Raw genomic sequence first — 57671 nt, 5'->3', positions numbered from 1 at the left:
AGGGGATGACGTCGGGCTACTCCCCGATCGGCGCGATGATCGCCAGCGAGAGGCTGTTCGAACCGTTCAACGACGGCGCCACCATGTTCCCGCACGGGTATACCTTTGGCGGCCACCCGGTTTCGGCGGCCGTCGGGCTGGCCAACCTGGACATCTTCGAGCGCGAGGGCCTGTGCGACCACGTCCGGACCCACGCGCCCGCCCTGCGCGCCACCCTGGAAAAGCTCTACGACCTGCCGATCGTCGGCGACGTGCGCGGCGAGGGCTACTTCTACGGCATCGAGCTCGTCAAGGACAGGGCGACCAAGCAGACCTTCGGCGACGACGAACGCCGCGCACTGCTCGGCCACGTTTCCGCGGCGCTGTTCGAGGCCGGGCTGTATTGCCGCACCGATGACCGCGGCGACTCGGTCATCCAGCTGGCGCCGCCGCTGATCAGTGGTCAGGCCGAATTCGACACCATCGAAGCCATCGTGCGTGAGGTGCTGACGCGGGCCCACGCGCGGTTCTAGAGTCCAGACCATGGCGCGCAAACCCCGTATCCACCCGGTGCGGTGGCAGCCGCCGCCGGTCGCGACGTTGCCCGACATGCCCAGAATTCCCGAGGCGGGGGTCACCGTCGTCCCGCTGCCCGGCAACGGTCCCGAGGACGTCGTCCGCGACGCGGCGGGCCGACTGTGGACGGGTCTCGAGGACGGCCGCATCGTGCGGGTCGAGCCCGGGCGCGGCGACCCGACGGTGGTGGCCGACACCGGCGGGCGCCCCCTCGGCCTGCACGTGGCCCGCGATGGCCGAATCCTGATCTGCGACAGTCACCGCGGGTTGCTCGCGCTGAATCCAGACCTCGGCACGCTGGACGTGCTGGTGGAATCCGTCGGCGGCAGGCGGCTGAAGTTCTGCTCGAATGTCACCGAAACAGCCGACGGCACAATCTATTTCACCGAGTCGACGAGCGACTTTCATTTCGAGAACTACACCGCACCGATCGTGGAGGCGCGCGCGACGGGCGGCCTGTACCGCCTCAATGCGGACGGCACGGTCGCCATGCTGGTGAGCGGGCTCTACTTCGCCAACGGGGTGACGCCGACGGCCGACGGGTCGGCGCTGGTGTTCGCCGAGACCCTGGCGCGCCGGCTGTCGAAGTACTGGCTGACCGGTCCGCGGGCGGGATCGGTGACGCCGTTGGCGGTGCACCTGCCCGGCATGCCCGACAACCTGTCCACCGGGGCCGACGGCCGCATCTGGGCCGCGCTGGTCGCCGAGGCGAACCCGGCGCTGGAGTCGCTGTTCCCGCGGGCCCCGATCATCCGCCAGCTGGTGTGGCGGCTGCCCGAGCGGCTACAACCGAAGATCAAGCCGGAGATCTGGGCCGTCGCGTTCGATCCGGACAGCGGCGTGGCCGTCGCGGGCCTGCGGACCCAGCGTCCGGACTTCGGTTCCGCCACCGGTGTGGTCGAGGCGGCGGGCAGGCTGTGGATGGGCACGATCAGCTACCCGGCGCTGGCGCATGTGGACCTGGCGGCCACCGCGCTCTAACCGGCGGACACCTGCCTGACCGCGTCGGCGGCCATCATCACCTCGCGGGTGTGCGCGGGGGTCGGGTTGCGCCCGAACCGCGTGACCGCGTTGCACAGCCAGGCCAGCGCCGACCGCAGTTCGGCGTCGGCGGAGGCGTCGCGGTGCAGTTGCAGCTCGGCCAGCACCCGGTCGAACCCGGAACGCCGTACCTGCGTCGCCTTCTCGACCTGCGTGAGCAGGTCGTTCAGCGGCCGCGGGCCCGTGCCGGGAGAGGCGCCGACCGCGCCACGACTGCCCCGCAGGGCCGAGAAGAACCGATCGCGTGAAATGGCAGCACCCCCGAATCCGGTGCGGTGATGGCCTCCGGGCCGACCGCGTGGCCAGCGTAACGCGACCGGGCGGGCAACGCCCGGTAACTTCCGTCTCACCTGTCACAGCGCGGCTCCCCGGATTCGGGCCGCCGATCGCCTACTGTGCACAGACGATGACCCTGTTACGTTCCGCATCGTGCCTGGCAGCGGCGCTATTCCTGACGGTCGCCCCGGCGGGGGTGCCGCGGGCGCAGGCCGAGCCCGGCGCCGAGCCCAATGCCGCCCCGGCGGACTGCCCGTACAAGGTGAACACCCCGAAGGCGGTGGATTCGTCGGAGGCCCCCACCGCAGGCGACCCGCCGATCCCGCTGGCGGTGCCCGCCAAGCCGGTGGGCGGTGACGCGCTGGGCGGCTGCGGCATCGTCGCAGCGCCGAACACGCCGGCGCTGCCGAACGACGTCTCGGCGGAGGCGTGGCTGGTCGCGGACCTGGACAGCGGCGCGGTGATCGCGGCCAAGGACCCGCACGCGCGGCACCGCCCGGCCAGCATCATCAAGGTGCTGGTCGCGATGGCCTCCCTCAACACGCTCAACCTGAACAAGCCTGTCCCCGGGACCGCCGACGACGCCGCGGCCGAGGGCACCAAGGTCGGCGTCGAGGAGGGCGGCGTCTTCACCGTCAACCAGCTGCTGCACGGGCTGCTGATGCACTCCGGCAACGACGCCGCCCACGCCCTGTCCATGCAGCTGGGCGGCATGGAGCAGGCGCTGGAGAAGATCAACGTGCTGGCCGCCAAGCTGGGCGGTCAGGACACCCGGGTGGCGTCGCCGTCGGGCCTGGACGCGCCCGGCATGAGCACCTCGGCCTACGACATCGGGCTGTTCTACCGCTACGCCTGGCAGAACCCGACGTTCGCCGACATCGTCGCGACGCGGACCTTCAACTTTCCCGGCCATGGCGACCATCCGGGCTACGAGCTGGAGAACGACAACCAGTTGCTCTACAAGTATCCCGGCGCCCTGGGCGGCAAGACCGGTTACACCGACGACGCGGGCCAGACGTTCGTGGGTGCGGCCAACCGCGACGGGCGGCGCCTGGTGGCGGTGCTGCTGCACGGGACGCGCCAACCGATCGCCCCGTGGGAACAGGCCGCGCACCTGCTGGACTACGGCTTCTCCACCCCGCAGGGCACCCAGGTCGGCTCGCTGATCGCGCCCGACCCGTCCCTGGCGCCGGCCAAGCGCGACGCCGCGGACCAGCTCGCCACCAACGCCGCGGCCGGCGCGATCATCCCGTCCGCGGACGCCCTGCCGATCCGGGTGGGCGTGGCGGTGATCGGCACCGTCGTGGTGTTCGCGCTGATCATGATGGCCCGCTCGATGAACCGCCGACCGCAACACCGCTGAGCCTCGTGGCAGGCGGATCGCGGCGCGGACTGCTGGTCGGGCTGACCGCCGCCAGCGTGGGCATCATCTACGGCTACGACCTGTCGATCATCGCCGGGGCGCAGTTGTTCGTCACCGAGGACTTCGGGCTGTCCACGGGCCGGCAGGAACTGCTGACGACGATGGTGGTGATCGGCCAGATCGCCGGGGCGCTGGGCGCGGGCGTGCTGGCCAACGTGATCGGGCGGAAAAGGTCGGTGGTGCTGATCCTGTGCGCCTACGCGGTTTTCGCACTGCTGGCCGCGTTCTCGGTCAGTTTTCCGATGTTGCTGACAGCGCGACTGCTGCTGGGGCTGACGATCGGTGTCACGGTGGTGGTCGTCCCGGTGTATGTGGCGGAATCGGCGCCGGCGGCGGTGCGCGGTTCGCTGCTGACGGCCTATCAGCTGGCCATCGTCAGCGGGCTGATCGTCGGCTATCTGACCGGTTACCTGCTGGCCGGAGCGCACGGCTGGCGGTGGATGCTGGGGCTGGCCTGTGTGCCCGCAATGTTGTTGCTGCCGGCCGTGATTCGAATGCCGGACACGGCGCGGTGGTACGTGCTGAAGGGCCGGACGGACGACGCCCGCCGGGCGCTGCTGCGGGTGGAACCCACCGCGCAGGTCGACGACGAGCTCGCCGAGATCGGCCGCGCGCTGGGCGAGACCGCACCCGGGACCCGGGGCGGGTTGTCCGAGATGCTGCGGCCCCCGTACCTGCGGGCCACCGCGTTCGTGGTCGTCCTCGGCTTCCTGATCCAGGTCACCGGCATCAACGCGATCATCTACTACAGCCCCCGCATCTTCGCGGCCATGGGCTTCACCGGCAACTTCGCGCTGCTGGGGTTGCCTGCGCTGCTTCAGGTCGCGGGGCTGGCGGCGGTCGGCGCGGCGCTGGCGCTGGTCGACCGGGTGGGCCGGCGCCCAATCCTGTTGTGGGGCAGCGCCATGATGATCGTCGCCGACGTATTGCTGGTGGCCGTGTTCGGCCGGGGCTTCGGCGGCACGATCGGCGGGTTCGCCGGGATCCTGCTGTTCATCTTCGGCTACACCATGGGCTTCGGGTCCCTGGGCTGGGTGTACGCCAGCGAGAGCTTCCCGTCGCGGCTACGCTCGATCGGGTCCAGCACCATGTTGACCTCGAACCTGGTGGGTAACGCCATCATCGCCGCCGTCTTCCTGAGCCTGCTCCATTCCCTGGGCGGCGCAGGCACTTTCGCGCTGTTCGCGGTGCTCGCGGCGGTCGCGTTCGGCTTCGTCTACCGCTACGCGCCGGAGACCAAAGGCCGCCAGCTCGAGGACATCCGCCACTTCTGGGAGAACGGCGGCCGATGGCCGTGATCGCCGCGGGCACCATGGTGCTCGACGGCCGGGTGTGCCGCCCCGGGTGGCTGCAGACCTCCGGCGCACGCATCGCCGCGTGCGCGCCCGGCCCGCCGCCCCGCCCGGCCGACGTCGAGTTCGCCGATTGCACCGTGGTGCCGGGCTTCGTCGACATGCATGTGCACGGTGGCGGGGGCGCCTCCTACACCGACGCCGACGGCATCGCCGACGCCGCCGCGTTCCATCTGCGGCACGGCACCACCACCACGCTGGCCAGCCTGGTGACCGCCGCGCCGGCCGAATTGCTGCGCGGGGTGCGCGCGCTGGCCGAGGCCACCCGGCTCGGCACCATCGCGGGTGTGCACCTGGAGGGGCCGTGGCTGAGCCGGGCGCACTGCGGGGCCCACGATCGCACCCAGATGCGCGATCCGGACGCGGCGGAGATCGACGCGGTGCTGGCCGCGGGCGACGGCACGATCCGGATGGTGACGCTGGCGCCCGAGCTGCCGGGGGCCGACGCGGCGATCCGCCGTTTCGTGAACGCGGGAGTCGTTGTGGCGGTGGGACATACCGACGCCTCCTACGTGCAGACCCGACACGCCATCGCGTTGGGCGCCACGGTGGGCACGCACCTGTTCAACGCGATGCCAGCACTGCACCACCGCGCCCCCGGCCCGGCGCTGGCGCTGCTGCGCGACGCACGGGTGACCGTCGAGGTGATCGCCGACGGCGTGCACCTGCACCCCGACGTGGTGACGGCGGTGATCGCCGCGGCCGGAGCGGACCGGGTCGCCGTGATCACCGACGCGATCGCCGCGGCCGGCCGTCCCGACGGCGCGTTTCGGCTCGGCGCGGTGCCCGTGGATGTGGTCGCCGGTGTCGCCCGGGTGCAGGGGACGTCGACCATCGCGGGCAGCACCGCCACCATGGATCGGCTCTTCCGCGCCGTGCACGCCGGGTCCGGCTTGGCCACCGCGGTGCAGACGACCGCCGCAGCGCCGGCGCGGGCGCTCGGCCTGCGGCGAGTGGGGGAACTCAAAGGCGGCTACGACGCCGATCTTGTTGTGCTGGATGCGCGTTTACATGTCGCGAATGTCATGGCGCGCGGCGCCTGGCGGGACCAGCCGCGTCAAGGCGCGTGATGGCCTGGCTCATCCTGATTGCGTCGGGAATCCTCGAGGCCGTGTGGGCGAGCGCCCTGAGTAGATCCGACGGCTTCTCCCGCCTCGGACCGTCGCTGATATTCCTTGTTGCCGTGGCGCTTTCGATGACCGGATTGGCGATCGCCATGCGCACCCTGCCGGTCGGCACCAGCTATGCGGTCTGGGTCGGCGTCGGTGCGGTGCTCACCGTCGGCTACGCGATGCTGACCGGCGACGAACCGGCGTCGTTGCCCAAGCTGGTACTGATCGGCGGGATCGTGGGCTGCGTCGCGGGCCTGAAGCTGCTCGGCTAGCGATCGCGGCGGGTCAAGCGGGCGAGCCGGGAAAGTGTCAGCGCGCCAACGGCTCCCAGCACCATCGCGGTCAGCGTCTGGCGGGTGCCCAGGCCCTCATCCATCTGCACGCGCGGCGCAATGATCGCCGGGGCCGGAGGGGCGACGGGCCGGCTGCGCGGATCGTCCGAGGCCGTGGCGGCCCATGCGGTGCAGAACAGCACGAGATACGCGGTGACGTAGGCGAACACCATCAATCCCAGCACCGGCCCGAAGGCCGCGCCCGCCGGGCTGCGCAGCACCGTCCTGAGATAGATGGAGGCGACCTGTTTGAACACCTCGAAGCCGACCGCCGCAACCAGCCCGGCCCGCATCGAATCGACGAGGCTGACCTTTTCGCGGGGCAGCCGGGCGATCATCCAGGTGAACAGCAGCCACGACACCAGCGTCGCGATCAGCAGCGAGATCAGCCAGAAGAGCCAGTCGAACACCACAAATTGGGGTATGCCAAGCCATTTCAGCAACGCAGCCATGGGCGCGGCGTTTCCGAAGGTGGTGAGCGCGACGGTGGCCACGATCACCGCGAATGTCCCCACCATCGCCAGCAGGTCGGAGAACTTGTTGCGCAGGAAGCCCGGCCACTCGATCTGTTCGTCCCACCACATCTCCGTCAGCGCCTGGCGCAGGTGCGATATCCAGCCCAGCCCCGCCCACACCGCGAAGACCAGACCGATCACACCGACCGACGTCCGGGCGTCGATCGCCGAGTTCATCAACTCCTGCAGCTGATTTCCCAGCGCGCCGGTCACCTGCGAGCGGATCTGGTCGTCGATGGTGCTCAGCAGCTGCGGCCGTCGGGCCAGCATGAACCCGACGACCCCGAAACCGACCATGAGCAATGGGAACATCGCGAAGATCGTGTAATAGGTGAGGCCGGCCGCGAAGAAGCCACCGTTGCGGTCGTCGAAGCGCCGGTAGGCGCGAATGACGTGATCGATCCACCCGTGCCGGGCGCGCAGCCGACCGAACATGCCCGCCTTGGCCGGCTCGCCCATCGCACGACTCCAATGAGAAGCGGTACTGGCTCCTTTGGGCCGATTCCGCTGTGGATCTAACTCCGCTGTGGAAGAAACCCAAGCCGATCGTAGACCCGCCGGACCGTTTTCCCGGCGACATCGTCGGCCTTTTGCGCTCCGGCCGCGAGCACGGCCTCCAATTCGGCCACGTCGGAGGTCAGTTCGTCGACCCTGGCCTTGATGGGTGCGACGAACTCGACGACCGCCTCGGCGGTGTCTTTCTTCAAATCGCCGTAACCCCTTCCGGCATAGCCCGCCACGAGCGTGTCGATGTCGACACCGGTGACCGCGGACTGGATCGAAAGCAGGTTGGACACACCGGCCTTGGCCCCGGTATCGTAGCGGATCTCGCGCTCGCTGTCGGTGACCGCCGAGCGAATCTTCTTGGCGGACTTGGCCGGGTCGTCGAGCAGGTTGATCACGCCTGCGTCGGTGGCGGCCGACTTGCTCATCTTCGACGTCGGGTCCTGCAGGTCGTAGATCTTGGCGGTGGCCTTGGGGATGAGCACGTCGGGAACCACGAAAGTGTCTGGGAACCGGGCATTGAAGCGCTGGGCGATGTCGCGGGCCAGCTCGAGATGCTGCCGCTGGTCCTCGCCCACGGGCACCAGATCGGTGTCATAGGCCAGCACGTCGGCCGCCTGCAGCACCGGGTAGGTGAACAGTCCCACGGTGGTGGAGTCGGCGCCGTGGCGCAGTGACTTGTCCTTGAACTGCGTCATGCGCGACGCCTGCCCGAAACCGGTGAAGCAGCCCAGCACCCAGGCGAGCTGGGTGTGGGCGGGCACCTGGCTCTGCACGAACACGGTGCTGCGGGCCGGGTCGATGCCCAGCGCCAGGTATTGCGCGGCGGTGATCAGCGTCCGGCGGCGCAGCGCCTCGGGATCCTGGGCGACGGTGATCGCGTGCAGGTCCACGACGCAGAAGTACGCGTCATGGTCGTCCTGCAGCGCGACCCACTGCGTGATGGCGCCCAGCGCGTTACCCAGATGCAGGGAGTCGGAGGTGGGCTGCACGCCGGAGAAAAGCCGGCCGGATCCGGTAGCGGTGCTCATGATCCACCGATCTTTTCACGCGCAGCCGCCCGGCCTGCACCGACCGGCGGCCTGGTTGCGGTACCGCCGGTACCGCCTTTAATGTCGGGCTATGACGACTCGTCCGCCGATTCACCTCGGTTCCACGGATGGTTCCGCAGAGCCGGTTCTGCTGCTGCACGGATTCCTGATGTCGCAGACGGTGTGGGACCCGGTCGCGCCGCGGCTGGCCGAGACCGGCCGCTTCGAGGTCTTCGCCCCCACCATGGCCGGGCACAACGGCGGCCCCTACGCGGGCACCTGGCTGCTCAGCACGCCGCTGCTGGCCGACCATGTCGAACGCCAGCTCGACCAGCTCGGCTGGGAAACCGCCCACATGGTGGGCAACTCGCTGGGCGGCTGGGTCGCCTTCGAGCTGGAGCGGCGTGGGCGCGCGCGCAGCGTGACCGGCGTCGGCGCCGCGGGCGGATGGACGCGGTGGAGCCCGGTGAAATTCGAGGTCATCAGCAAGTTCATCGCGGGCATGCCCCTGTTGGGGCTCGCGCGGCTGTTCGGCGCCCGCACCCTGCGGCTGCCGCTGAGCCGCCGGCTGGCCACCCTGCCGCTGAGCGCCACGCCCGACGCGGTCAGCGAGGAGCAGCTGTGCGGCGTCGTCGACGACGCCGCCCATTGCCCGGCGTACTTCCAGCTGCTGGTCAAGACGCTGCTCAATCCCGGTCTGCTGCAGCTGGCCGACACCGCGGTGCCGGTCCAGCTGGTGCTCTGCGAGAAGGACCGGGTGGTGCCCGCGAGCCGATTCAATCGGCACTTCACCAGCTTCCTGCCTCCGGGGACGAAGATCACCGAGCTCGAGGGCGTCGGGCATGTGCCGATGTTCGAGGCGCCCGAGCGGGTGACCGCGGTCATCGCCGACTTCATCGACGACTGCCGCGCCGCGGCGGGCCGGCTTCCGGACCAGCTACGGCCCCCGGCTAGTTAGCCAGTTTCTTTTCCAGGTTCTGCGCGATCGAGCCGAGGAACTCCTCGCTGTTCTGCCATTGCTGGTCAGGACCGATGAGGATCGCCAGGTCCTTGGTCATCTTGCCGCTCTCGACGGTGGCGACCACCACGTTTTCCAGGGTCTGGGCGAACTCCGTCACCTCCGGGGTGTGGTCCAGCTCGCCGCGGTGCGCCAGTCCGCGCGTCCAGGCGAAGATCGACGCGATCGGGTTGGTCGAGGTGGGCTTGCCGGCCTGATACTGGCGGAAGTGCCGGGTGACGGTGCCGTGCGCGGCCTCGGCCTCCACCACCTTGCCGTCGGCGGTCATCAGCACCGACGTCATCAGCCCCAGTGAGCCGTAGCCCTGGGCGACGAGGTCCGACTGCACGTCGCCGTCGTAGTTCTTGCAGGCCCAGACGTAGCCGCCCTCCCACTTCAGGCAGGCCGCGACCATGTCGTCGATCAGCCGGTGCTCGTAGGTGAGTCCCTCGGCCTCGAATCGGTCCTTGAACTCCTCGTCGTAGACGCGCTGGAACTCGTCTTTGAACATGCCGTCGTAGGCCTTGAGGATGGTGTTCTTGGTGGACAGGTAGACCGGCCACTTGGCGTCGAGACCGTACTTGAGCGACGCGCGCGCGAAGTCCCGGATGGAGTCCCTGAAGTTGTACATCCCCAGCACGACACCGCCGTCGGCGGGAATGGACACCACCTCGTGCACCATCGGCTCGCTGCCGTCGGCGGGGGTGAACGTGATGGCGACGGTTCCCGGCTTGTCCACCTTGAAGTCGGTCGACCGGTACTGGTCGCCGAAGGCGTGGCGGCCGATGACGATCGGCTTGGTCCAGCCCGGCACCAGCCGTGGCACGTTCGAGATCACGATGGGCTCGCGGAAGATGGTGCCGCCCAGGATGTTTCGAATCGTCCCGTTCGGTGAGAGCCACATCTTCTTGAGGCCGAACTCCCGGACGCGGGCCTCGTCGGGGGTGATGGTGGCGCACTTGACACCCACGCCGTGCTTCTTGATCGCGTGGGCCGCGTCGAGGGTCACCTGGTCGTCGGTGCGGTCGCGGTTCTCGATGCCCAGGTCGTAGTAGTCCAGGTCGATGTCGAGGTGCGGCAGGATCAGCTTGTCCTTGATGAACTTCCAGATGACGCGGGTCATTTCGTCACCGTCGAGCTCTACGACGCGGCCCCTGACCTTGATCTTGGCTTCGCCTGCCATGTCGAATCCGGCCTCCTGCCCGCGGGCCCAGCGCGCCCCCTGGCCCGTCCCCTAGCCTGTGGAAGCCGCCAACGCCTCGTTGAATGTCTTGCTCGGGCGCATGATCGCCGTCGTCTTCTCGCGGTCCGGGTAGTAGTAGCCACCGATGTCGACAGCCTCGCCCTGCGCCTCGGCCAGTTCGGACACAATGGTGTCCTCGCCGTCGGCCAGCGATTCGGCCAGCGCGGCGAAATGGTCCCGCAATTCGGTGTCATCGGACTTCGCGAGCTCCTGCGCCCAGTACAGCGCCAGGTAGAATTGGCTGCCGCGGTTGTCGAGTTCGCCGGTCTTGCGCGACGGGCTCTTGTTGTTCTCCAACAGCCTTCCGATCGCGGCGTCCAGGGTCTTGCCCAGGATCTTGGCGCGCTCATTGTCGGTCTTGATGCCGATGTCTTCGAAACACGCTCCGAGGGCCAGGAATTCGCCCAGGGAGTCCCAGCGCAGATGGTTCTCCTCGACGAGCTGGTGGACGTGCTTGGGCGCCGAGCCGCCCGCGCCGGTTTCGTACATCCCGCCGCCGGCCATCAGCGGCACGATGGACAGCATCTTCGCGCTGGTGCCCAGCTCGAGGATGGGGAACAGGTCGGTGAGGTAGTCGCGCAGGATGTTTCCGGTCGCCGCGATGGTGTCCTGGCCGCGCATCGCGCGCTCGATCGTGTACCTCATGGCCCACACCTGCGGCATGATCTGGATCTCCAGGCCCTCGGTGTCGTGTTCCTTCAGGTACGCCTTGACCTTCTTGCGCAGCTCGACCTCGTGCGGGCGCTCCGTGTCCAGCCAGAACACCACCGTCATCCCCGAGTTGCGCGCCCGGGTGACCGCGAGCTTGACCCAATCCCGGATCGCCGCGTCCGTGACGACGGGCATGCGCCAGATGTCGCCCTCCTCCACGTTCTGGGTGAGCAGGACTTCCCCCGTGTCGAGGTCGACGATGTCGGCGACACCGTCCTCGGGGATCTCGAACGTCTTGTCGTGGCTGCCGTACTCCTCGGCCTGCTGCGCCATCAGGCCGACGTTGGGCACCGTGCCCATCGTCGTCGGATCGAACTGCCCGTGGGTCTTACAGAAGTTGATGATCTCCTGGTAGATGCGGGAGAAGGTGGACTCGGGGTTGACGGCCTTGGTGTCCTTCTGCCGCCCGTCGGCACCCCACATCTTGCCGCCCGCGCGAATCATCGCCGGCATCGACGCATCCACGATCACGTCGCTGGGCGAATGAAAGTTGGTGATGCCCTTGGCCGAATCGACCATCGCCAGCTCCGGGCGGTGTTCGTGGCAGGCGTGCAGGTCGCGAATGATCTCCTCGTGCAGCGACGCGGGCAGCGACTCGATCTTGTTGTAGAGGTCGACCAATCCGTTGTTGACGTCGACACCGAGCTCGTCGAAGAGCGCCTGGTGCTTGGCGAACGCGTCCTTGTAGAAGATCTTCACCGCGTGACCGAAGACGATGGGGTGCGACACCTTCATCATCGTCGCCTTGACGTGCAGCGAAAACATCACGCCTGTCTCGTAGGCGTCCTGCATCTGCTCCTCGTAGAACTCGATGAGGGCCTTCTTGCTCATGAACATGGAATCGATGACGTCGCCGTCGCGCAGTTCGACCTTGGGTTTCAGCTCGAGGGTCTTGCCGCCCTTGGTCTGCAGCACCATCTTCACGTTGCGCGCGCGGTCCAGCGTTATCGACTTCTCACCGTGATAGAAGTCGCCGTGCCGCATGGTCGCGACGTGCGTGCGCGAGGCAGGCGACCAGTCCGCCATGCTGTGCGGGTGCCTGCGCGCGTACTCCTTGACGGCCTTGGGGGCGCGCCGGTCCGAGTTGCCCTGCCGCAACACCGGGTTGACCGCACTGCCCAGGCATTTGGCGTAGCGCGCACGAATTTCCTTGTCCTCGTCCGTCTTTGGACTGTGCGGAAAGTCGGGGATCTTGTATCCCTTACCCTGCAGCTCCTTGACGGCGGCGATCAGCTGCGGCACCGAGGCGCTGATGTTCGGCAGCTTGATGATGTTGGTGTCGGGGAGCTCGGTGAGCCGGCCCAGTTCACCCAGGTTGTCCGGCACCCGCTGCTCTTCGGTCAGATCCTCGGGGAACTCGGCCAGAATCCGCGCGGCCACCGAGATGTCGCTGGTCTTGATCTCGATGCCCGCCGGCTCGGCGAAGGCGCGCACGATCGGCAGGAACGCGTACGTCGCCAGCAGCGGCGCTTCGTCGGTCAGTGTGTAGATGACGATCGGCTCTTCGGCGCTCACGGTCCCTCTCCCGGCGGCAATGATGGGTTCGAATTATCGGGGCTCAGCGGTGTGACTGCCACGTTAGCAAGGGTGTTTGGACAGGTGTCGACCTGCACGCGCACCGCGATGGTTGGCACCGGCTCGGCACAGTAAGATAGTCTCCGTATTGGTCATGAGCGCCAGCATCAAGCCCCGGCTTGCTGGCCGGCAACCCTCCAACCGCGGTGGGGTGCCCCGGGTGATGACCAGGTTGAGTAGCCACACGACCGGCTATCCGGCAAGCGCGGGTCCGCCATGACGGGCCCCTGAGTAGACAGGGAAAACGTGATGTGCAGTCGCTCGGCCCCTCCTCGCCCCCTCGTGTGTCGCTGCTGAACCGCGGCGCCGGTTCGACGTCGGATTCCGGCGTCCCGGCCGCGTCCTAGCAAACTCCCCTACCAGCAGAAAGCAACCCCCGTGAGCTCCGACAAAGCCGATCCGACCGCCGATCCGACCGCCGATCCGGCAGCGAACTGGTCGTTCGAGACCCGGCAGGTGCACGCCGGTCAGCATCCGGACCCGGCGACCAACGCCCGCGCCCTGCCGATCTACCAGACCACGTCCTACACCTTCGACGACACCACGCACGCCGCCGCCCTGTTCGGGCTGGAAGTGCCGGGCAACATCTACACCCGGATCGGCAATCCGACCACCGACGTCGTCGAACAGCGCATCGCCGCTCTCGAAGGCGGCGTCGCCGCGCTCTTCCTGAGCTCCGGCCAGGCCGCTGAGACTTTCGCCATACTGAACCTGGCCTGTGCCGGAGATCACATCGTTTCCAGCCCGCGGCTCTACGGCGGGACGTACAACCTGTTCCACTACTCGCTGGCCAAGCTCGGCATCGAGGTCACCTTCGTGGCGGACCCCGACGACCTGGACTCGTGGCAGGCAGCGCTGCGGCCGAATACCAAAGCGTTCTTCGGCGAGACCATCTCCAACCCGCAGATCGACATCCTGGACATCCCCGGGGTCTCCGGCGTCGCGCACGCCAACGGCATCCCGCTGATCGTCGACAACACGATCGCCACGCCGTACCTGATCCAGCCGTTCGCCCACGGCGCCGACATCGTGGTGCACTCCGCCACCAAGTACCTCGGCGGGCACGGCTCCGCGATCGCCGGGGTCATCGTCGACGGCGGCACGTTCGACTGGACGCAGGGCCGCTTCCCGGGGTTCACCACGCCCGACGCCAGCTACCACGGTGTGGTGTTCGCCGAGCTCGGTCCACCGGCGTACGCGCTCAAGGCGCGCGTGCAGCTGCTGCGCGACCTCGGCTCGGCCGCTTCGCCGTTCAACGCGTTCCTGGTGGCCCAGGGCATCGAGACGCTGAGCCTGCGCATGGAGCGCCACGTCGCCAACGCGCAGCGCGTGGCCGAGTACCTGGCCGGCCATGATGGCGTGCTGTCGGTCAACTATGCGGGGCTGCCCGACTCGCCCTGGCACGAGCGGGGAAAGAAGCTGGCGCCCAAAGGAACCGGCGCGGTGCTGGCGTTCGAGTTGGCCGGTGGTGTCGAGGCGGGCAAGGCGTTCGTGAACGCGCTGCAGCTGCACAGCCACGTCGCCAACATCGGCGACGTGCGCTCGCTGGTGATCCACCCGGCGTCCACCACGCACGCCCAGCTGAGCCCGGCTGAGCAGCTGAGCACCGGCGTCAGCCCCGGGCTGGTGCGCCTGGCCGTCGGCATCGAGGGCATCGACGACATCCTCGCCGACCTGGAGCTCGGCTTCGCCGCGGCAAGCAAATTCGGTGCGACGGCGGGGACATCCGGCGCCGACCCACAAGCCGTGGCCGCGTTCTAGGGGCCAGCGCCATGACGATCTTCGACGTCCCCACCCAAACCCTGCCCACCGAGGGCGAAACGGGCTTCGTCCACATCGGCTCGCTGCATACCGAATACGGCGCGGTGATTGACGACGTGTCCATCGCCATCCAGCGCTGGGGCGAGCTCTCGCCGACGCGCGACAACGTGGTGGTGGTGCTGCACGCGCTGACCGGCGACTCACACATCACCGGGCCCGCCGGACCCGGCCACCCCACGGCCGGCTGGTGGGATGCGATGGTCGGCCCGGGTGCGCCGATCGACACCAACCGCTGGTGCGCGGTGGCCACCAATGTGCTGGGCGGGTGCCGCGGATCCACCGGCCCCGGCTCGCTGGCCCGAGACGGAAAGCCTTGGGGCTCAAGATTTCCGCTGATCACCGTGCGCGACCAGGTGAAGGCCGACGTCGCCGCCCTGGCCGCGCTCGGCATCAACGAGGTCGCCGCCGTGGTCGGCGGATCCATGGGCGGCGCAAGGGCTTTGGAGTGGATGGTCGGTTACCCGGCCCAGGTGCGCGCCGGGCTGCTGCTGGCGGTCGGCGCGCGCGCCACCGCCGACCAGGTCGGCACCCAGACCACGCAGATCGCGGCGGTCAAGGCCGACCCGCACTGGCAGAACGGCGACTACCACGGCACCGGGCTCGCACCGGAGGGCGGGCTGGCGATCGCGCGCCGCTTCGCCCACCTCACCTACCGCGGTGAAGTCGAGCTCGACTCCCGGTTCGGCAACGACAAGCAGGACGACGGCACGGCGGTGGACGACGACCGTTACGCGGTGCAGAGCTACCTGGAGTACCAGGGCGACAAGCTGGTGGACCGCTTCGACGCAGGCAGCTACGTGGCGCTGACCGAGGCGCTCAACACCCACGACGTCGGACGCGGGCGCGGCGGCGTGCCCAAGGCCCTGCGCGCCTGCCCGGTGCCCGCGGTCGTCGGCGGCATCACGTCGGACCGGCTCTACCCGCTGCGGCTGCAGGAGGAACTGGCCGAGCTGCTGCCGGGCTGCGCGGGTCTGCAGGTCGTCGACTCCATCTACGGGCACGACGGCTTCCTGGTGGAGTCCGACGCGGTGGGGGATCTGATCCGCAAGACGCTCGCGCTGGCGCTCCACCCGGGCGGGGCCGAAGGCGCATGCCGATAGTGACCGAGTCCGGACACGACCGCTCCCTGTCGTTCGGCTCGGCGGCCGCGGCGTATGAGCGGGGGCGTCCGTCGTATCCCCCGGAAGCGATCGACTGGCTGCTGCCGACCGGGGCGCGCCAGGTGCTCGACCTGGGTGCCGGAACCGGGAAGCTGACCACGCGGCTGGTGGAGCGCGGCCTGGACGTGGTGGCCGTCGACCCTGTCCAGGACATGCTGGAGGTGTTGCGCAGCTCGCTGCCGGAGACCCGGGCGCTGCTGGGTACCGCGGAAGAGATTCCGTTGGAGGACAACAGCGTTGACGTGGTGCTGGTGGCCCAGGCCTGGCATTGGGTGGATCCGGAGCGCGCGATTCCGGAGGTGGCTCGGGTGCTGCGGCCCGGCGGGCGCCTCGGTCTGGTGTGGAACATCCGCGACGAGCGGCTCGGCTGGGTGCGCGAACTGGGTCAGATCATCGGAAGCGAGGACGGCGGCCGGGTCGACGTGGCATTGCCCGAGCCGTTCACCGACGTGCAACGCCATCAGGTCGAGTGGACGAATTACCTTACGCCGCAAGCACTGATCGACCTGGTCGCGTCGCGCAGCTACTGCATCACCTCGCCGGCCGAGGTGCGCACCCAGACACTTGACCAGGTGCGCCGATTGCTGGCCACCCATCCGGCGCTGGCCAACTCGAACGGCCTGGCGCTGCCCTACGTCACCGTGTGCACCCGGGCGACGCTGGCCGGGTGATCCTGGTCATTCTCAACGGGTTTCGCGGGCGCGGGCTCGAACCCGTGGGGCGCGACGCGCGCGATCCGCGATTCGATGTCGTACGGCATGATGATGGCGGTCGCGTTCCGGATGCGGCTCACCGCGCGGGCCATCCTGTCCGCGGTGCGGTCATGCAGCATCCGCCCCAACAGAGGCGAGTACGTACGGCGCGGCAGCAACACCGTCACCCTGGAGTCCGGATGCTCGGCGAGCACCCGGACCACGAACTCGTGCGCGGCCCGGCTCAGGTGCCGATCCAAGCAGTTGATCAGCCGCAGCGGGGTGTCGTGCTCGAAACGATTCCAGCGCTCCCGCAGCGACATGGCATGGTCGGCGTCGATCACGAAGTGCACCGCGGTGAGCTCGTCGGCCTGCAGTCCGTTTCCCATGCGGACGGCCTCGATCTCGGCGAGGTCGATCGTGTCGACGAACACCAGGACCTGAAGCCGCTGATAGCGGCTCAGGTCAACCATTTCCGTGCGCGACATCTCCAGCACCGACGCCTCGTCCCGGTACTTCTTGTTGAGCCGCATCAGGGCCAGCACCAGCAGCGGGAAGATGATCACGATCAGCCAGGCACCCTCGGTGAACTTGGCCACCACGAAAATGCCCACCACGATCGTCGACATGACTCCCGCTGCGACGTTCATCGCCACCTTGGGTCGCCAGCCGGGCCCTCGGCGGGTCAGGTGATGTTTCGCCATGCCGTAACCGGCGATCGCGAACGCGGTGAACACCCCGATCGCATAGAACGGGACCAGCGCACTCACCTTCGCCTCGGTGATCAGAAGTAGCGTCACGGCCAGCGCGGTGAGGGTGAGGATGCCGTTGGACAACACCAGCCGGTGGCCCCGTTTCGACAGCGGCCGGGGCAGAAAGCGATCCTCTGCAACGAAACCGGCCAGCGCCGGGAAGCCGTTGAAGCTGGTGTTACAGCCCGTGAAAAGGATTGCCGCCGTTGATGCCTGGACCATGAAGTAGAGGACCTTGCCGATCGCCCCATCGCCGAAGACGGCCCTGGTGATCTCGGACAGCATCGACGGGTATTCGTCGAGGTACGGGACGGCGTGCGTGACGTGCGCCAGCCACGCGACCCCCGCCAGCAGGAATCCCAGCATGCACACCATCGCCGTGAGCACACGACGGGCGTTGATGCCTTCGGGCTTCTTGAACACGTTGGTCGAGTTCGACACCGCCTCGACACCGGTCAGTGAGGTGCCGCCATTGGCGAAGGCGCGCAACACGATCAACACCGTCGCTCCCATCACCAGCCCGCCGCCCTGATGGACCGGCACCGCGCCGACGAGGTGATGCGGATCGTATTTCGGTAATCCCCAGGCCAATTCGCGAACCAGCCCGGTCAGGATCGTCGCCGTGATCATGGCGACGAACGCATAGGTGGTGATCGCGAACATCCGCCCGGACCGCCGCAGCCCGCGCAGGTTGACCAGACAGATGAGCACCACGGCGGCCAGCGTGATCTCCAGATGGTAGGGACGAAGGGCCGGAACCGCCGACACCACCGCCACGGTCGCGGCGGCGGGCTGCACCGCCACCGTTACCACGTAGTCGATCACCAGCGCCGCCGCCGCGACCTGGGCCACCCGCGGGCCGAAGTTCTCCCGGGCGACCAGATACGAACCGCCGGGGCGCGTGTAGGCCGTGACCACCTGCCGGTACGACACCGACACCAGCGCCAGAATCACCAGGATCACCCCGGTGATCGGAAGCAACAGCGCGAACGCGGCCATGCCGGCCGCGGGCAGCAGTTCGATCATGATCTGCTCGGGGCCGTACGCCGTCGACGAAATCGCGTCGGGCGCAAGCGCCCCCAGCGCAACGGGATTCGACAACCGCTCCGCGTCCAGCCGATCGGTGGTCAGCGGCTCGCCGAGCAGGATTCGCTTGCATCTGTCGGTGAACGAAAGCGGTATCCCGCCCAGTGATTCCGTCACAATATCCTCCTTGAGATCCCTCCTCGAGGGCTCACACGATGCGGTTGCGGGGCCGGCCCGGCTCGGTTCTGGGGCGCGATGGCCCCTATCCCGCGTGGGTAACCTCGGCGATGCGGGACTCGATGTCGTAGGGCACGATCTGCGCCGCCGCACCCGGGATGCGGCTGACGGCGCGGGCGATCTTGTCGGCGGTGCGGTCGTGTAACAGCCGGCCGATCAGCGGCGAGTAGGTTCGCCGCGGTAACAACACCGTCACCCTGGTCTCCGGATGATCGTTGAGCACCCGGACCACCAAATCGTGTGCGGCACGGCCCAAGTGACGATCCGGGCAATCGACCATGCGCAGCGGGGTGTCGTGCTCGAACACCTCCCAGCGCCGTTGCAGCCGCGCCGCGCGGTCATGGTCGATCACCAGGTGCACCGCGGTGAGTTCGTCGGCGCGCAGACCATTCCCGTAACGCATGGCCTCGATCTCGGCGAGGTCGATGGAATCGACGAAGACGAAGACCCGGTGCCGGGTGTACCGGTCCAGGACGGGCGGCTCGGTTCGCGACATCTCCAGCACGGACGCCTCGGCACGGTACTGCCGGTTCAGCCGCATCAGGGCCAACACCAGCAATGGGAAGACCACGACGATCAGCCAGGCGCCTTCGGTGAATTTGGCCACCGCGAAGATTCCCACCACGACCGTCGACAACACGCCCGCCGACATGTTGACCGCCAGCTTGCGGCGCCAATGCCGGCCGCGATGCGTCAGGTAATGCCTGGCCATGCCGTAGCCGGCCATGGAGAACCCGGTGAACACGCCGATCGCGTAGAACGGCACCAGCGCGTCGACCGACCCCCCGGTGATGATGAGCAGCGCCACCGCCAGCACGGTCAGGGCGATGATGCCGTTGGAGAACACCAGCCGGTGCCCCCGCTTCATCAGCGGGCGCGGCAGAAAGCTGTCCTCGGCCACGAAGCTCGCCAGTGCGGGGAATCCGTTGAAGCTGGTGTTGCCGCCGGTGTAGAGGATCGCCGCGGTCGATGCCTGCAGCAGGAAGTACAGCGTCTTGCCGAGCACGCCGGCGCCGAAGACCGCCCGGGCGATTTCGGACAGCATCGACGGATAGCCGTCGACGTACGGGGTGGCGTGGGTGACGTGCGTCAGCCACGCCACGCCCGCCAGTAGAAATCCCAGGATGCAGGCCATCACGGTCATGACCCGGCGCGCGTTGATGCCTTCGGGCTTGCGGAAACTGTTGACCGTGTTGGAGATGGCCTCCACGCCCGTCAGCGAGGATCCCCCGTTGGCGAACGCGCGCAACACGATCAGCACCGTCGCGCCCATGATCAGGCCGCCGCCGTGGTGGATCTGCACCGCGCCGTCGATGTGCCGGGGATCGTAGACGGGCAGGTTGCCGCACAGTTCGCGGATGACCCCGACGACGATCGTCAGCGACACCATGGCCGTGAAGGCGTAGGTGGGCAGCGCGAAACGCACCCCCGCCTCGCGTAGTCCGCGCAGGTTGGCGTAGCACATCACCAGCACTACGACGACCGTCAGCTCGAGGCTGTAGGGGCCCAGGACGGGTATCGCCGAAACCACCGCGACCGTCCCGGCCGCGCATTGCACGGCCACGGTGACCACATAGTCGATCAACAGCGCCGCCGCGGCCACCTGTGCCACCCGCGGGCCGAAGTTCTCCCGCGCCACCACATACGACCCGCCGGATCGCGTGTAGACCATCACGACCTGCCGATACGACGCGGCCACCAGCACCAGGATCAACAGGATGACGCCGGTGATCGGAAGCAACAACGCGAACGCCGCCATGCCGGCGGCGGGCAGCAGTTCGATCATGATCTGCTCGGAGCCGTAGGCGGTGGAGGAGATCGCATCCGGCGACAGCACCCCGAGCGCGACGGGGTTCGACAGCTTCTCGTGATCGAGCTGGGACGTGATCATTGGCTTTCCGAGGAAGCCGCGTTTGCATACGTCAGAAAAAGATGACCATGCCTTGTGCTCGGCCTTGCGCTCGCAAGCCCCTTGGTCAGCCACAGAAGTCACTACCTAATATTCCTTATCCCGGGGAATGTCATGAGATTGCTACATCAAAGTCCGCCGAAAGCCTAACCGCCGCGGAGCCCCCTATGCCGCCCGCGAAGCTGGAAACAGCTAATTGCCAGGAACATTGGCAGGATATTCCCAGGCTAATTCATTCATTCGTAACAATGAAACGTTTCGGTACGCGGTGATGCGTTCCAAAGCCGTTGTGGAACACGCCTCCTGTGCGGCGCCCGTACGGCTCGCTGAGCTGCGGGTTAGGCGCTTATCACCGGCCGGTCGCGGCGGGTTGGCACGCGCACCCCGGCGTGACTCACTAGATACGCTGCACCGCAGCATCTTTGGTAACGGGTCCGTGTAGCCTCCCCCGGGGCCGGGGAGCCCTAATTATTACATTTTCAATTGTAGATACTTGAGCTCTCGTTATTGCCAAGGTATTTGGACGAGATCGCTCGCCCGCGATGCCGGCGCCGCCGGAGTACCATGGGCCTGTCACCTTGGCGGCTACACAGAATCTGCTGTTAGAATTCTGTAAACGCCGCGGAAATCTCCATTTCCCCCCGGAGTAACGAGCGGCATTCGAGTGATGGCAGTGTCGGCAAGGTGTGTGGTTATGCCAGCAGTGAATTCGTGGCGCGCGGACGCCGGAGTCCACCGGCTGCAACGGCATACACCCATATCGGCGGTCGCTGCCTCCCCCAGAGCAGGAGTCGGATTTCATGAGCCAGCGCATCATTGTCAGTGGTGATGACGCGCTGGCGACCACCATCGTCGACGAGTTGAAACGCGCCGGCGCGAACGTCGTGAGACTGCTCGGTTCGGAGCTTGCCGGCAACCGGGTCAAGACCCAGCTCGCCCGGGCCGGGATCGCCGACGCGGTCGCCGTGGTCTGTGCCGGAGACGACGATGCGACGAACCTGGAAATCGCCTTGCTCGCCCGCAAGGCCAACCCGCTCATTCGCGTGGTGGCGCGTGTCGCCAACGACGTGTTGCGCGAGGCCGTCGCCGTCGACCAGGGCCCCAGCACGATCCTCGGCGTCGCCGATCTGGCGGCGCCGGTCGTCGTCGAGGCATGCCTGGCCCGTACCACGCACCCCTTCGAGGTGTCCGGTATCGAATTCGTCGTCTTCGGCGCGCCGGCGCCCTTCGACGCCTCTCTGCGCGAAATCTACGGCGACCTCGCACCCGCGGCGGTGGTCGGCGCCGAGGGCGCCGACGGTCCCGCTGAGGTGGTCCCGTGCCCGGGACGGGACATGGACGTCAAGGCCGGCGATTGGACGGCCATGATCGGCACCCTCGAGGAGGTGACCGCGTGCGGCATCACCCTGCCACGCGGCCAGGACAGGATGCGTGCGCGCCAGTCACGGCTGCGCCGGATCCTCTATGCGGTGCGCGCCCTGCCCAGTGAGGTCAACCCCGCCTTCTATCCGGTGATCACCGCCCTGAGCTTCTTGGTCATCGGGTCGACAACGTTGTTGCATTTCTCGTACACACACCCCGGGATGTCCTGGACCGACGCGTTCTACTTCACCAACGAGACGATCACGACGACGGGATACGGCGACTTCAGCTTCGCCAAACAGCCAACCTGGCTGCGGCTGTACGCCGCCTTGTTGATGCTGGGCGGGGTAACCACCACCGCGCTACTCGTCGCCTTCATCGCCGACGTGTTGCTGTCTCGCCGCTTCCTCGCGCTGTCCGCGCGTCCGCGGGCGCGCCACCTGCGCAATCACGTCATCGTCGTCGGGTTGAGCGCGCTCGGCGTTCGTGTGGTCACCGACCTGGTGGAGGCCGGGTATGACGTCGCGGTGATCGAACGCGACGCGAACAACCCGTTCCTGCAGACCACCGCCGAACTCGACGTGCCCGTCATCTTCGGCGACGCGACGCTGCGCCCGACCCTGGAGGCGGCCCGCGTCGACACCGCTCGCGCCGTGGCGGTGCTGACCCGCGACGACATGGTCAACATCGAGACGGGGATCGTGCTTCGCGAGATGCTGGGCGCCCAGCCCACACCCGACGGCAATCGGTGGACAAAGGTCCCGCTCGTGCTGCGGGTCTACGACCATGATCTGGGCTCCGCGGTCGCACAGCGGTTCGGTTTTGAAAACGTCCGGTCCACAGTCGAATTGGCCGCGCCATGGTTCATCGGCGCCGCGATGGGCCTGCAGGTGATGGGAACGTTCTCGGTGGGAAACCGTTCGTTCTTGATCGGCGGAATGCACGTGCAGCCCGGAAGCGAACTCGACGGCATGCAGATGTTCGAGGTGTCGACGCAGACTCGCGTCATCGCCATCACTCGCGACGATGCCCCGGTGCTGCTGCACCCGCGGCGCGATGCCCGGCTCGCTGCGGGCGACACCGTTTACCTCGTCGGTCCCTACCGAGAACTACTGGCCACCCTGCGCAAGGGGCAGCCAACCCGGCAGCCGGCCCCCGATGGCCGGCCCGTCGACGAGGTCTCCTGCGAATGCCAAGAGGCGAACGTCGGCCCGCAGGCATAGCTTTCGGTTCCGAGTCCGGTTCCGGGTTTCGGGGAAAATCAATCGCGACAACGGAATCGGGCGCTCTCGTCCAGTCGCGCCCCGCGGCGGGGCAGCTCGGGTAGGGGCGCCGAGGGGAGTTACCACTCGCCGTCGTCGTCTTCGTCGCTTTCCGCGAGGAGTTTTTCGGGGTGGTGGAAGGTGTTGGTGCGGGGTTGGCCGCGCTCGAGGTGCGGGGGTGGGATCCATTCGGTGTCGCCGTGGGCGTTTTTGCGGGTGGTCCAGCCGTTGTCGAGGAGGCGGTGGTGGGGTCCGCAGGCCAAGGTGAGTTGGTCGATGTCGGTGCGGTGAGTTTTGGACCAGTCTTCGACGTGGTGGACTTCGCAGTAGAAGCCGGGCACGTCGCAGCCGGGGGCGCTGCAGCCGCGGTCCTTGGCGTGCAGGACTATTCGCTGCCCGGGTGAGGCTAGGCGCTTGGTGTGATACAGCGCCAGGGCTTTGCCTTTGTCGAAGATCGTCAGGTAGTGGCGGGCATGGCCGGCCAAACGGATCACGTCGGACATCGGCAACACGGTGCCCCCGGCGGTGAGCCCGGTGCCGGCGGCGGCCTCGAGCTCGGCCAGCGTGGTGGTCACCACGATGCAGGCCGGTAACCCGTGGTGCTGGCCGAGTTCTCCGCTGGCCAGCAGCGCGCGCAGCGCGGCGCCCAGTGCGTCGTGGTTGCGTTGGGCGGCGCTGCGGGTGTCGCCCTGCACCGCCTGCTCGGACGGCGCGCCGTCCACCACCGGCGTGTCGTCCTCGGGGTTGCACATCCCGGGGGCGGCCAGCTTGGCCAGCACGGCTTCCAGGGCGGCGCGCAGCTCAGGGGTCAGCCAGCCTCGCACCGGCGACATGCCGTCGGCGTGCTGGTTACCCAGCACCAGCGTGCGCCGCCGCGCCCGGTCGGCCTCGGTGTAGCGGCCGTCGGGATTCACACAGTCCAGCAACCGGGCGGCCAGCTTGGCCAGCTGATCGGGGCGAAACCGGGCCGCGGTGTGCGCCAGCTGCTTTTCGGCCAGCGCGCAGGTCTCGACATCGACCGACTCGGGCAGCTGCTGGAAAAACCGCCGGATCACCACGATGTGATCGGCCCCGATCACCCCGTCACGCACCGCGGCCGCGGTCGCAGCCAACACCGGCGCCAACGGCGCACCGGTCAGCGCGCGCCGCGGACCCAGATCGGCCGCCTCAGCGATGCGACGCCCGGCCTCCGCGCGGGTGATGTGCAACCGCTCGGCCAGCGCCCAGGACAACCTGCCACCCAACTCCACCGAATCCGCCTGCTCACCAACCTGATTGATCAACTGATAACTCGGCGCTCGCAGCCGGCGTGCCAGCGTTTCGAGGCGTTCCAGTTTCCGCAACCGCTCGGGGGTGGTCAAGGTGTCAAACGACAGCGCGCAGAGCCGGTCCATGTCGGATTCCAGGGCATCGAACACCGCATCGATGTCTTCCCGAGCATCCGAACTCATGTTCGAAATACTATGCCCAGCCACCGACAGAAACCGCCGCGCTGAAACCAGAGAAGCCTAAGTGACACAAGTTATTTGAGAAGCCACGCCAAAAACCCGGGCGATTGAGCTCGGCGAGCCCCACAGCCGTGTTCAGGTCACGGTGTGGCGTCGATCGTCTGCGTACCCTTGCGCAATCGGACCGCGTAATAACCGACGTCGCGGGCGCAAAGACCTCACGAAACGCTTATTGTGCGAAGCTTTATCCCACCGTGTCGCAAACGAGACAGTCATGGCTCAGAGTTCGTAACGTGATTCGAGTGCCGCAGACGCACTCCATGGCGGACGGGGAATTGGCTTGAGGGTACTGGCACGAAGTCATCAGTGGGTCTGGGTTTTTCGTCGTCAGCCGCTCACCATCCGCCTGTTGGCTGCGGCCGCCGGCCTGCTGACCGTGGCCTCGGCGTTCGCGGCGCCGGCCGAAGCGGAAGGCAACGGCGACGACTTCATCGACGCGCTCAACCACGCCGGCATCGACTTCGGCGAGCCCGGAAACGCGATGTCCGTCGGCGAGTCGATCTGCCCGATGCTCGAGCAGCCGGGTGGCAATTTCGCCGCGGCCGCGTCCAGCGTCGCCGGCCGGGGCATGTCGCCCATGATGGCCCGCATGTTCACCACGATCGCGATCCAGACGTACTGCCCCCAGGAGATCGCAAACATCGCCAACGGCAACCTGTCCGGCGCCATGCCGCCGGTTCCCGGAATGGCCGGGCAGATCCCCGGCATACCGGGACAGGTTCCCGGCCAGATCCCTGGCATGACGGGAATGCCCGGACAGGTTCCGGCTCTGCCCAGGTACTAGACCCAGGTACAACTAGCGGGTGCCCAGCGGGTCGATGGTCCACGCGATGTAGAACATCGCCGCCCCGACCGTCGCGGTGGTGATGAAGTCGATTCCCTTCCCGCGCACCACCAGAAGGCCGGCCCGGTCCTCGGACAACACCAGTCGCAGCAGCGCCGCCACCCCTACACCGATGCCGATCAACAGCGAGCCACGCCGCCAGAAGCTGGCCCCCACCAAGGCGAGTGCCAGCGCAAAGATCAAGCCCACCAACATGATTGGCCATTGGGCCCGCAGCACGGTGCGCGCGGTCATTGCCGCTCGGCCAGTTCGACGACGTTGGTCAGCAGGAAGGCGCGGGTCAGCGGCCCCACACCGCCCGGGTTCGGCGACACGTGGCCGGCCACCTCCCACACGTCGGGGTGCACGTCGCCGGCGAGCTTGCCGTCCACCCGGCTGACGCCCACGTCGAGCACCGCGGCACCGGGACGCACCATGTCGGCGGTCACCATGTGCGGCACCCCGACGGCCGCCACGATGATGTCGGCCTGCTTCGTCAGCGCCGGGAGGTCGCGAGTTCCGGTGTGGCACAACGTCACCGTGGCGTTCTCGGAGCGACGCGTCAGCAGCAGCCCAAGCGGGCGGCCGACCGTGACACCACGACCGATGACGACCACGTGGGCCCCGGCGAGCTCAACGTCGTAGCGGCGCAACAGATGCACGATGCCGCGCGGGGTGCACGGCAGTGGCGCGGGATTGTTGAGCACCAGCCGGCCCAGGTTGGTGGGGTGCAGGCCATCAGCGTCCTTGTCCGGGTCGACGCGCTCGAGCGCCGCGTTCTCGTCCAACTGCCGGGGCAGCGGCAACTGCACGATGTAGCCGGTGCAGTCGGCGTTGGCGTTGAGTTCGTCGATCGTCTCGTTGAGCGTCGCGGTGCTGATGTCGGCCGGCAGGTCGCGGCGGATGGAGGTGATGCCGACCTTGGCGCAATCCGCGTGCTTGCCGCGGACGTAGGCCTGCGAGCCCGGGTCGTCACCGACGAGGATGGTGCCCAGCCCGGGCGTGCGCCCCGAGGCGGTCAGCGCGGCCACCCGACGCTTCAGGTCGACGAAGATCTCGTCCCGGGTGGCCTTGCCGTCCAGCGTGATTGCTCCCACGTCGACAGTCTGGCAGACATCGATGGTGGCGACCCGCCGCGCCCGGCTTCGCCGCGCTTGCGATCGCCACGGTGCCCGACGGTGGCGACCCGCCGCGCCCGGCTTCGCCGCGCTTGCGATCGCCATTAGGCTCCCGGTATGTCTAGCCCTCCGGACGTGTTCAGCCCCGCGAAGCTGGGTCCGATCACGCTGCGCAACCGCACCATCAAGTCCGCGACGTTCGAGGCGCGCACGCCCGAGGCGCTGGTGACCGACGACCTGATCGAGTACCACCGGCAGCCCGCCGCCGGCGGCGTCGGCATGACGACCGTCGCGTACTGCGCCGTATCGCCGGGCGGGCGCACCGAGGGCAATGGGATCTGGATGCGGCCCGAGGCGGTGCCCGGTTTTCGCCGGCTCACCGATGCCATCCACGCCGAGGGCGCCGCGGTCAGCGCGCAGATCGGCCACGCGGGCCCGGTGGCCAATGCCAAGTCCAACAAGGCGAAGGCCCTGGCGCCGGTCCGGTTCTTCAACCCGATCGGGATGCGGTTCGCCAAGAAAGCCACCCGCGAGGACATCTCCGACGTGATCCAGGGGCACGCCAACGCCGCACGCCTGGCCATCGAGGCCGGCTTCGACGCCGTCGAAATCCACCTGGGCCACAACTACCTGGCGAGTTCCTTTCTGTCCCCGCTGATCAACCGGCGCGACGACGAGTTCGGCGGCTCGCTGGAAAACCGGGCCAAGGTGGCCCGCGGCATGGTGATGGCCGTCCGGCGGGCGGTGGAAAAGGAAGGCACGCCCATCGCGGTGACCGCCAAGCTGAACATGGCCGACGGGGTACGCGGCGGCATCAGCACGGATGAGTCGCTGCAGACGGCCAAGTGGCTCGAGGAAGACGGTGGCCTGGACGCGATCGAGCTCACCGCGGGCAGCTCACTGGTCAACCCGATGTACCTGTTCCGCGGCGATGCCCCGGTCAAGGAATTCGCCGGTGCGTTCAAGCCGCCGTTGCGCTGGGGCATGCGCATGACGGGCAAGAAGTTCCTGCGCGAGTACCCCTACCGCGAGGCCTACCTATTGCGCGACGCCAAGCTGTTCCGCAACGAGTTGACGATGCCCCTGATCCTGCTCGGCGGGATCACCAACCGGGAGACGATGGACCTGGCGATGGCGGAGGGATTCGAGTTCGTCGCGATGGCCCGGGCGCTGCTGGCCGAGCCGGATCTGATCAACCGGATCGCCGCAGAGGGCGCCGAGCACCACGTGCATTCGGCGTGCACGCACTGCAATCGGTGCATGCCCACGATCTACACCCGCACGCACTGCGTGGTCACCGGCGCGCCCGACGCTCAACCGTAAAACCACAGTGCTGCAAGCTACAGTTGTGGCGATGTCAGCACCAGCCGCGCCAGCGCTAACCGTCCATCACGAGGGATCGGAACGCACCTTCGCAGCGGGCCACGACGTGGTGGTCGGACGCGATCTTCGAGCGGACATGCGTATCACGCACCCGTTGATTTCGCGCGCCCACCTGCTGTTGCGTTTCGAACAGGGCAAGTGGCTGGCCATCGACAACGGTTCGCTCAACGGAACTTTCGTCAACGGCAGGCGCGTGCCGGTGGTCGAGATCCACGACGGGCAGACCCTGAACATCGGCAACCCGGACGGGCCGCTGCTGACGTTCGACGTCGGCCGCCACCAGGGCATGGCCGGGCGCCCGCCGCGAACGGAATCGATGGGCATCCCCGTGGCGGCGGCACCGCAGGCCGCGGCGTGGTCGGCACAGCCCGCTCCGCCCGTCGCAGCCCCACCGCCTCCCCCGCCCGGCCGCGCGCCCAACTGGGCCGCGCCGCCGCGGCGCCCGCAACCCGCGCCCGTGCAGCGGCAGGCGCCGCCGGCCCAACCCATGTACGGGGGCGGCGGTGGGCGCCCGCCCGCGTTCCCGCCCGGCCCGCCGCCACCCCCGCCGCACAGCGCGCCGCCCATCGCGCAGATGCCGGCCGCCGGCTCGGGCGTCCCGCACACCCAGATGGCCCCCGCGTCCGCCAAGCCGCCCGAGGTGGCGAACCTGGCGACGAAGGTGTTCCAGGCGTTGCTGCCGTCGCGGTCGGGTGCGATCCAGAAGCCGGCCGGTTCGCAGACGATCGGACGGGCCACCGACAACGACATCGTCATCCAGGACGTGCTGTCCTCGCGCCACCACGCGTTCCTGATCCAGACGCCGCTGGGCACCGAGATCCGCGACGCGCACAGCGTCAACGGGACGTTCGTGAACGGCGTGCGGGTTGGTTCGGCGGTGCTGACCGAGGGCGACGTGGTCACCATCGGAAACGTCGACCTGGTGTTCGCCGGCGGCAACCTGGTGCGGCGCACCGAGGCGGCGACGCGCTCCGGCGGCCTGGAGGTCAACTCCGTCTGCTACACCGTCGACCACGGAAAGCAGCTGCTCGACCACATCTCGCTGACCGCCCGGCCCGGAACGCTGACGGCGATCATCGGTGGTTCGGGTGCCGGCAAGACCACGCTGTCGCGGCTTATCGTCGGCTACACCAGCCCGACCGCGGGCAATGTGACCTTCGAGGGCCACAACATCCACACCGAGTACGCATCCATGCGCAGCCGGATCGGGATGGTCCCCCAGGACGACGTCGTGCACCGCCAGCTCACCGTCAACCAGGCCCTGAACTACGCCGCCGAACTGCGCCTGCCCCCCGACACCAGCAAAGAGGAACGGGCCCGGGTCGTCGCTCAGGTGCTCGAGGAACTCGACATGACCCAGCACGCCGACACCCGGGTGGACAAGCTCTCCGGCGGCCAGCGCAAACGCGCGTCGGTCGCGCTCGAGCTGCTCACCCAGCCGTCGCTGCTGCTGCTCGACGAACCGACGTCGGGCCTGGACCCGGCGCTGGACCGTCAGGTGATGCTGATGCTGCGCCAGCTCGCCGACGCGGGCCGCACGGTCCTGGTGGTGACGCACTCGGTGTCCTACCTGGACGTGTGCGATCAGATCCTGTTGATCGCACCCGGCGGCAAGACCGCGTTCTGCGGGCCGCCCGACCAGGTCGAGGCGGCCATGGGCACCCGCAACTGGGCCGACATCTTCGCCAAGGTGGGCGCGGACCCGGACGAGGCCAACCGCCGCTTCAAGGAGCGCAACCAGCAGTCGTCAGCGCCACCGAACCCGCAGAGCCCGGCGGACCTGGGTGAACCACCCCAGACAGACCTGCTGCGGCAACTGTCCACGATCGCCCGGCGCCAGGTTCGCCTCGTCGTGTCGGACCGCGGCTACACGATCTTCCTGGCGATCCTGCCGTTCCTGATCGGCGCGCTGTCGCTGACGGTGAAGGGCCCGCACCCCGGGCTCGGCCCGGCCGACCCGTTCGGCCCCGCGCCCACGCAGCCGCAGTACATCATGGTGCTGCTCAACATCGGTGCCGTCTTCATGGGCACCGCGCTGACCATCCGTGACCTGATCGGCGAGCGCGCCATCTTCCGACGAGAGCAGGCGGTCGGCCTGTCCACCACCGCCTATCTGCTGGCCAAGATCGCGGTGTTCTGTGTGTTCGCCACCGCCCAGGCGGCGATCGCGACCATCATCGTGCGGCTGGGCAAGGGCGCTCCGACGGCGCATCCCCAGTTCTTCGGCAACTCGACCTTCTCGCTGTTCGTCACCGTCGCGGGCACCTGCGTCGCCTCGGCCATGCTGGGCCTGCTGCTGTCGGCCCTGGCGGAGTCCAACGAGCAGATCATGCCGCTGCTGGTGGTGTCGATCATGTCGCAGCTGGTGTTCTCCAGCGGCATGATCCCGGTGTATCAGCGCATCGGTCTCGAACAGATGGCGTGGCTGACGCCCGCCCGGTGGGGCTACGCGGCGGGGGCGTCCTCGATCGACTTCCCGTCGCTGGTCAAGGTCAAGCAGATCCCGACCAACGACCCGATCTGGCAGCACTCGAAACACATCTTCGTGTTCGACATGGCGATGCTCGCGGCGCTGTCGATCGGCTACACCGGCTACGTCCGGTGGCACATCCGGCTGAAACGCTAGCCCGGCACCCCTTCTGGCCTGGATGAGATGACTCGACCTGCGCGGCCCGTGCTGACGGCTCGGTCTGACCGCTCCGAAGGCAGCTTCGCCGCCGGTCGCGACGTGGTCGTCGGCAGCGACCTGCGCGCCGACCTGCGCGTGGCGCACCCGCTGATCGCCCGCGCGCACGTGCTGCTGCGCTTCGAGCGGGGCCGGTGGCTCGCCGTCGACAACAACTCGCTGAACGGGATGTACCTCGACGGGCGGCGGGTGCCGGTCGTCGACATCCATGACGGCCAGACGATCAACATCGGCAAACCCGACGGTCCGCGGCTCACCTTCGAAGTGGGCCGCCACACCGGCAGCGTCGGCCTGCTGCCGCCCACCGACTCGGTCCCGCTGATCCACACCCCGCGACCGGCCGGGCCGGTGGGGCCGCGGGAAGCCCAGCGCCGGACCGCGGTTCCGATCGTCCGGCCGGACGCCGCGACGCGCGCGGTGCCCCAGTACGGGCCGCCGTCCGGGGCGAACCCGCCGCCGCGGCCCGGCGCGACCGACGCCGCCGCCGAGTTCCCGACCACCCGGGTCAAGATTGCGGGCCGCGGGTCCGATCGTCCGCCGGCCGGCGGCCGCGCCGCCTGGATCGGGCGCGCGCTCAGCAACGACATCGTGGTGCACGACGTGCTGGCCTCACGCCACCACGCCTTCGTGTGCCCGACCCCGAACGGCGCCGAGATCCGCGACGCGAACAGCAGCAACGGCACGTTCGTCAACGGGGTCAAGGTCGAGTCGGCGTCGCTGTCCGACGGCGACGTGGTGACGATCGGCAACGTCGACCTGGTGTTCCACGACGGCATACTGGTCCGCCGTCAGGAGGCCGCGACCCGCACCGGCGGCCTGCAGGTGCGCGAGGTCAGCTTCGGCGTCGACGGGAAGAACCTGCTGGAGCGGATCTCGCTGGTCGCCCGGCCCGGCACCCTGACCGCGGTGATCGGCGGCTCAGGTGCAGGTAAGACCACGCTGTCGCGGCTGATCGCCGGGTATGCCACGCCGACGTCGGGCTCGGTGACCTTCGAGGGCCACGACATCCACACCGAGTACGCCTCGCTGCGCACCAGGATCGGGATGGTCCCCCAGGACGACGTCGTGCACCGCCAGCTCACCGTCAGCCAGGCGCTCGGCTACGCCGCCGAGCTGCGCCTGCCCCCCGACACCAACAAGGCCGACCGGGCGCAGGTGGTGGCTCAGGTGCTCGACGAGCTGGGGCTGACCGAGCACGCCGACACCCGGGTCGACAGGCTCTCCGGCGGCCAGCGCAAGCGGGCATCGGTGGCGCTGGAACTGCTGACCGGGCCGTCGCTGCTGATCCTCGACGAACCGACCTCCGGCCTGGATCCGGCGCTGGACCTGCAGGTGATGACCATGCTTCGGCAACTCGCCGACGCCGGCCGCGTCGTGCTGGTGGTCACCCACTCGCTGACCTACCTCGACGTCTGCGACCAGGTGCTGCTGATGGCGCCGGGCGGCAAGACGGCGTATCTGGGCCCGCCCGCCCAGATCGGCGCGGCCATGGGAACCACCAACTGGGCGCAGATCTTCGCCAAGGTGGGCGCCGACCCCGACGAGGCCAACCGCCGCTTCAGGGCCCGCGCGGAAGCCCAGAACGGGCCACAGCCGCCCACCCGGACCGAGGCGCCCGCCGAGCTGGGTGTCACGCCGCACACCGGCAAGCTGCGCCAGTTCTCCACGATCGCGCGCCGTCAGGTCCGGTTGGTGGTCGCCGACCGCGCCTACTTCCTGTTCCTGGCGGTGCTGCCGTTCGTGATGGGCGCGCTGTCGCTGACGGTTCCCGGCAGCGCAGGCTTCGGCTACGCGGATCCGCTCAGTGAGTCGGCCGGCGAGGCCGGGATGATCCTGACACTGCTCACCATGGCGGCCGTGTTCATGGGTACCGCGCTGACCATCCGCGACCTGGTCGGCGAGCGGCCGATCTTCCGCAGGGAACAGGCCGTCGGCCTGTCCGGCACGGCCTACCTGCTGGCCAAGGTCGCGGTGTTCTGCACGTTCGCGGTCGTCCAGGCCGCCATCGCCACGGTCATCGTGGTGCTGGGCAAGGGGGCACCGACGCGGCCGGCGGTGCTGCTCGGCACGTCCGGTTTCGCGGCGACCCTCGAGCTGTTCGCCGGGGTCGCGGCGACGTGCGTGGCGGCGGCGATGCTGGGCCTGCTGCTCTCGGCGCTGGCGCGCACGTCCGAGCAGGTGATGCCGCTGCTGGTGGTCTCGCTGATGCTGCAGATGGTGCTGTGCGGTGGCATGGTGCCGGTCACCCACCGCGTCTTCCTCGACCAGCTGTCCTGGCTGGTGCCCTCGCGGTGGGGCTACGCGGCGCAGGGCTCGACAGTCGACCTGTGGGCGGTGTCGCCCGGCCCGCAGAGCCCCCGGGACAGCCACTTCCGGCACACGGCCGCGGCCTGGCTGTTCGACATGGGCATGCTCGGGGTGCTTTCCGTCGGCTACGCGGCGCTGGTGCGCTGGCGCCTCCGGCTCGCCCGCTGAGCGCCTTCAGCGATCGCCGTCGAGCCGCAACCCGTGGGCGAGTGCGAACGCCACAGCCTGGTCGACGTCGACGCGAGCGCCGGCCAGCGAGGCCATGGTCCACAGCGTCGGATCCACGGTGCTGCCGCGCAGGTCGGCGCCGTCCAGCCGGGCGCCGACGGTCCGCGCGCCACGCAGGTCCGCGCCGCGCAACACGGCCTTGCGCAGGTCGGCCTCCACCAGGCTGGTTTCCCGCAGCCGGCACCCGCTCAGGTCAACGCCGCGAAGGTCGATGCCACCAAGCACGGCCAGCGTGAAATCCACGTCGTCGAAGGTGATCGGGCGAAACCGGCACTCCATGAATACCGAGCCCAGCATGGTGCACTGGGAGAAGGTGCTGTGCCACAACGACGTCCGCCGGAACGTGCAGTTACGGAAGGCCGAGCCGCGATGTTCCGACTCGGCGAGGTTGGCGCCGCTGAAGTTGCATTCGCTGAACACGACCCGCTCGGTCTGCAAGCGGCTGAGGTCGTCGTCGGTGAAGTCGTGGCCTTCGAATTCCCGGTCGACCCAACTCGTAGTCAGCTGGCCGCCAGGCTGGCCAGCGCGTATTCGCTGACCGCGATCAGGGCGTCGGTGGCCGACCGCCGGTCCCTGGCGTCGACGGTGATCACCGGGATGTGCGTGGGCAGCGTGAGCGCCTCGCGCACCTCCGCGACGGGATACCGCGGCGCGCCGTCGAACTCGTTGACCGCGACGAGGAACGGCAGGTTGCGGTGCTCGAAGAAGTCGACCGCGGCGAAGCTGTCCTGCAGACGGCGGCAGTCGACCAGCACGACCGCGCCGATCGCGCCGCGCACCAGGTCGTCCCACATGAACCAGAAGCGGCGCTGCCCCGGCGTGCCGAAGAGGTAGAGCACCAGATCCTCGGCCAGGGTGATCCGGCCGAAATCCATTGCGACGGTGGTGGTCCGCTTGTCCGGGGTGGCCTCGAGGACGTCGACGCCAGTCGAGGCGTCGGTGAGCATCGCCTCGGTGCGCAGCGGCATGATCTCCGACACCGCCCCGACGAACGTCGTCTTTCCGGCTCCGAATCCGCCGGCGATGACGATCTTCGTCGAAGCGTGGGCTCCGGAATCAGCCTGCACGTCAGAGTGCGCGTAAGCCACGCAGTGTCCTTCCTATGAGTTCGTGGCGCTCATCTCTGGTCGAACGCTCGGACAGCGTCTTATGCACTCGAAGGTAGCCCGACAACACCAGATCGCCGACCAGGACGCGCGCAACGCCGAGCGGCAGATCCAGCCGGGCCGAGATTTCGGCGACCGACGGGCTGTCGACGCACAGCCGGACGATCCTGCCTCTAGGGTCGTTCGGCGGCCAGCGGTGCGTCAGCCCTGCCTGCAGCGTCTGAATGGGCGCCTCGAGGGGAAGGTCGACGTCGGTGTCGGTCCGCCCGGCCGTCAGGGTATACGGGCGGACCAGATTCCCCTTGCGGTGCGCCGGCGAGGTGTCGGAGGTGTCCATCGCGGCTCACCGGCTGGGCGAGTGCTGCGCGGCCGACCGGCGGATCGACTGGACCACGCCGCCCACCCGTTCGACGAGCACGGCCATCTCGTAGCCGATCTGACCGATGTCGCACGACGCCGCCGCGAGCGTGGCCAGGTGCGAGCCGTCCCCGACGCGCATCAGCAGCAGGTAGCCGTTCTGCATCTCGACCACCGACTGCAGCACCTGGCCGCCCTCGAACAGCTGCGCGGCGCCGGTGGCCAGGCTGGCCAGCCCGGATGCCACGGCCGCGAGCTGGTCGGCGCGTTCCCGCGGCAGATGCTCGCTGGCGGCGATGGGCAGCCCGTCGACGGACACCAGCAGCGCGTGCGCGACGCCGGGGACCTCGCTGGCGAACCTGGTCACCAGCCAGTCCAGGGAGTTGTCGGGTGACGTCATTGTTGGTCGGATCCTTGGTCGGTTTCCCGGGCGTGCGAGCGTCCGGTGCGCACGCCGCCGAAATGGCTACTGAACGAGGCGCGAACCGCCTCGGGGTCGCGGGCTACGGGTCCGGTGGCCGCGTGCTGTGGCTCCCGGTGCGACGGCGATGGGCCGCCGGGCTCCTGGTCGGGCTCGGCCGGCTCGCCGGTCTCGAGGCCGTTGGCACCGCCGGGGACCAGCCGGGCGCCCGGCGTGCGCACCGGCAGGCCGTGGTCGGTGGTGTGCGCCTCGACGGGCTTGTCCTCGGCCGCGGCCGCCAGCGTCCAGCCTCGATCCCAGACCGACTGCCAATCCAGGTCGGGGCTGTTGACCAGGTCGTGCGGGTCGCCCAGCATCTCTGACAGCATCCGCCGGTAGATGACGTCGTCGTCGGCCGCCTGCGCCTTCGGGGCCGACGGGATGGACGCGGCCGCGGCCGGCGGCGCCTGCGGCTCTTGCCGCGGCTCCGTGCGCCGGTCGGCCTCGCGGGAGCGGGCGGAGAAGAAGGCCGAGGTGTCCGACGCCGCCCGGGCCGGCTGCGCGGGCGCCGGTTTCGGTTCCGGGGCGGGTTCGGGGGCGGGCGCGGGTTTGGGGACCTTCTCCCACCACGGGGTCGCCAGCTCGCGGCGCTGGCGACCGGGTTGCTGTTCGGCCGGCGGCGCGGGGACCTCGGTGATGCCGCTGGAGCCCGGGTTTCGGCGCGGCAGCAATGTGACCGACGGCCCGTCCGCATCCGGGGCGGTGCCCGCCGGCTCCCGGTCGCCGCGGCCGCGGTCGTCGGCGTTGGCGCTGCTCGCGCCGGCGTCGGCGTTCGCGGCGTTGGCGGCGTTGGCGCTGGCCAGCTTGGCGCTCGGCGAGGACACCGCGCGGATGTGGCGGGGCGCCGCCGGGTCGGCGCCGGCCGCCCCGGCCAGCACCGACGGCGGCAGGTAGATCTCGGCGGTGGTGCCCGGGCCCGATTCGTTGGGCGCCGGGCCGCGCAGCCCCACCCGGATGCCGTGCCGGGCCGCGATCCGGCCGACCACGAAAAGACCCATGTGCCGGGCGTTGTCGGGGGTCGGGTCGAGACTGGCTTCGTCCTGAACGCCCCCGGCCTGCAGCCGCATGTTGGCCATCCGCCGGTCCGCGTCGTTCATCCCCAGGCCGGAGTCGGCGATTCGCACCACGACTCCCCCGTCGCCGCCGCGCGACGCCGAGACCCGGGCGGTACTGGTCGGCGGCGAGTAGCGCAGCGCGTTGTCGATCAACTCGGCGAACAGATGGATCGCGCCGCCTGCGGCCGCGCCGATCAGCGCGCACTCGGGCAGCCCGGCGACTTCGACGCGGCGGTAGTCCTCGACCTCGGACACCGCGGCGTTGATCACGGTGGCCAGCGGCACCGGGTCGCGCTGGTCGCGGGCGAGCGGCGCGCCGGCCAGCACCAGCAGGTTGGCGCTGTTGCGGCGCAGCCGCGCCGCGAGGTGGTCGAGCCGGAACAGGTTCTCGAGGCGCTCGGGATCCTCCTCGTTGCGCTCCAGCCGGTCGATGAGCGCCAGCTGCTGGTCCACCAGCGTGCGGCTGCGCCGCGACATGGTCTCGAACATGTCGTTGACCAGCAGGCGCAACCGCGCCTCGTCGCCTGCCAGCAGCAGGGCCTGGGTGTGCAGCTCGTCGACCGCGTGGGCGACCTGGCCGATCTCCTCGGTGGTGTACACCGGCAGCGGACTCGGAACCGGTTCGGCCCCACCGGCTTTCACGCGCGCGATCTCCTCTTCGAGATCGGTGTGGGCGACTTTGAGGGCGCCATCGCGCAGGATCCGCAGTGGCCGCACGAGGGCGCGCGCCACCAGCAGAACCACCGCAAGCGCGATCACGATGGCGGCCAGCACCAGGACGGTGTCCAGGATCGCGGCGGTGCGGCGCTCGGCGGCCTGGGCGTGCACCGACTTGATCACCGACGCGGTGGCGTTCTTGATGACGTGGTCGGCGATGTCGTCGGTGGTCTGGATCGACCGCAGCAGGTCGGCGTTGTCGACGAGCACGCTGGCCGGATCGGACATGATCGCCATCCGGCCGACCATCTGCTGCTGCAGCGTCTTGGCCTCGGGCGACCCGGCGCCGAGCACCTCGCTCATGCCGAACAGTGTCGACGGTTCGGTGCCGGCCAGGGTGGCCATCGAGGTCCGCAGCTGCGGCTCGGGAAGCTCGCCCCCGCGGGTGATCAGGATCTTCTGCATCGTCATCTGCCCGCGGGCGCCGAGCGCCCGGCTCAGGCCCTGCGCCTGAGCGCGGATGTGTTCGTCGTCGATGCGGACCGAGGCGTTGATGACGTCCTCGGCCGTCAGCAGGATCGGCGCGTAGAGCGTCACCCGCTCCCGCAAACCGAGCCCGGGGTCGGCCGCCTTGTTCACCAGCAGCTGGCCGCCGTCGAGCAGGTTATTCACCCCCGAGCGGACGTCGTCGCTGACGTCGGTGTCGTCCAGCCGGGACTGCAGCTCGTACTTGCGCGCCTCGTAGTTCTTCTTCGCGCCCTCGACGTCGCGGCCGGTGGAGCCGGCCAGCAGCGCGACGTCGAGCGCCGACATGTACTTGGTGATCACCGGCGCCACGTCGGCGCGGGTGGCGGCCAGCCGCAGGCCGGCCGCGTTGGCCATGGCGGCGTGGATGCGCAGCACCCCGAAGACCGTCGCCAAAATCAGCGGGACCAGCACGATCGCCAGCACCTTCCAGCGCACCGGCCAGTTGCTCGGCGACCAGGCCGGCGGGCGTTTGACCGGCGCGGCCTCGGCACCGCGGTCCGGTGCGGGCGCTGCGACATCCGCCTCGGCCGGTTTGGCCGGGCGGGTGAACATGGTCACGTCATCGCGGCCGCGCGACCGGCCGCTGCGCTGACGCTGAGCGCTGAAGGAAACGAGAGGCTCATGGAACTTCCTGCTTTATGTCGCCCGCCCCCGCGCCAGATACGCGTGTGCGTGTAGATGTGGCAATCCGACGAGTATGACAGCCCGCGGCGCATGCCACCAGAATCGTTACTGAGCAGACAGGTCCCTCCAAGGTGGAGCCGCGCCGGCGCGGTCACCGCTGGCAAACACCGGAAGCAACCCGCGTCTAGGCGGGGCGAAGGAGCGCGACGAGGAAATCGGAGTCGTCGGAAAACGGCCGCATATCCCAGGTGGACAGCAGCAGGTCGGGCGCGAAGCCCGCGGCGGCCGCGTCGCCGAGAAACTCAGAGAATTGGTAGTCGCGGCCTGCGCCGAAGCCGATCGCCGCCCGGCCGTCGGCGGCGACGTGGGCCCGCAGCCGGCTCAGCACCTGGATCCGGGTGCTAGGGGCCAAAAAGGCCATGACGTTGCCGGCGGACACGATGACGTCGAACGGGTCGGCGATGCCGCGCGCGGGCAGGTCCAGGTCGGCGAGGTCGCCGACCAGGTAGCGCGGGCCGGGGTGATCCTGCTCGGCCGCCTCGATCAGCGCCGGGTCCACGTCTACGCCCACCACCTGGTGGCCCACCCCGGCCAGATACCCGGCGAGGCGCCCGGGCCCGCAGCCGGCGTCGAGGATGCGCGCGCCGCGCGGGACCATGGCGTCCACCAGGCGGGCCTCACCGAAGAGGTCATCGCCGGCGCGGGCCATGGCGCGGAAACGCTCGATGTACCAATCCGAATGCCCGGGATCGGCGGCGACCTTCTGCATCCAGATGCTCGGCTCGACCATGCGACCATTATCGGCGTTGTGTTCAAGCTGATGTTCGTGTCCCCGCGGATCCCGCCCAACACCGGCAACGCCATCCGGACGGTGGCCGCGACGGGCTGCGAACTGCATCTGGTCGAGCCGATGGGCTTCGATCTGTCCGAACCCAAGCTGCGCCGGGCGGGGCTGGACTATCACGACCTCGCGTCGGTCACCGTGCACGCCTCGCTGGCGGCCGCCTGGGCGGCGCTGTGCCCGCGGCGGGTGTTCGCCTTCACCTCCCACGCGCCCACGTCGTTCGCCGACGTGGGCTACCGGGCGGGCGACGTGCTGATGTTCGGCCCCGAACCGACGGGGCTGGACGACGCCACGCTGGCCGACCCGCACGTCACCGCGCAGGTGCGCATCCCGATGCTGGCGGGCCGGCGCTCCCTGAACCTGTCCAACGCGGCGGCGATCGCCGTTTACGAAGCCTGGCGCCAACACGGCTACACCGGGGCGGTCTGACTGGTCGACGACCGCGCCCCGAGCCGGTCCCGTTGACGTGCGGGCAGCGACACCAGATCATCCAAATCATTCTGAGCGCACACCTGATCAGGTTCGGTCGCGCGGACGACAGCCAGGAGCAGCTCCGCCCGACCTTGCTCGAGCGGACGCGGTCAAATCCCTACGCGAATTGCAGCGTCATGTCGGGAAGATCATCGCCGAGAACGCGCACGCAATCGAGCTGGCGTGCCTATTTCTCGACATATAATTTCTGTCGCTTTTGCAACGCAGGATCTTCTGGAATTGCACGCGGCCACATCGAGAAGCCGTAGTGCGTACTAACAATGAACAGTCATTCCCAGGAATGGAGAAACCGGTGCAAAGTCCAAATCGGCCGACGACGCATGGGCCATATCGCACCTACATTCACGATTCCTATCTGCGGCGCAAGCCGATCACCATCGTGGTGACGCTTGCGCTGTCCCTGGGCCTCGGCGTGGGTGTGGGACTGGCGCCGAAATCGACCGGTGACGGATCGACGGTCGATTTCGGCAACGGCGTGGTCTTGAAGCTGGCTCCCGGATGGTCGATCCACGACCAGGGACATGGTTATGCCAACCTGGTCAAATACGGTCAAGGGGCGCAGTTGGACGCCAGCTCCGGTGCGGCGGGCGCGCCCGATATCGGCCAAGAAGCGACCCGGATGATCGGTCAGGACATCAAAGCCCGCCGGCTGATCGACGTGCAGCAACAGCCCCAGCCGCAGGCACAGACGGTGCAGGGCAACCACTTTCAGCAGCAACTGTCGATCAACTACACGGCTCAAGTGCAACTGCAGCAGGGCACGGCGCCGGCCTATGGAACATGGATTGCGCTGTTCAACCCGTCGACCCACACGGGGGCTTTCATGGATTACTGCGGAATCAGTGGCGACGCGTTTCAGGCGTCATTGCCCGACGCCAGGAGCATGCTCGCCTCCATGACGTAGCGCATCCACCTGCGAAGTTGTACCGGCCACCAAGTTCGCCTCTCCGCGGCATACATTCCCTGTCGTTTTTGCAGAGCAGGTTTCCTCGAACTGTGGGAGAAACATATCCACCACCACAATCTGTGGCGCAAGCCGATCACCGTCGTCGTGGTGATGTTTGCGCGGTTTTCTCGGCGCCGGCACGGTTGTGGCGACCGGCAACGGGTCGACTCGTTTCGGCAACGGCGTCGGTTTGGACGTCGCGGCCGGCTTGGCGGGTTCCACCGATATCGGCCAAGAAGCAACCCGGATGATTCCGACGGAACAATCGCTCTCAGCCACCTACCAACTGTTCCAATGCGTGAGTTGCTCGGCGGGCAACCGCTTGGCGGGGCGGAAGTCGGTGCCCTTCGTGTAGGCGATCGGGAACAGCCCACCCTGGCTGTACTCGTCGTGCGGGATACCGAGCACCTCGGCGGCCTGTTTGTCGCCGTCGTTGATCAGGTGCAGCGTGGTCCAGCAGGTGCCCAGCCCGCGTGAACGCAACGCCAGACAGAAGCTCCACGCCGCGGGGAACAGCGATGCCCAGAACGATGCGCTCAGTCCCAGCGGCGCCTTCTCCACCCGCCCCTGAAGGCAGGGGATCATCAGCACCGGCGCCTCGTGCATGCGCTCGGCGAGGTAGATCGCGGAGTCCTTGACCTTGGGCATCCGCTCGCCGCGGGTGTCGCCCTCGGGGTACTCGGCGGACGGCAGGCTCAGATAGCCGCGGGCGTTGGCCAGGTAGATGTCGGCGATCGCCTTCTTCTTCTCGGCATCCTCGACGAAAATCCATTGCCAGCCTTGCGCATTCGACCCGGTGGGCGCCTGCAACGCCAGTTCGAGGCATTCCATCAGCACGTCGCGACTTACCGGCTTGTCGAAGTCGAGACGCTTGCGTACCGAGCGGGTCGTGGTGAGGACTTCGTCGACGGACAAGTTGAGGGTCATGTTTGGAGACTACCGAGGCGGCTGATCGCCGGCCGTTCGCCGAGTCAGCGGAAGTCGCGGGACTTGGAGCCGACCGCCAATGTGATACGGCCGAGCCGCTCGGCGACGACGGTGATCGCGCCGCTCGCGTTTTGGACCTGCCCGCGCACCAGCAGCGCCGGCGCCGAGTTCGCCAGCTTGCGATGGCGCGCCCACACCCCGGGCACGCAGAGCACGTTGACCATCCCGGTCTCGTCCTCGAGATTGATGAACGTGACCCCCTGCGCCGTGCCCGGCCGCTGCCGATGGGTGACCGCGCCAGCGATCAGCACCCGGTCGCCGTCGGGCACCGAGCCCAGCTGCTCGGCGGGCACCACCCCCATCGCGTCCAGATCCGCCCGCAGGAACTGTGTCGGGTAGCTGTCCGGGGAGACGCCGGTGGCCCACACGTCGGCGGCGGCCAGTTCCAGCTCGCTCATTCCGGGCAGCGCCGGGATGTGCGACCCATCGGCCCCGTGGGCTCCCACCCCGGGCAGCCGGCCCGGCCGCTGGGTGGCCGCCGCCCCGGCGGCCCACAACGCCTCCCGTCGCGACATCCCGAAGCAGCCCAGCGCCCCCGCCGTCGCCAGCGCCTCGGCCTGCGGCACGGACAGCTGCAGCCGGGTCGTCAGGTCCAGCAGAGAAGCGAACGGGCCGTTGGCTTTTCGCTCGCCGACGAGTTGTTCGGCCAGGTCGTCGCCGATGTGGCGGACAGCACCCAGGCCGAGGCGGACCTCGGTCCCGGCATTCTGCAGGGTGGCGTGTGCCAGGCTGGCGTTGACGTCCGGGCCGTGCACCGTGACGCCGTGCCGGCGCGCGTCGGCCACCAGCGACTGCGGCGAGTAGAACCCCATCGGCTGAGCGCGCAGCAAGGCCGCGCAGAACGCCGCCGGGTGGTGCAGCTTGAACCACGACGAGTAGAACACCAGCGACGCGAAGCTCAGCGCGTGACTTTCGGGGAAGCCGAAATTGGCGAAGGCTTCCAGCTTTTCGTAGGTGCGGTCGATCACCTCGTCGGAGGCGCCGTGCAATTCGCGCATGCCCTCGTAGAACCGGCCACGCAGCCGTTGCATCCGTTCGGTCGAGCGCTTGGACCCCATGGCGCGGCGCAGCTGATCGGCATCGGCGGCGGTAAAACCGGCGCAGTCGACCGCGAGCTGCATGAGCTGCTCCTGAAAGAGCGTCACTCCCAACGTCTTTCGCAGGGACGACTCCATGGACGGGTGGTCGTAGACCACCGGATCCAGGCCGTTGCGCCGCCGGATGTAGGGGTGCACCGACCCACCCTGGATCGGGCCGGGGCGGATCAGCGCGACCTCCACCACCAGGTCGTAGAACACCCGCGGCTTCAGCCGCGGCAGGGTGGCCATCTGCGCGCGCGACTCCACCTGGAACACCCCGACCGAATCGGCGCGGGCCAGCATCTCGTACACCGCGGCCTCGGAGAGGTCGAGGCGGGCCAGGTCCACCTCGATGCCCTTGTGCTCGGCCACCAGGTCGATGGCATAGTGCAGCGCCGAGAGCATCCCCAGCCCGAGCAGGTCGAACTTCACCAAACCGATTGCCGCACAGTCATCCTTGTCCCATTGCAGGACGCTGCGGTTCTCCATGCGCGCCCATTCCACCGGGCACACGTCGGCGATCGGGCGATCGCAGATCACCATGCCGCCGGAATGAATACCCATGTGCCGCGGCAGGTTCCGGATCTGGTTCGCCAGGTCGACCACCAGTGGCGGGATGCCTTCTAGAACAGCCGGATCCGGGGAGTCGGCCAACCCGTTCCAGTGACTGATCTGTTTGCTCCACGCGTCCTGCTGCCCCTGCGAGAACCCCAGGGCGCGGGCCATGTCGCGCACCGCGATCTTTGCCCGGTAGGTGATGACGTTGGCGACCTGGGCGGCGTAGTCGCGACCGTATTTGTCGTAGACGTACTGGATGACCTTTTCGCGTTGATCGGACTCGATGTCCATGTCGATGTCGGGCGGCCCGTCGCGGGCCGGCGACAGAAAACGCTCGAACAGCAACTCGTTGGCCACCGGGTCCACCGCGGTGACGCCCAGGGCGTAACAGACCGCGGAGTTGGCCGCCGACCCCCGGCCCTGGCACAGGATGTTGTTGTCCCGGCAGAACCGGGCGATGTCGTGCACCACCAGGAAGTAGCCCGGAAATGTCAGCTGGGCAATGACTTTCAGCTCACGCTCGATCTGGGCGTACGCGCGCGGGGCGTTCTCGGCCGATCCGTACCGGTCGCGCGCCCCGGCCATGGTCAGCTGCCGCAGCCAGCTGTCCTCGGTGTGCCCGGCGGGCACGTCGAACGGCGGCAGCTGCGGCGCGATGAGCGCCAGCCCGAACGCGCACTGCTCGCCCAGCTCGGCGGCCGCGGCCACCACATCAGTGCCCCCGAAAGGCACATGCCCGAACAGCCGGGCCATCTCCTCGCCGGAGCGCAGGTGCGAACCTCCCAGCGGGGCAAGCCATCCCGCCGCCGCGTCCAGGGACTGCCGCGCCCGGATGGCGCCCATCGCCATGGCCAGCCTGCGCCGCGGCGGCCCCGCGAAATGCGCGCCGGTGGTGGCGACGACGCCAACCCCGAAGCGTGGGGCCAGCGCCGCCAGCGCGGCGTTGCGTTCGTCGTCGAGCGGTTGGCCGTGATGGGTCAGCTCGACGCTCACCCGGTGCGCACCGAACCGGTCCACCAGATCGGCCAGCGCCTGCTCCGCCGCCGCCGGGCCGCCCTCGCAAAGTGCTTGCCGGACATGCCCTTTGCGACAGCCCGTCAAAATGTGCCAGTGCCCGCCCGCCGCCTCGGCCAGCGCGTCGATGTCGTAGCGCGGCTTGCCCTTCTCGCCGCCGGCCAGATGCGCGGCGGCCAGTTGCCGCGACAACCGCCGGTACCCCTCCGCGCCGCGGGCCAGTACGAGCAGGTGCGGGCCGGGCGGATCCGGCTGCTCGGTGCGCGCACCCGGGCCGAGGGAGAGTTCGGCGCCGAACACGGTGCGCATGTCGAGCTCGGCCGCCGCTTCGGCGAACCGCACCGCCCCGTACAAGCCGTCGTGGTCGGTGAGCGCCAGGGCGCGCAAATCCAGCCGGGCCGCCTCCTCGACCAGTTCCTCGGGCGTGCTCGCCCCGTCCAGGAAGCTGAACGCCGAATGCGCATGCAGCTCGGCGTACGAAACGGAATGAGCGACGGACGAGCGGGACGCCCGGCCGTCGTCCGGTGGCCGGTACGTCGCCCGCCGCCGCGACAGGGGGCCGTCGGATTCCGGGCCCGGCGATTCCCCGGCATGGCGCGGCTTGCTGTCGAGCACCCGCTCCATTTCCGCCCAGCTCGGCGGCCCGTTGAACCAGCCCACCCCGTGAGTATATCGAACTGATGTTCGATTTAATCTCGGCTCAGTCCAACTGTTGTTAAACCGATCTTCAACTCCTAAACAAGGTCTTAACGCTGCGGCACTATCGCGGATCACGCGCTGCACACACACTGGTACAAGTTCAAAAAAGCGGACTACGGCGGGGACCGGCATGGCACAGACACTGGATACGGCATTCCTACAAGCCCACGATCCGGATCAGCACGCGAGCCTGTCGATCGGGGCGGTCGCCATCGTCGACGGCACCGCCCCCGCCTACGAAACGCTCAAAAGCCTGCTGGCGGAACGCATCCAGCCGATTCCACGCTGCACACAGCTGCTGCGGGCGCATCCGCTGAGCCAGGAGTGGATCGAGTGCCCGGACTTCGACCTGGCCCACCACCTGCGCCGGGCGGCCCTCCCCCGCCCCGGCGACGAGGCCGAGCTGTCCCGGGCCATCGCCTACGCCCTGGAACGGCCCCTCGACCTGGACCGCCCGCCGTGGGAGTGCTGGGTCATCGAGGGCTTGCAGGGCAACCGGTGGGCGATCCTGATGAAGACCCACCACGGCCTGCTCGACGGCAACTCGGCCGCCCGCCTGATCAGCAGGCTCTGCGACGACGCCGACGCCGATACCTTCGCCAACGGCGCCGCGGCCAAACATGTTTCGCCGCCCGTCGGGCGCAAGCCGGGCTGGGTCGACGCGCTGTGGCGGGCTTCGTCGGCCGCCGGCGCCCTGGCCGGCGCCGTGTGGCCCGCCGTGTGCGCCGACGCGGTCAAAGCCTCGCGGCGCTACAGCACGGTGCGGGTCCCGATCGCCGACGTGGACAGCGTCTGCCGCAAATTCGGCGTCAGCGCCAACGACGTTGCGCTCGCCGCGATCACCGAGGGCTTCCGCACCGCGCTGCTCGGCCGCGGCGAGGAACCGCGGCGGGACTCGCTGCGCACCCTGGCGCCGATGCCGGTCCGCTCGGCGATGCTCTCGCACCTGCCCGTCGAACACGATGACCCGGTGCGGCGGTTGCAGACGGTGCACGCCAGGTGGCAGGCAAAGCAGGGCGCCCAGCCGCGACCGGCCGGCATCGTGGAGTCGGCGATCGGATTCCTGCCGAACGTGTTGCGCAGCAATACGTTACAACTGCTATCCCGTCTCCCGCAGCGCGCCGTCGTGACCTTGGCCACCAACGTGCCCGGGCCGCGCCGTCACCTTCGGGTGATGGGCCAGACGCTGGAACGGCTGCTGCCGATCCCGCCGACCGCCACGGCGCTGCACACCGGCGTCGCGGTGTTGAGCTACGGCGACGAGCTGGTCTTCGGGATCACCGCCGAGCACCGCGACACGTTCGACGTCAAGCAGCTGGCCGCAGGCATCGAGCTGGGCATGGCACGGCTGGTGGCCCTCGGCGACGACTCCGTGCTGCTGTTCAAACGCAGGCGTTCCCCGCGCGCGCTGCCCCGCCGGGTGCCGCGGGCGCACCCGTCCGCCTACTGACCCGCTCCCACCGCACCCGCCCCCCGTGAGAGGGTTGGTCGTGCCCAAGTCGGAATCGGTGGTCATCGATCCCCGCCGCCACGACGCGGTGCTGTTCGACGCCGACGCCGCGCTGGGCTCCCCGCTGGCCGCGCAATTGCGCGAGGCCGGGGTGGGCACGGCCGCCGTTTCGGCGGATGGTCCGGTGCCGGCGGCCGACCGGCTACGGGTGCGCCCGGGCCGCTGCGTCGTGGTCGCCGGGGACGCCGCGGGCGTCGAGGCGGCGCGCGCCGCGGGATTCGCGTTGGTGATCGCCGTCGATCCGGCCGGGCCGGGCGATGCGCTGCGCGGCGCCGATGCGGTGGTCGCCGGCCTGCGCGACGTGACCGTGCGGACCGGGGACCACCGGATGTCGCAGCTGCCCGATGCGTCGCGGGCCCTGGCGGCCGGGCTGGCCGATCGGCGACCGGCCGTGTTCTTCGACTTCGACGGCACGCTGTCGGACATCGTCGACGACCCGGACTCGGCGCGGCCCGTTGCGGGCGCCACCGAGGCGCTGGACAAGCTGGCCGCGCGGTGCCCGGTCGCGGTGCTGTCCGGCCGGGACCTCGCCGACGTCACCAAACGCGTTGGGGTGCAAGGTATCTGGTATGGGGGTAGCCACGGTTTCGAGCTGACCGCGCCCGACGGCACACACCACCAGAACGACGACGCGGCGGCCGCCATCCCGCTGCTCGAGGAGGCGGCCGGTCAGCTGCGCGACCAGCTCGGCGCGGTGCCCGGAGTGGTGGTGGAGCACAAGCGTTTCGGTGTCGCCGTGCACTACCGCAACGCCCAACGCGACCGCGTCGGCGAAGTGCTGGCGGCGGTGCGCGCCGTGGGCCGCCGCGACGGGCTTCGGGTCACCACCGGCCGCGAGGTCATGGAGCTGCGCCCGGACCTGGACTGGGACAAGGGAAAAACGCTGCGCTGGGTGATCGATCACCTGCACGAGGCCGGGTCGGGCTCGCTGACCCCGGTCTACCTCGGCGACGACATCACCGACGAGGACGCGTTCGACGCGGTGCGCGGCGGGCCTGTCCCGGGCGTGCCAATCCTGGTGCGGCACACCGACGACGGCGACCGCGCCACCGCCGCGCTGTTCGCGCTGGACAGCCCCGCCCAGGCCGCCGAGTTCACCGACCGGCTGGCGGATCAGTTGCCGCACGCTCCGTCTCAGGCGCGTACGCGCGGCTAGGCGTATTCCACCGCGCCGTCGTCGAGCACCACCCGGGGGTCGGAGCCGTCCGGATTCGACGCCTCGGTGCGGAACACCGCCTTGCCCGGCTCGGTGCGCCAGATCAGGGTGGTCAGTGTCTCGCCGGGGAACACCGGCGAGGTGAACCGCGACGCGATCGAGGTGACGTTGGCCGCGACGCCCTGGCCCAGCTCGGCCACCAGCGCGCGCCCCGACACCCCGTAGGTGCACAGCCCGTGCAGGATCGGCTTGGGGAAGCCGGCCAGCTCGCGGGCGAACCACGGGTCGCTGTGCAGCGGGTTGCGGTCGCCGGACAGCCGATAGATCAGCGTCTGGTCCGCGCGGGTGGGCAGCGCGATGCGCACGTCGGGCTCGCGGTCCGGGAATTCCGGCGCGATCGGCCGCTGCCCCGGCATGCCGCCGAAGCCGCCCTCGCCCCGGATGACTAGCGTGGTGAGCGTCTCGGCGATCAGCTGCCCGGAGTCCGGCTCGGTTCCCCGGCCGCGCAGCACCAGGATCGCGTTCTTGCCCTCGCCCTTGTCCTGGATGTCGGCGACCTCGGAGACCACCGAGAGCTTGCCCGCGGGCGGCAGCGGTGCGTGCAGCCGGATGCTTTGGGATCCGTGTAACAGCATGGCCCAGTTGAACCGTCCGACCAGGGCGGCCGCGCCGAAGGCCGGGCAGCAGATCACCGCATAGGTGGGCAGCACCTGCTGGTCGATCCCGTGGCTGTTCTCGGTGGTGAAGGACAGGTCGTCGATCCCGGCGCCGACACCGAGCGCGTAGAGCAGCGTGTCCCGGTCGGTCCACTCGAACTGCATGGGTTCGGTGACCGCGCCGACGGCACTCGGATCAATCGCCATGGAAGTCTCCTGATCGGTGAGTAGGGATCCTCGGTCCACTCTGGCATCCGGCGAAATGGCGGTCGCTGCGGCCCTCGGGGAGTGAGACGGCCGCAGGCCGCGCGGTAACAAACCAGCGCAAACCCTTCCCACCGGGGCCGTCGGCAGGGCAGGCTATCGACATGCCCATGCGCAGCATGATCCGCACAGCCGCGGCGGCGCTCGCCGCGCTGACCGCCACGATGATCGTCGCCGGCTGCGGTGGCTCACCGCAGGCTCGGTCCATCACCGTGACCTTCATCCGGCACGCCCAGTCGGAGGCCAACGCCAGCGGAATCATCGACACCGAGGTGCCGGGCCCGGGCCTGACCCCGGAAGGCAAGGGACAGGCCGAACAGCTCGCGCACCAGCTCGGCCGCAAGGACTTCGACAGCGTCTACGCCTCCACCATGACCCGGGCGCAGCAAACCGCCGCACCGCTGGCCGCCGAACTCGGCAAGCAGGTCGAGGTGCTGCCGGGCATCCAGGAGATCGACGCCGGCTGGTTCAACGGCAAACCCGAGTCGATGGCGAAGTCGACGTACATGCTGGCGCCGGTGAACTGGCTCAACGGCGACGTATCCGACACCATCCCCGGCTCGATCAGCGGCAAACAGTTCAACGACCAGTTCACCGGGGCGGTCAACAAGATCTACAACAGCGGCCATCACAATCCGGTGGTGTTCTCACACATGAACGCGATCATGGTGTGGACGCTGCTGAATACGCAGAACGCCAAGCGCAGCCTGATGGACAGCCACCCGCTTCCCAACACCGGCCGGGTGGTGATCAGCGGTAACCCGATGACCGGCTGGACGCTGGTGGACTGGGACGGGATCCGCGACTTCCGCAACTAGGCCGGCCGACGCGCGCCGAGCGTGGGCCGTACGTACGTCCACCCCCGCGAGATCGGTAGTTGACGGGCGGGGCCGACGCGGCCACCATGTCTTCATGCGGTATGTCGTTACCGGCGGTACCGGGTTTATTGGTCGCCGTGTCGTGTCTCGTCTTCTGGAAGCCCGCCCCGACGCGCGGGTCTGGGTGCTGGTGCGACGGCAGTCGCTGGGCCGATTCGAGCGGCTCGCGGAACACTGGGACGGGCGGGTAAAACCGCTGGTCGGTGAGCTGCCGGAGCTCGAGCTGAGCGACGAGGTCCTCGCCGAGCTGGGCGAGATCGATCACGTGGTGCACTGCGCGGCGATCTACGACCTCACCGCCGGCGAGTCCGAGCAGCGGGCCGGCAACGTCGAGGGCACCCGCGCGGTGATCGCGCTGGCACAGCGGCTGGGCGCCACGTTGCACCACGTGTCGTCGATCGCCGTCGCCGGCGACTTCGCCGGCGAATACACCGAGGACGACTTCGACGTCGGCCAGCAGCTGCCGACGCCGTACCACCAGACCAAGTTCGAGGCCGAGCTGCTGGTGCGCTCGGCGCCGGGACTGCGTCATCGCATCTACCGCCCGGCGGTGGTGGTGGGCGATTCCCGCACCGGCGAGATGGACAAGGTGGACGGCCCGTACTACTTCTTCGGCGTGCTGGCCAAGCTGGCCGTGCTCCCGTCGTTGACCCCGATGCTGCTGCCCGACACCGGCCGCACCAACATCGTCCCGGTCGACTACGTGGTCGACGCGCTGGTCGCGCTGATGCACGCCGACGGCCGCGACGGGCAGACATTCCACCTGACCGCCGAGAAAACGGTGGGCCTGCGCGGCATCTACCGTGGCGTGGCCAAGGCGGCCGGGCTGCCACCGCTGCGCGGTTCGCTGCCCCGCGCGGTGGCCGCCCCGGTGCTCGCGGTGCGCGGGCGCGCCCGGGTGATGCGCAACATGGCGGCCACCCAGCTCGGCATTCCCGCCGAGGTGTTCGACGTGGTCGACCTGGCGCCCACTTTCGTCAGCGAGAAGACGCGAAATGCTTTGCAGGGCACCGGCATCGAGGTTCCGGAGTTCGCCGGGTACGCGCCCAGGCTGTGGCGGTACTGGGCGGAGCACCTCGACCCGGATCGCGCACGCCGCGACGACCCGCGGGAGCCGTTGCGGGGCCGGCACGTCATCATCACCGGCGCGTCCAGCGGCATCGGCCGGGCTTCGGCCGTCGCGATCGCCGAGCGCGGCGCCACGGTGTTCGCGCTGGCCCGCAACGGCGCGGCCCTGGATTCGCTGGTCGCCGAGATTCGCGCCGATGGCGGTGCCGCCCATGCCTTTACCTGCGACGTCACCGATTCCGCGTCGGTGGAACACACCGTCAAGGACATCCTGGGACGCTTCGACCACGTCGACTACCTGGTGAACAACGCCGGACGGTCGATCCGCCGCTCGGTGGTCAATTCCACCGACCGGCTGCACGACTACGAACGGGTGATGGCGGTCAACTACTTCGGCGCTGTCCGGATGGTGCTGGCGCTGCTACCGCACTGGCGCGAGCGCCGGTTCGGCCACGTCGTCAACGTGTCGAGCGCAGGCGTGCAGGCACGCAACCCCAAATACAGCTCCTACCTGCCGTCCAAGGCCGCGCTGGACGCGTTCTCCGACGTGGTCGGTTCTGAGGTGCTGTCCGACCACATCACCTTCACCAACATCCACATGCCGCTGGTGCGCACCCCGATGATCGTGCCGTCGCACCGGCTCAACCCGGTGCCTGCGATCAGCCCCGAGCGCGCGGCGGCGATGGTGGTGCGCGGGCTGGTGGAAAAGCCGGCCCGCATAGACACCCCGCTGGGCACGCTCGCCGAGGCCGGCAACTACTTCGCCCCGAGGACCTCGCGGCGGGTGCTGCACCAGCTCTACCTGGGCTATCCCGATTCGGCTGCGGCGCGCGGGCTGTCCGCCGAACCCGCGCCCGCCCCGCGGACCGCTCGGCGCAAGCCCGGCCGGCCCGTGCGCGCCGTCACCCGCGGCATCCGCACGCCCCGTCCGGTCAAGCGGCTGGTCCGCCTGGTGCCGGGCGTGCACTGGTGATCACTTCTGCAGCGTGAACTGGTTGACGTCGATGTATCCGATCCGGAACGCGTCGGCGCACCCGGTCAGGTACTTCATGTACCGCTCGTAGACCTCCTCGGACTGCACCGCGATGGCCTCGTCTTTGTGGGCCTGCAGCGCGGCGGCCCAGATGTCGAGCGTCTTGGCGTAGTGCGGCTGCAGCGACTGCACGCGGCTGACCGTGAACCCGTTCGCGGTCGCGCGCTCCTCGACCATCGGGATCGACGGCAGCCGCCCGCCCGGAAAGATCTCGGTGACAATGAATTTGATGAATCGGGCGAACGTGAACGAGAGGGGCATGCCGCGTTCTGCCATCTCCGTCGGGTGCAGGCCGGTGATGGTGTGCAGCAGCATGACGCCGTCGTCGGGCAGCAGGTCGTGTGCCAGGGTGAAGAACGCGTCGTAGCGCTCGTGGCCGAAGTGCTCGAAGGCGCCGATGCTGACGATCCGGTCCACCCGCTCGTCGAACTTTTCCCAGCCCTCCAGCAGGATTCGTGCCGAACGCGGGCTGTCCGACCGCGCGATCAGCTGTTCGACGTGCTCGGCCTGGTTGCGGCTCAGGGTGAGGCCGACGACGTTGACGTCGTACTTCTGCACCGCGCGCATCATGGTGGCCCCCCAGCCGCAGCCGACGTCGAGCAGCGTCATGCCCGGCTGCAGGCCGAGCTTGCCGAGCGCGAGGTCGATCTTGGCGATCTGTGCCTCTTCCAGCGTCATGTCGTCGCGCTCGAAGTAGGCGCAGCTGTATGTCTGGGTCGGGTCGAGAAATAGCCGGAAGAACTCGTCCGACAGGTCGTAGTGGGCCTGCACATCGTCGAAGTGCGGACTCAAATCTGTCCCCTCGGGGGGCTCCGACATTGATGGCATCGTGCCAGCCTAGTCGCCGGTATCTTGGAGGGAATGAGCTCACCCGTGTTCGTCGATGTCGACACCGGCGTGGACGATGCGCTGGCGCTGGTGTATCTGTTCGCCAGCCCGGACGCCCAGGTGGTCGGCATCGCCTCGACCGGGGGAAACGTTGGGGTGGAACAGGTTTGCGAGAACAACCTGGGCTTGCTGGCCCTGTGCGAGCGCACCGGCATTCCGGTTTCCCGCGGTTGCGCGCAGACCCTGACCGGGCCGCTGCGGCTGCCGTCAAAAGTCCACGGCCCCAGGGGATTGGGCTACGCCGACCTGCCGCCCGGCTCCGAGCCGCTCACCGGCCACGACGCGGCCGGGGCCTGGGTGCGCGCGGCGCGCGCCTTTCCCGGTGAGCTGCTCGGCGTGGCGACCGGCCCGCTGACCAACCTGGCCCTGGCGCTGCGCGCCGAGCCCGCGCTGCCCACACTGCTGAGGCGGCTGGTGATCATGGGCGGTTCCTACGACCACCGGGGCAACACCACCGCGGTGGCGGAGTGGAACATCAGCGTAGACCCCGAGGCGGCGGCCGAGGTGCTGGCCGCCTGGTGCCCCGAAAGCGTTGGGCGACAGCGACTTCCTATCCTGTGCGGCCTGGACCTGACCCGCAAGGTGGCGATGGCGCCCGAGCACCTCGCACGGCTGGCGGCGGCCGCGGAGTCGACGACGACGCCGCTGAGCGAACACGACGCGCCCGGAACCCGGTCGGGCGCGTCGAACCCGCTGATTCGGGTGATCGAGGACGCGATGCGGTTCTATTTGGAGGCCTATCACGAGCTCGGCCACGGCTATCGGGCGCACCTGCACGATCCGTTGGCCGCCGCCGTCGCGCTGGATCCCGGGCTGGTCAGCACGCGCCCGGCGACCGTGGGCATCGAGCTGACCGGGACCCTGACCCGCGCGATGACGGTGACCGATTGGTCGGGCCGTCGAGAACCCAACGCGCTCATCGGGATTGACGTGGACGCTGCGGCGTTCTTCGACCGGTTCATCGAACGGGTGGGACCGTTTGCACGAACGTTGCTGCGATGACTCCGCAAAAGCGAAAGGTCAGCCACCAAACGAAGAGTCGAAAGCCCGTAGGCGTGTCTGTGGCAGGAGCGCTCGGTTGATGATTTTGTAGAGGAGTGACGCGCGGGGGCGCGTCAGGTGTTAAGGGGCTCTGAGCAGGGGAAAGGGTTTCTTGAGTGGTGGAGCTGGTCACCGGGAAGACGCTGCCTGATGTGGTCGTCACTGGCGTGGCGATGACGACCGCCCTGGCCACCGATGCCGAGACCACCTGGAAGCTGTTGCTGGACAGACAAAGTGGTATCCGCAGACTCGAGGACCCATTCGTCGGGGAGTTCGACCTGCCGGTGCGCATCGGCGGACACCTGCTCGAGGAATTCGACAGCCAGTTGACCCGCGTGGAGCTGCGTCGGACCGCTCACCTGCAGCGGATGTCCATCGTCCTGGGCCGGCGGGTCTGGCAGAACATCGGTTCACCCGAGGTCGATTGCAACCGCTTGTTGGTGTCCGTCGGCACCGGTTTGGGTCCATCGGAAGAGTTGGTCTTCAGCTATGACGACATGCGCGCGCGTGGCCTGAAGGCCGTCTACCCGCTCGGGATCCAGAGATTCATGCCCAACGGCGCCGCCGCGACGGTGGCGCTGGAGCGGCACGCCGGGGCAGGTGCGATCACCTTGGGGTCGGCGTGCGCGTCGGGCTCCGAGGGCATCGCGCAGGCCTGGCGCAGCATCGTGCTCGGCGAGGCCGACATCGCCATCTGTGGTGGCGTCGAGGCCAAGATCGAGGCGGTGCCGATTGCGGCGTTCGCCCAGATGTGCGACCTGATGTCGACCAAGAACGACGACCCGGCCGGCGCCTGCCGCCCGTTCGACCGTGACCGCACCGGCTTCGTGTTCGGCGAGGCCGGCGCGCTCATGGTGATCGAAACCGAGGAACACGCCAAAGCCCGCGGCGCCAACATCCTGGCCCGCATCATGGGCGCCGGCATCACCTCCGACGGCTACCACATGGTGGCCCCCGACCCCAACGGCGAACGCGCCGGGCATGCCATGAGCCGCGCCATCCAGCTCGCCGGGCTCACCCCGTCCGACATCGGTCACGTCAACGCCCACGCCACCGGCACCTCGGTCGGCGACGTCGCCGAGAGCAAGGCCATCAACAACGCGCTGGGCAGCAACAAACCGGCCGTCTACGCCCCCAAAGCCGCACTCGGGCACTCGGTGGGCGCCGTCGGCGCCGTGGAATCCATCCTGACCGTGCTCGCCCTGCGCGACCAGGTGGTCCCGCCCACGCTCAACCTGGAGAACCTCGACCCCGAAATCGACCTCGACGTGGTGGCCGGCAAACCACGCCGGGGCAACTACGAGTACGCGATCAACAACTCGTTCGGCTTCGGCGGGCACAACGTCGCCATCGCCTTCGGGCGCTATTGACCGCGGCATTCGAATACGTTCGCGCGCAAGGCTATTCGTAACTGCCCTCCACGTACCAGCGCCGCTGGCGATAGCACAGCAGCAGCGCGCGTTCGCTCTCCAGCAGCACCTGGGCGCGGGCGGTGCGCCCCTTGCTCGATTCGGGATCCCACCATCGCTCGTCGACCGGCCAGGGCCCCGACCACCAGCACAGCCGCTCGTCGCGGCCGGGGTCACCGCCGCCGACCAGGCGCGCGGGATCTGCGGAGAACAGCCCCCGGCCGGTTATCCTTATCGGGTTCCCTTGGGCGTCAAGCAGTTCCACCGGGTCGTCAAGCAGGACCGCCGGTGACGGCTCGGGCAGCCGGCCGGGCCACGGCGGATCGGGATCTGCCCGCGGCACCGGCTCGTCGCCGAGCGGGATCAGCGTGATGCGCTCGGCCGGGCCGCGTCCGCCGGACAGCACCGGCACCTGCACCGCCTCCGGGCCGAGCAGGCCCTGCACCCGCACCAGCGCCCGGCGGGCCCGCAGCCGGTCCTCCTCGCCCAGGCCGCCCCAGAGCGGTAACTGCAGCGCCTCGGCGGAGACCACCTCCACCGCGTCCAGCCGCAACAGGGTCACCGCGGCGGTGGGACGGGGATGGCGGGCGGTGCGGCTGCTCAACCATCCGTCGAGCTGCCAGCGCACCCGGTCGGCGGTGGCGTCCTCGGTCAGCGGCTCGGCACACCGCCACACCCGGTGCAGTTCCTCGCCGTTGGCGGTGACCGCGTGGATGGCCAGCCGGGTGCATCCCACGCCGGCGGCCATCAGCGTCTGGTGCAGCCTGCCGGCCAGTGAGCGCCCGGCGAATGCCGCGGCGTCGACCCGGTCGATCGGCGGGTCGCAGTCCAGCACGGCCTCGAGTTCGGCCTGCGGCTCCCGGCCCGACGGCGGCCGTTCGGGTTCGCCGCGGGCCAACCGGTGCGCGGTCACCCCGTCGGCGCCGAATCGGGAAGTCACGTCGCTGCGCAACAGCGCGGCGAACTGCCCGATAGTGCGAATCCCCATCCGCCACAACAGGTCCGTCAGTTCTTCGCGGCCGGCGCCGGACAGGCTCGGCTCGGTGGCAAGCTGGCGGATGGACAGCGCCGACAAAAACTTCGCGTCGCCTCCCGGCTCGATGACGCGGCCCGCACGCGCCGCGAAGACCGCGGTGGACAACTGGTCGGCGATCCCGGCCTGACACTCGGCGCCGGCCGCTGAGCTCACGGCCACCGCATCGATCAGCCGTTCGGCGGCGGTGGCCTCGGACCCGAAATAGCGGGCCGCCCCGCGCACCGGCAACACCATAAGGCCGGGCCGCAGCACCTCGGCGCGGGGCACCAGGTCGTCCACCGCCGCGATCACCGCTTCGAAGAAGCGGGCGTCGCGGTCCGCGTCGGCGGCGGTGACGTGCAGTTGTGGGCATCGGGCGGCCGCCTCCCGGCGTCTCAGGCCCCGCCGCACCCCCGCCGCGCGGGCGGCCGACGAGCAGGCGATCACGCGGTTGGCCAGCGTGACCGCGATCGGGGCGGTCGCGGGCAGGCCGGCGGCCTTCGCCGCCGCGACCGCGGGCCAGTCCATGCACCAGATCGCCAGAACGCGGGAGGCCGCCGGGCTCACCCCGGAGTCACCCGGCGCGGGCCCGGCCAACCGTCCGCCCCGCGCACGTCCCGCTGACCTGCAGCCGCACCCCGCCGATCCGGCCGAGCCCGGGGACGGGCGCCCCCCGGCAGCCCGGGGCGATCTCATAGCCACAGACCCGGGCGGCAAGGCGCGTCGGCGCCCCCTGCCAATCGCCGCCGGTGACCAACAGGGTGCAGCCCTTGCTCCGGGCGCGGGCCACCACCGCCCGCGCCCGGCTGGGCGGCACCCGGCGCCCGCCCAGCCCCAGGGCCACCAGATCCATGCCGTCGACGAGCACCGCGGCCACCTCCACCGGATCGGTGCCGGGATCCGGTATCACCGCGAGCCGGCTCAGATCCGCCCCCATCTCCGCGGCGGCCAGCAGTCCGATGTCGGGCTGGCCGACGATTGCGGCGTTGCCACCGGCCGCCGTGACGGCGGCCACCATGCTCAACAGCAGCGACCGGGCACCCGACAGCACCGCGACCGTCCCCCGCGGCACCGGCACGGGCAGCAGCTCGGCCAGCCACGGCGGGAGGGCCAGCCGGGATTCGGAGTCCGGCAGCAGGTCCCCGGTGGGCGCGGCGGCCGCGGGCGCGCCCCTCCTCCCGGCGATGCCCGCCATCCGCCGCCGGAGCGATTCCAGCTGCTCAGCGCGGGTTTCCTCGCGGTGACCAGAGGCAAAAGCCGCAGTCATGACAGCCTCCTAGCACCAGCTCCGGGGAAAGTTTTCGAATGTATGTTCGATACATTTCGCAGTAAACACCCGCCCTCCGACAACCGTCAAGCGACGCGAGGGGCAGCGTTATGCGATCGGTACTGGTGAGGCTGATGGGCGCAATGTGGCCACATTTTTTCCGGGACCGGGGACTGGCCCGTCACTCCCATTCGATGGTGCCGGGGGGTTTGCTGGTGATGTCCAGCACCACGCGGTTGACCTCGGCCACCTCGTTGGTGATGCGGGTCGAGATGCGCTCCAGTACCTCGTAGGGAACCCGGGTCCAGTCGGCGGTCATGGCGTCCTCACTGGACACCGGCCGCAGCACGATCGGGTGTCCGTAGGTGCGGCCATCGCCCTGCACGCCGACCGAGCGCACGTCACCCAGCAGCACCACCGGGCACTGCCAGATCAGGGTGTCCAGGCCCGCCGCGGTCAGCTCCTCACGCGCGATCGAGTCCGCGCGGCGCAGGGTGTCCAGCCGATCAGCGGTGACTTCGCCGACGATCCTGATCCCCAAACCCGGACCCGGAAAGGGTTGGCGCGCAACGATTTCCTCCGGCAGGCCCAGCTCGCGCCCGACGGCGCGCACTTCGTCCTTGAACAGCAGCCGCAACGGCTCGACGAGGGTGAACTTCAGGTCGCCGGGCAGGCCCCCGACGTTGTGGTGGCTCTTGATGTTCGCGGTGCCGCTGCCGCCGCCGGATTCCACCACGTCCGGATACAACGTGCCCTGCACCAGGAAGTCGACACCGGACGAATCCCCTTCTCCGCCAACGTCTCCCACGATGTCTCGCACCGCGCCCTCGAATGCCCTGATGAACTGCCTGCCGATGATCTTGCGTTTGCCTTCGGGATTGGTCACTCCCGCGAGCGCGTCCAGGAAGGTATCGGCGGCGTCGACGGTGACCAGCCTGGCGCCGGTGGCGGACACGAAGTCGCGTTGCACCTGCGCGCGCTCCCCGGCGCGAAGGAGCCCGTGGTCGACGAAGACGCAGGTGAGCCGGTCGCCGATGGCCCGCTGCACCAGCGCGGCGGCCACCGCGGAGTCCACGCCGCCGGACAGCCCGCAGATCGCCCGACCGGTGCCGATCTGCGCGCGCACCTGCTCGATCAGC

The 57671-nt window shown here is 69.1% G+C and carries 45 protein-coding genes, 1 pseudogene and 1 riboswitch (2 of these 47 only partly in view); of the genes and pseudogenes, 23 read left to right on the top strand and 23 right to left on the bottom strand.

What is annotated here, in order from left to right; all coding sequences use genetic code 11:
- Both OQ789_RS04505 and OQ789_RS04500 read left to right on the top strand, forming a co-directional pair.
- Nucleotides 1-512, top strand: the 3' end of a protein-coding gene (locus OQ789_RS04505) for an aspartate aminotransferase family protein (protein WP_324683788.1). 820 nt of this gene lie to the left of the window's left edge; only the last 512 of its 1332 coding nucleotides appear in the window; the start codon falls outside the window, past its left edge; the stop codon is at nt 510-512.
- Between the two features lie 10 nt (nt 513-522).
- Nucleotides 523-1536 carry an SMP-30/gluconolactonase/LRE family protein gene (locus OQ789_RS04500; RefSeq protein ID WP_324683787.1) on the top strand — a complete coding sequence of 338 codons (1014 nt, stop codon included), beginning with the start codon at nt 523-525 and terminating at the stop codon, nt 1534-1536.
- Here the strand turns inward: OQ789_RS04500 and OQ789_RS04495 are convergent.
- Complete coding sequence (locus tag OQ789_RS04495) at nt 1533-1946, bottom strand: hypothetical protein (RefSeq protein WP_324683786.1); 414 nt, start codon at nt 1944-1946, stop codon at nt 1533-1535. The genes OQ789_RS04500 and OQ789_RS04495 overlap by 4 nt on opposite strands.
- A gap of 56 nt (nt 1947-2002) precedes the next feature.
- On the opposite strand from OQ789_RS04495, the gene OQ789_RS04490 reads away from it, so the two are divergent.
- From OQ789_RS04490 to OQ789_RS04475, 4 genes are read left to right on the top strand one after another with little or no spacing between them, the layout of a single operon-like run.
- Complete coding sequence (locus tag OQ789_RS04490; protein ID WP_324683784.1) at nt 2003-3235, top strand: D-alanyl-D-alanine carboxypeptidase family protein; 1233 nt, start codon at nt 2003-2005, stop codon at nt 3233-3235.
- A gap of 5 nt (nt 3236-3240) precedes the next feature.
- Entirely contained in the window at nt 3241-4593 is a 1353-nt protein-coding gene (locus OQ789_RS04485; protein WP_324683782.1) for a sugar porter family MFS transporter, read from the top strand.
- On the top strand, nt 4584-5717 hold the full coding sequence (locus OQ789_RS04480) for an N-acetylglucosamine-6-phosphate deacetylase (protein ID WP_324683780.1): 1134 nt from the start codon (nt 4584-4586) through the stop codon (nt 5715-5717). Before OQ789_RS04485 ends, OQ789_RS04480 begins: the two co-directional genes overlap by 10 nt.
- A complete protein-coding gene (locus tag OQ789_RS04475; RefSeq protein ID WP_324683777.1) occupies nt 5717-6031 on the top strand; it encodes a multidrug efflux SMR transporter in 315 nt (104 codons plus the stop codon). The genes OQ789_RS04480 and OQ789_RS04475 overlap by 1 nt, the downstream gene beginning before the upstream one ends.
- Here the strand turns inward: OQ789_RS04475 and yhjD are convergent.
- The gene (gene yhjD / locus OQ789_RS04470; RefSeq protein WP_324683775.1) at nt 6028-7065 is read right to left on the bottom strand and encodes an inner membrane protein YhjD; all 1038 of its coding nucleotides are present in this window, start codon (nt 7063-7065) and stop codon (nt 6028-6030) included. The two genes, OQ789_RS04475 and yhjD, sit on opposite strands and share 4 nt — an antisense overlap.
- Nucleotides 7066-7121: 56 nt before the next feature.
- Nucleotides 7122-8141 carry a tryptophan--tRNA ligase gene (trpS, locus tag OQ789_RS04465; protein ID WP_324683774.1) on the bottom strand — a complete coding sequence of 340 codons (1020 nt, stop codon included), beginning with the start codon at nt 8139-8141 and terminating at the stop codon, nt 7122-7124.
- A gap of 148 nt (nt 8142-8289) precedes the next feature.
- Between trpS and OQ789_RS04460 the strand changes: the two genes are divergently transcribed.
- On the top strand, nt 8290-9099 hold the full coding sequence (locus tag OQ789_RS04460; protein ID WP_324683861.1) for an alpha/beta hydrolase: 810 nt from the start codon (nt 8290-8292) through the stop codon (nt 9097-9099).
- On the opposite strand, the gene OQ789_RS04455 is transcribed toward OQ789_RS04460, so the two are convergent.
- Together OQ789_RS04455 and OQ789_RS04450 are read right to left on the bottom strand one after the other, a co-directional pair.
- Nucleotides 9092-10321 carry an NADP-dependent isocitrate dehydrogenase gene (locus tag OQ789_RS04455; RefSeq protein WP_324683772.1) on the bottom strand — a complete coding sequence of 410 codons (1230 nt, stop codon included), beginning with the start codon at nt 10319-10321 and terminating at the stop codon, nt 9092-9094. The two genes, OQ789_RS04460 and OQ789_RS04455, sit on opposite strands and share 8 nt — an antisense overlap.
- 51 nt (nt 10322-10372) lie before the next feature.
- Nucleotides 10373-12607, bottom strand: coding sequence for an NADP-dependent isocitrate dehydrogenase (locus OQ789_RS04450; protein ID WP_324683771.1), 2235 nt, complete (start codon nt 12605-12607; stop codon nt 10373-10375).
- A 150-nt stretch (nt 12608-12757) separates the two neighbouring features.
- A riboswitch (SAM riboswitch) is annotated at nt 12758-12879 on the top strand.
- Between the two features lie 166 nt (nt 12880-13045).
- Between OQ789_RS04450 and OQ789_RS04445 the strand changes: the two genes are divergently transcribed.
- Genes OQ789_RS04445 through OQ789_RS04435 form a run of 3 tightly spaced genes read left to right on the top strand, consistent with a single transcriptional unit; the run spans nt 13046 to nt 16319 of the window.
- Entirely contained in the window at nt 13046-14428 is a 1383-nt protein-coding gene (locus tag OQ789_RS04445) for a bifunctional o-acetylhomoserine/o-acetylserine sulfhydrylase (protein WP_324683769.1), read from the top strand.
- Nucleotides 14429-14439: 11 nt separating this feature from the next.
- Nucleotides 14440-15588: a homoserine O-acetyltransferase MetX gene (metX, locus tag OQ789_RS04440; RefSeq protein ID WP_324683767.1), complete on the top strand. Its 1149-nt coding sequence runs from the start codon at nt 14440-14442 to the stop codon at nt 15586-15588.
- Nucleotides 15588-16319 carry a class I SAM-dependent methyltransferase gene (locus tag OQ789_RS04435; RefSeq protein WP_324683766.1) on the top strand — a complete coding sequence of 244 codons (732 nt, stop codon included), beginning with the start codon at nt 15588-15590 and terminating at the stop codon, nt 16317-16319. The genes metX and OQ789_RS04435 overlap by 1 nt, the downstream gene beginning before the upstream one ends.
- Here OQ789_RS04435 and OQ789_RS04430 read toward each other — a convergent pair.
- On the bottom strand, nt 16280-18295 hold the full coding sequence (locus OQ789_RS04430) for an APC family permease (RefSeq protein WP_420716032.1): 2016 nt from the start codon (nt 18293-18295) through the stop codon (nt 16280-16282). The genes OQ789_RS04435 and OQ789_RS04430 overlap by 40 nt on opposite strands.
- 103 nt (nt 18296-18398) lie before the next feature.
- A pseudogene (locus OQ789_RS04425) lies at nt 18399-20339 on the bottom strand (APC family permease); the annotation flags it as partial.
- 725 nt (nt 20340-21064) lie between these two features.
- Here OQ789_RS04425 and OQ789_RS04420 point away from each other — a divergent pair.
- Nucleotides 21065-22849, top strand: a complete 1785-nt coding sequence (locus tag OQ789_RS04420; protein ID WP_324683765.1) for an NAD-binding protein — start codon at nt 21065-21067, stop codon at nt 22847-22849.
- Between the two features lie 119 nt (nt 22850-22968).
- Here the strand turns inward: OQ789_RS04420 and OQ789_RS04415 are convergent, their stop codons facing one another.
- Nucleotides 22969-24339 carry an HNH endonuclease signature motif containing protein gene (locus OQ789_RS04415; protein ID WP_324683764.1) on the bottom strand — a complete coding sequence of 457 codons (1371 nt, stop codon included), beginning with the start codon at nt 24337-24339 and terminating at the stop codon, nt 22969-22971.
- Nucleotides 24340-24676: 337 nt separating this feature from the next.
- Between OQ789_RS04415 and OQ789_RS04410 the strand changes: the two genes are divergently transcribed.
- Nucleotides 24677-25180: a DUF732 domain-containing protein gene (locus OQ789_RS04410; protein ID WP_324683763.1), complete on the top strand. Its 504-nt coding sequence runs from the start codon at nt 24677-24679 to the stop codon at nt 25178-25180.
- Between the two features lie 12 nt (nt 25181-25192).
- On the opposite strand, the gene OQ789_RS04405 is transcribed toward OQ789_RS04410, so the two are convergent.
- Nucleotides 25193-25474, bottom strand: coding sequence for a DUF3017 domain-containing protein (locus OQ789_RS04405; RefSeq protein WP_324683762.1), 282 nt, complete (start codon nt 25472-25474; stop codon nt 25193-25195).
- Nucleotides 25471-26316, bottom strand: coding sequence for a bifunctional methylenetetrahydrofolate dehydrogenase/methenyltetrahydrofolate cyclohydrolase (locus OQ789_RS04400; RefSeq protein WP_324683760.1), 846 nt, complete (start codon nt 26314-26316; stop codon nt 25471-25473). Before OQ789_RS04400 ends, OQ789_RS04405 begins: the two co-directional genes overlap by 4 nt.
- A gap of 138 nt (nt 26317-26454) precedes the next feature.
- Here OQ789_RS04400 and OQ789_RS04395 point away from each other — a divergent pair, with 138 nt between their 5' ends.
- The 3 genes from OQ789_RS04395 to OQ789_RS04385 are packed head-to-tail and all read left to right on the top strand — an operon-like array spanning nt 26455 to nt 32881.
- Nucleotides 26455-27660 carry an NADH:flavin oxidoreductase gene (locus OQ789_RS04395; protein ID WP_324683758.1) on the top strand — a complete coding sequence of 402 codons (1206 nt, stop codon included), beginning with the start codon at nt 26455-26457 and terminating at the stop codon, nt 27658-27660.
- Nucleotides 27661-27691: 31 nt separating this feature from the next.
- Entirely contained in the window at nt 27692-30346 is a 2655-nt protein-coding gene (locus OQ789_RS04390; protein ID WP_324683756.1) for an FHA domain-containing protein, read from the top strand.
- A 27-nt stretch (nt 30347-30373) separates the two neighbouring features.
- On the top strand, nt 30374-32881 hold the full coding sequence (locus tag OQ789_RS04385) for an ATP-binding cassette domain-containing protein (RefSeq protein ID WP_324683755.1): 2508 nt from the start codon (nt 30374-30376) through the stop codon (nt 32879-32881).
- A 6-nt stretch (nt 32882-32887) separates the two neighbouring features.
- On the opposite strand, the gene OQ789_RS04380 is transcribed toward OQ789_RS04385, so the two are convergent.
- The 6 genes from OQ789_RS04380 to OQ789_RS04355 all read right to left on the bottom strand — a co-directional run bounded on the left by OQ789_RS04380 (nt 32888) and on the right by OQ789_RS04355 (nt 38518).
- A complete protein-coding gene (locus OQ789_RS04380; protein ID WP_324683858.1) occupies nt 32888-33445 on the bottom strand; it encodes a pentapeptide repeat-containing protein in 558 nt (185 codons plus the stop codon).
- Complete coding sequence (locus OQ789_RS04375) at nt 33442-34008, bottom strand: ATP/GTP-binding protein (protein WP_324683857.1); 567 nt, start codon at nt 34006-34008, stop codon at nt 33442-33444. The genes OQ789_RS04380 and OQ789_RS04375 overlap by 4 nt, the downstream gene beginning before the upstream one ends.
- Nucleotide 34009: 1 nt before the next feature.
- Nucleotides 34010-34384 carry a DUF742 domain-containing protein gene (locus OQ789_RS04370; RefSeq protein ID WP_324683754.1) on the bottom strand — a complete coding sequence of 125 codons (375 nt, stop codon included), beginning with the start codon at nt 34382-34384 and terminating at the stop codon, nt 34010-34012.
- A gap of 6 nt (nt 34385-34390) precedes the next feature.
- On the bottom strand, nt 34391-34804 hold the full coding sequence (locus tag OQ789_RS04365) for a serine protease inhibitor (protein ID WP_324683753.1): 414 nt from the start codon (nt 34802-34804) through the stop codon (nt 34391-34393).
- Nucleotides 34801-37656, bottom strand: coding sequence for a HAMP domain-containing sensor histidine kinase (locus OQ789_RS04360; protein ID WP_324683752.1), 2856 nt, complete (start codon nt 37654-37656; stop codon nt 34801-34803). The genes OQ789_RS04365 and OQ789_RS04360 overlap by 4 nt, the downstream gene beginning before the upstream one ends.
- 256 nt (nt 37657-37912) lie before the next feature.
- Complete coding sequence (locus OQ789_RS04355; protein WP_324683751.1) at nt 37913-38518, bottom strand: class I SAM-dependent methyltransferase; 606 nt, start codon at nt 38516-38518, stop codon at nt 37913-37915.
- Between the two features lie 18 nt (nt 38519-38536).
- On the opposite strand from OQ789_RS04355, the gene OQ789_RS04350 reads away from it, so the two are divergent.
- The gene (locus OQ789_RS04350; protein ID WP_324683750.1) at nt 38537-39001 is read left to right on the top strand and encodes a tRNA (cytidine(34)-2'-O)-methyltransferase; all 465 of its coding nucleotides are present in this window, start codon (nt 38537-38539) and stop codon (nt 38999-39001) included.
- Between the two features lie 445 nt (nt 39002-39446).
- Nucleotides 39447-39968 carry a hypothetical protein gene (locus tag OQ789_RS04345; protein ID WP_324683748.1) on the top strand — a complete coding sequence of 174 codons (522 nt, stop codon included), beginning with the start codon at nt 39447-39449 and terminating at the stop codon, nt 39966-39968.
- Nucleotides 39969-40289: 321 nt separating this feature from the next.
- Here the strand turns inward: OQ789_RS04345 and OQ789_RS04340 are convergent, their stop codons facing one another.
- Entirely contained in the window at nt 40290-40937 is a 648-nt protein-coding gene (locus tag OQ789_RS04340) for a nitroreductase family protein (RefSeq protein WP_324683746.1), read from the bottom strand.
- A gap of 44 nt (nt 40938-40981) precedes the next feature.
- Nucleotides 40982-44308: an error-prone DNA polymerase gene (locus OQ789_RS04335; protein WP_324683745.1), complete on the bottom strand. Its 3327-nt coding sequence runs from the start codon at nt 44306-44308 to the stop codon at nt 40982-40984.
- Between the two features lie 169 nt (nt 44309-44477).
- On the opposite strand from OQ789_RS04335, the gene OQ789_RS04330 reads away from it, so the two are divergent.
- A complete protein-coding gene (locus tag OQ789_RS04330; protein WP_324683744.1) occupies nt 44478-45797 on the top strand; it encodes a wax ester/triacylglycerol synthase domain-containing protein in 1320 nt (439 codons plus the stop codon).
- 40 nt (nt 45798-45837) lie between these two features.
- Entirely contained in the window at nt 45838-47013 is a 1176-nt protein-coding gene (gene otsB / locus OQ789_RS04325; protein WP_324683743.1) for a trehalose-phosphatase, read from the top strand.
- Here otsB and OQ789_RS04320 read toward each other — a convergent pair.
- A complete protein-coding gene (locus tag OQ789_RS04320) occupies nt 47010-47876 on the bottom strand; it encodes a MaoC family dehydratase (protein ID WP_324683742.1) in 867 nt (288 codons plus the stop codon). The two genes, otsB and OQ789_RS04320, sit on opposite strands and share 4 nt — an antisense overlap.
- A 161-nt stretch (nt 47877-48037) precedes the next feature.
- On the opposite strand from OQ789_RS04320, the gene OQ789_RS04315 reads away from it, so the two are divergent.
- Together OQ789_RS04315 and OQ789_RS04310 are read left to right on the top strand one after the other, a co-directional pair.
- Nucleotides 48038-48751 (top strand): histidine phosphatase family protein, encoded by a 714-nt coding sequence (locus OQ789_RS04315; protein WP_324683741.1) that lies wholly within the window; start codon nt 48038-48040, stop codon nt 48749-48751.
- 94 nt (nt 48752-48845) lie between these two features.
- Nucleotides 48846-50852, top strand: coding sequence for an SDR family oxidoreductase (locus OQ789_RS04310; RefSeq protein ID WP_324683740.1), 2007 nt, complete (start codon nt 48846-48848; stop codon nt 50850-50852).
- On the opposite strand, the gene cmaA1 is transcribed toward OQ789_RS04310, so the two are convergent.
- Nucleotides 50853-51731, bottom strand: coding sequence for a cyclopropane mycolic acid synthase CmaA1 (gene cmaA1, locus OQ789_RS04305; protein ID WP_324683738.1), 879 nt, complete (start codon nt 51729-51731; stop codon nt 50853-50855). It lies immediately after the preceding gene.
- A 42-nt stretch (nt 51732-51773) separates the two neighbouring features.
- Here cmaA1 and OQ789_RS04300 point away from each other — a divergent pair, with 42 nt between their 5' ends.
- Together OQ789_RS04300 and kasB are read left to right on the top strand one after the other, a co-directional pair.
- The gene (locus OQ789_RS04300) at nt 51774-52802 is read left to right on the top strand and encodes a nucleoside hydrolase (protein WP_324683737.1); all 1029 of its coding nucleotides are present in this window, start codon (nt 51774-51776) and stop codon (nt 52800-52802) included.
- 155 nt (nt 52803-52957) lie between these two features.
- A complete protein-coding gene (gene kasB / locus OQ789_RS04295; RefSeq protein WP_324683735.1) occupies nt 52958-54211 on the top strand; it encodes a 3-oxoacyl-ACP synthase KasB in 1254 nt (417 codons plus the stop codon).
- 31 nt (nt 54212-54242) lie between these two features.
- Here kasB and OQ789_RS04290 read toward each other — a convergent pair whose 3' ends face one another.
- The 3 genes from OQ789_RS04290 to guaA all read right to left on the bottom strand — a co-directional run.
- Nucleotides 54243-55793 (bottom strand): DNA polymerase Y family protein, encoded by a 1551-nt coding sequence (locus tag OQ789_RS04290; protein WP_324683734.1) that lies wholly within the window; start codon nt 55791-55793, stop codon nt 54243-54245.
- A gap of 46 nt (nt 55794-55839) precedes the next feature.
- Nucleotides 55840-56532, bottom strand: coding sequence for a hypothetical protein (locus OQ789_RS04285; protein ID WP_324683733.1), 693 nt, complete (start codon nt 56530-56532; stop codon nt 55840-55842).
- A 181-nt stretch (nt 56533-56713) separates the two neighbouring features.
- Nucleotides 56714-57671 carry the 3' portion of a glutamine-hydrolyzing GMP synthase gene (gene guaA / locus OQ789_RS04280; RefSeq protein ID WP_420716039.1) on the bottom strand. It continues 632 nt past the right edge of the window, so 958 of the gene's 1590 nt are visible here — the last part of the coding sequence; its start codon lies off the right edge, out of view; the stop codon is at nt 56714-56716.

Origin of the sequence: Mycobacterium sp. 94-17 (assembly GCF_035617725.1) — a bacterium.
Lineage (GTDB): Bacteria > Actinomycetota > Actinomycetes > Mycobacteriales > Mycobacteriaceae > Mycobacterium.
The sequence above is the reverse complement of the archived record's forward strand: the minus strand, read 5'-3'. Positions and strand labels throughout refer to the sequence as shown.

Bases quoted from the DNA above. Each gene is read 5' to 3' on its own strand.
- OQ789_RS04355 (WP_324683751.1), bottom strand. From the start codon at position 38,518: ATGGTCGAGCCGAGCATCTGGATGCAGAAGGTCGCCGCCGATCCCGGG.
- OQ789_RS04340 (WP_324683746.1), bottom strand. From the start codon at position 40,937: ATGACCCTCAACTTGTCCGTCGACGAAGTCCTCACCACGACCCGCTCG.
- cmaA1 (WP_324683738.1), bottom strand. From the start codon at position 51,731: ATGTCGGAGCCCCCCGAGGGGACAGATTTGAGTCCGCACTTCGACGAT.
- OQ789_RS04415 (WP_324683764.1), bottom strand. From the start codon at position 24,339: ATGAGTTCGGATGCTCGGGAAGACATCGATGCGGTGTTCGATGCCCTG.
- OQ789_RS04480 (WP_324683780.1), top strand. From the start codon at position 4,584: ATGGCCGTGATCGCCGCGGGCACCATGGTGCTCGACGGCCGGGTGTGC.
- yhjD (WP_324683775.1), bottom strand. From the start codon at position 7,065: ATGGGCGAGCCGGCCAAGGCGGGCATGTTCGGTCGGCTGCGCGCCCGG.
- OQ789_RS04310 (WP_324683740.1), top strand. From the start codon at position 48,846: ATGCGGTATGTCGTTACCGGCGGTACCGGGTTTATTGGTCGCCGTGTC.
- OQ789_RS04500 (WP_324683787.1), top strand. From the start codon at position 523: ATGGCGCGCAAACCCCGTATCCACCCGGTGCGGTGGCAGCCGCCGCCG.
- OQ789_RS04300 (WP_324683737.1), top strand. From the start codon at position 51,774: ATGAGCTCACCCGTGTTCGTCGATGTCGACACCGGCGTGGACGATGCG.
- OQ789_RS04475 (WP_324683777.1), top strand. From the start codon at position 5,717: ATGGCCTGGCTCATCCTGATTGCGTCGGGAATCCTCGAGGCCGTGTGG.
- OQ789_RS04405 (WP_324683762.1), bottom strand. From the start codon at position 25,474: ATGACCGCGCGCACCGTGCTGCGGGCCCAATGGCCAATCATGTTGGTG.
- OQ789_RS04285 (WP_324683733.1), bottom strand. From the start codon at position 56,532: ATGACTGCGGCTTTTGCCTCTGGTCACCGCGAGGAAACCCGCGCTGAG.
- OQ789_RS04315 (WP_324683741.1), top strand. From the start codon at position 48,038: ATGCCCATGCGCAGCATGATCCGCACAGCCGCGGCGGCGCTCGCCGCG.
- OQ789_RS04330 (WP_324683744.1), top strand. From the start codon at position 44,478: ATGGCACAGACACTGGATACGGCATTCCTACAAGCCCACGATCCGGAT.
- OQ789_RS04385 (WP_324683755.1), top strand. From the start codon at position 30,374: ATGACTCGACCTGCGCGGCCCGTGCTGACGGCTCGGTCTGACCGCTCC.
- OQ789_RS04365 (WP_324683753.1), bottom strand. From the start codon at position 34,804: ATGACGTCACCCGACAACTCCCTGGACTGGCTGGTGACCAGGTTCGCC.
- trpS (WP_324683774.1), bottom strand. From the start codon at position 8,141: ATGAGCACCGCTACCGGATCCGGCCGGCTTTTCTCCGGCGTGCAGCCC.
- OQ789_RS04290 (WP_324683734.1), bottom strand. From the start codon at position 55,793: ATGGACTGGCCCGCGGTCGCGGCGGCGAAGGCCGCCGGCCTGCCCGCG.
- OQ789_RS04455 (WP_324683772.1), bottom strand. From the start codon at position 10,321: ATGGCAGGCGAAGCCAAGATCAAGGTCAGGGGCCGCGTCGTAGAGCTC.
- OQ789_RS04395 (WP_324683758.1), top strand. From the start codon at position 26,455: ATGTCTAGCCCTCCGGACGTGTTCAGCCCCGCGAAGCTGGGTCCGATC.
- OQ789_RS04320 (WP_324683742.1), bottom strand. From the start codon at position 47,876: ATGGCGATTGATCCGAGTGCCGTCGGCGCGGTCACCGAACCCATGCAG.
- OQ789_RS04360 (WP_324683752.1), bottom strand. From the start codon at position 37,656: ATGTTCACCCGCCCGGCCAAACCGGCCGAGGCGGATGTCGCAGCGCCC.
- OQ789_RS04420 (WP_324683765.1), top strand. From the start codon at position 21,065: ATGAGCCAGCGCATCATTGTCAGTGGTGATGACGCGCTGGCGACCACC.
- metX (WP_324683767.1), top strand. From the start codon at position 14,440: ATGACGATCTTCGACGTCCCCACCCAAACCCTGCCCACCGAGGGCGAA.
- OQ789_RS04370 (WP_324683754.1), bottom strand. From the start codon at position 34,384: ATGGACACCTCCGACACCTCGCCGGCGCACCGCAAGGGGAATCTGGTC.
- OQ789_RS04390 (WP_324683756.1), top strand. From the start codon at position 27,692: ATGTCAGCACCAGCCGCGCCAGCGCTAACCGTCCATCACGAGGGATCG.
- OQ789_RS04490 (WP_324683784.1), top strand. From the start codon at position 2,003: ATGACCCTGTTACGTTCCGCATCGTGCCTGGCAGCGGCGCTATTCCTG.